Origin of the sequence: Pseudomonas sp. B7 (genome assembly GCF_016735645.1) — a bacterium.
In the GTDB taxonomy this organism is placed as follows: Bacteria; Pseudomonadota; Gammaproteobacteria; order Pseudomonadales; family Pseudomonadaceae; genus Aquipseudomonas; species Aquipseudomonas glycinae.
In genome coordinates this window covers 964,699-1,005,535 of record NZ_JAERRE010000001.1, presented here as the reverse complement: position 1 = coordinate 1,005,535, position 40,837 = coordinate 964,699, and the positions used below count along the sequence as shown (strand labels likewise).

Below are 40,837 nucleotides of genomic sequence, written 5' to 3'. Positions count from 1 at the left end.
ACCCGAATTTCTTGACGACCATAGAGCGTTGGAACCACCTGATCCCATCCCGAACTCAGAAGTGAAACGATGCATCGCCGATGGTAGTGTGGGGTTTCCCCATGTGAGAGTAGGTCATCGTCAAGATCAAATTCCGAAACCCCAATTGCGAAAGCAGTTGGGGTTTTGTTTTGCCCGCAGGAAAGTTTTTGCTCGCGTCAGCGAACAAATTTGCACAGTTATTTTCGAATCAGAACACTAGAATAGATCCCAACTTTTTCGGAGCCAGAGCCCTTATGTCAGATTCGGTTGACGCCCCAGGGCTGTCAGATTTACCGCTGGATGACTTGGTGGCCTGTCATGAGTGCGATCTGCTGATGCGCAAGCCCAAGCTTGCTCACGGCGAAAAAGCCCTCTGCCCACGCTGCGGTTACGAACTCTACGCTCATCGTCATAACGTGGTGCAGCGCAGTCTTGCCCTGGTCATTGCCGCGCTGTTGCTCTACGTACCGGCGAACTTTTTACCCATCATGCAGCTCAATGTTCTCGGGCAATCGTCGCAGGACACGGTCTGGAGCGGTGTGATCGGCCTGTTCAACACCGATATGCGCGGTGTTTCGGTTGTCGTATTCCTTTGCAGCATGGCGATTCCACTGTTGAAACTGTTGTGTCAGTTGATCGTGTTGCTGACGATCCGTTTCAACATCGGACGCAGTTATGGCCTGCTGCTCTACCGCATTTATCACCACCTCAAAGACTGGGGCATGCTCGAGGTCTACCTCATGGGCGTCCTGGTCGCGATCGTCAAACTGGCGGACATGGCGGCTATCACCGTGGGCCTCGGTCTGGCATGTTTCATCGGCTTGTTACTGGTTCAGGTCTGGCTCGAAGTGGTGATGTCACCGCACCAGATCTGGCAGGCGTTATCAGGAGAAGATGCCCATGCGGGCGATTGATGCGGGCATTCTGATCTGTACCGAATGCCACGAACTGAACAGGCAGGATGCAGACAGCGATGTGCAGACCTGCACCCGATGCGGTGCGCTGGTTCACGCCCGGCGGCCCAACAGCCTTGCGCGAACCTGGGCGCTGCTGATCACGGCCGCGATTATCTACATCCCGGCCAACGTACTGCCGATCATGACCGTCAGCTCACTGGGGCAGGGTGATCCGAGCACGATCATGTCCGGCGTCATCCAGCTGGTGCAGCACGGCATGATTCCGATTGCCGCCGTGGTGTTCATCGCCAGCATCCTGGTGCCGACGTTCAAGCTGGTGGGCATCGCGCTGCTGCTGTTTTCCGTGCAGCGCCGCCAGCCCTTGTCCGCCCGTCAGCGGATCTGGATGTACCGCTTCATCGAGTTCATCGGCCGCTGGTCGATGCTCGATATTTTTGTGATCGCCATTCTGGTGGCGGTCGTCAACTTCGGCCGGCTTGCCAGTGTCGAAGCCAATCTTGGCGCCATCGCCTTCGCCAGTGTGGTGATTCTGACGATGCTCGCCGCTGTCACTTTCGATCCCCGACTGATTTGGGATAACACGGAGTCGGACGCCGACCATGACTGATTTGCCTGTAGCGAAAACCCGACCGGCTTCGAACTGGTCTGCCATCTGGGTGCTGCCCCTGATCGCTCTGATTATCGGCGGCTGGCTCGGCTGGCGAGCCTATAACGAAACCGGCATCGAGATTCAGGTGCGGTTTGAAAGCGGTGAAGGCGTTCAGGCCAACAAGACCGAGGTGGTCTACAAAGGCATGCCGGTCGGCAAGGTGAAAGCCCTCAAGCTCGATGATGAAGGCTACTCCAAAGGTGTCATCGCGACCATCGAGATGAACAAGGATGTCGATCAGTACCTGAAGACCAGCACCCGTTTCTGGCTGGTCAAGCCAAGCGTGACCCTGGCCGGGATCACCGGCCTGGAGACCCTGGTATCGGGTAACTACGTCGCCATCAGCCCCGGCGAAGGCGAGCCGACCCGCAAGTTCAAGGCCCTGGCCGAAGAGCCACCGCTATCGGACTCCAAGCCCGGCCTGCACCTGACGATCAAGGCCGATCGCCTCGGTTCGTTGAATCGCGGCAGCCCGGTGTTCTACAAGCAGATCAAAGTGGGTCAGATCAAAAGTTACGTGCTGTCGGAAGACCAGAGCACCGTCGAACTCAAGGTGTTCATCGAACCGACCTACGCCAAACTGGTGCGCAAACACACCCGTTTCTGGAACGCCAGCGGCATCAGCATCGACGCCAATCTGTCCGGGGTGAAAGTGCGCAGCGAATCCCTGGCCAGCATCGTCGCCGGCGGTATTGCCTTTGCTACCCCGGAGAACCGCAAGGACAGCCCGCCTACCGATCCAAGCCTGCCGTTCCGTCTCTACGAAGACTTCGATGCGGCCGCCGCCGGTATCCGTGTAAAGGTCAAACTCAGCGATTTCGAGGGCCTCCAAGCCGGGCGCACTCCAGTGATGTACAAGGGCATTCAGGTCGGTAACCTGAAAGCGCTGAAAATCGATCCTGACCTGTCCAGCGCCACCGCCGAACTGACTCTCGACCCGCTGGCTGAAGACTATCTGGTCACCGGCACGCAATTCTGGGTGGTCAAACCATCGATCTCCCTGGCCGGCATCACCGGTCTGGAAGCGTTGGTAAAAGGTAACTACATCGCCGTACGCCCGGGTGACAAGGGTGGTGCGCCACAGCGTGAATTCGAAGCCCGGCCCAAAGCGCCGCCGCTGGATCTGCGCGCACCCGGCCTGCACCTGGTGTTGTTCACCGATACCCTCGGCTCGATCGATGTCGGCAGCCCGATCCTCTACAAGCAGGTCAAGGTCGGTTCGGTGCAGAGCTATCAGTTCTCCAAGACCCGCAAGCAACTGGTGATCGGCGTCCACATCGAGAAGGAATACGAAAACCTGGTCAACGCCTCGACCCGGTTCTGGAACGTCAGCGGCGTCACGCTGACCGGCGGTTTGACCGGCGGCATTCAGGTCAAGAGTGAATCGTTGCAGACCCTTATGGCCGGCGGCATCGCCTTCGAAACCCCGCAAGCCAAGGCACCGCTGCAAAAACGCATTCCGCGCTTCCGTCTGTTCGCCAGCCATGATGAAGCGAATCAGAAAGGCGCCGTCGTCACCATCAAGGTCGATCGCGCGGACGGACTGCGCAGCGGCACCCCGGTTCGCTTCAAAGGCCTGGACGTTGGCAAGATCGAAAGCGTCGACCTGACCGATGATCTGCAATCGGTGATCCTCACCGCGCGCATCACCGAAGTGCCGGAGAAGATCGCACGGGTCGGCAGCCAGTTCTGGGTGGTCAAACCGGAATTGGGTCTGATCAAGACCTCGAACCTGGAGACCCTGGTCACCGGCCAGTACATCGAAGTGCAACCGGCGGCCAAGAACCTCGGCCCGCAGAAGAACTTCGTGGCCCTGGCCAATCCGCCGGAAGTCACCAAGCAAGAGGCTGGCTTGAGTCTGGTATTGAGCGCTGCCCGTCGCGGTTCGCTGAAGCCGGGTGTGCCGGTCACCTACCGCGAAATCACCGTGGGCAAAGTCACCGGCTACGAACTGGGCCAGACAGCGGATCGCGTACTGGTGCACATCCTGATCGAACCGAAATACGCTCCACTGGTGCGCAGCGGCAGTCGCTTCTGGAACACCAGCGGCGTCGGTTTCGACATCGGCCTGTTCAAAGGCGTAACCGTACGCACGGAGTCGCTTGAAACAGCGATTCAGGGCGGCATCGCTTTTGCCACCCCGGACGGCGAGAAGATGGGCAACCCAGCCCGTGCCGAACAAACCTTCCCGCTGTTCGACAAGTTCGAAGACGAGTGGCTGACCTGGGCACCGAAAATTCCCCTCGGCAAATAATCCAGAGCCCATGAAAAAGGGCCGCGATCCATTGGATCGCGGCCCTTTTTTGTGCCCGTCAGTTACGTATCAAACCGCATCCAGCTCCGGCTCGTCAGCTTCGACGTTGATCGTGGCCTTCACCACATCGTGACGACGGATGTACTTCCAGTCCGCTTCGTCGATGTAGATGCCGGCCGGCCCGCTGCCGCCTTCCAGGTCGATGGCGACACTGGCGCACACCTGCGGCTTCACACTCGCCAGAATCGGCACGAAGCCCAGTTGCAGGCTGGTTTCCAGCAGTGCGGCCTGGTTCTTCTCGTCGATGTCCGCTGCCTCGTCGAGGTAATACGGCAGGCGCACGCGACCGGCCAGATCGCGATCCATCAAGTGCAGCAACAGGTACATGTTGGTCAGCGCCTTGATGGTCATCGTCGTGCCGTTGGACGCCGCGCCGTCGATGTCAGTGTGGATCACCGGCTGGCCGTTGACCTTGGTAATCTCGAACGCCAGTTCGAACAAGTCCTTGAGGCCGAGCTGGTTGTGGTTCGCCGCCACCAGCCGCGCCAGGTATTCCTTGGCCTCTTCGTTCTTGTTGTCCTGTTCCGCACTTTGGCTCAGGTCGAACACCGACAGGGTTTCGCCTTCTTCGTACTGACCGGCGCTGTGGATGATCTGGTCGATGTGTTTGAGCGCTTCCTTGTTCGGCGCAAGGACGATACGGAAGCTCTGCAGGTTGGACACCTGACGCTTGTTGATCTCGCGGTTGAACAGCGCCAGTTGATGCTCGAGGCTGTCGTAGTCGCTGCGGATGTTGCGCAGGGTCCGCGCGATATCGGTCACGGCTGCGCGACGGGCCTTGCCGAGGGTCAGGGCTTCGTCGGTGCGGTGCGCGTAAGCGTTGATCAGCAACGACAGGCGGCGCTCCATATCGTCTTCACTGTCGAACTTGGCCACGCCCTTGAGGCGCACCTGCGCGTACAGCGCCTCGATCTGGCCATCGGCGCGCAGCAGGCCTTGCCAGCTGTCCTGATAGTCGTTGAGCAGCGGCAGCAGGTTGTCCATCGAATCGTCGACCGGATCCATGAACGGCGTACCGAACGGCAGGTCCGCCGGCAGCAACTGACGGCGACGCAGGGCATCGTCGAGGGTGCGTTGCTTGGCTTCCATGTCGGCAATTTGCCGGCCGACCAGTTGCAGCTTGGCCGACAGTTGCTGGACGCGCTCGGTGAACGCATCGCTGGAGCGCTTGAGTTCGTCCTGCGCGGCTTCCATCTGCGCCAGTTGCTCGAGCTTGTCGCCTTCTTCGGCGCTCAGGGTCTGGGTGCGACGGAAGTCTTCCAGCGCCTTCTGCGCATCCAGCACCTGCTGGTACAGCGCTTCGGTCTGGGTCTTGCTCGCGGCGCGGTCGGCGGCCACCGCTTGCTGGGTCTTGAGTTGCTTGAGCTCTTTTTCCAGACGCTCTTTCTGATCGCGCAACGCGGCACGGTCGGCCAGCGCTTGCAGAGCCGGAGGCTCGATGTGCGAGATGTCGATCGACAGGCCCGGCACTTCGAAACGCTCGCCCTTGAAGCCGTCGAGGATCAGCTCCACCGATTTCACCCACTCGCCGTTCTCGTCGAGGGTGATGCCGTGTTCGCCCAGCGGCAGGCTGAACAGCGCGCTGTTGAACAGGCGCATCAGGCGCTCGACGTCCTGTTGCGAGAACTCTTCGCGCAGGCGGGCGTAGCTGTTGTTGTCGGCGTGATCGAGTTGCTGCTTCACCGACTTCAGGCGTTTTTCCAGATCGCGAAGACGTTCTTCGAGATCCTCGGCACTGAATTGACGGGACTGCGCCAGCGCACCGGCCAGTTCGTCGTGAGCGTCCTTGGCCGCCAGCAGTTGCTGCTCCAGCACTTTGACGTCATCGACCAGGGCGAAGCGGTTCTTCAGAACGGACAACTCGCCGAGCCAGCGCTGGATACCGGAGATTTCCCGCTCCAGACGCATGAGTTCCTGGGTGCCACCGCGCTGATCGTTTTGCAGATCGTCCTGCTCGCGACGGTAGTGCTCGGCCTGGATGGTCAGCTCTTCCTTGCGCGCCGTGGCGTAGTCCGACCAGGTGCCGAGCAAAGAGTCGAGCAGTGGCGACAGGCGATGCAGTTTGCCGCGCAGTACATCGCGCTGTTTCACGCCGTTGGCCAAGGCTTCGACCAACGGGCCGGCAGCGACCAGCGAGTTGTAGTCCTGTTCCATGCGCCGCACGTCGCGGAAGGCTTCTTCGCACGCCGCGATGTAATCGACGCTGCCGGAACGCAGGCTGTGTTCGAAGGCATCGAGGAACAGCTGCTTGAGCTTGGCTGCGGTGATTTCGCGCATGTGCAGCAGGTTGATGAACAGCGCACGGAAAGTCTTCAGGCTCTGCTCGCTGGTGGAGCGCAGTGGGATCAAGGTCAGATCCAGCGGGATCGACGTGTGACCGCCAACCAGCAAGCGACGCAGCTCATCCGGCTTGAGTTCGTAGGCTTTCAGGCCTTCTTTCTCAAGGTTGCTGAACAGCTCTTTCTGCCGCAGGCAGGTGTCGTTTTTCTGGTAGTGCGCCAGATCGAGCTTGCCGGCGTAGGCAAAGAACTGGTGACCGAAACCGCCACCCGGGCCGCGACCGACCACGCCGATCACGTGCGGGCCATGAGGCAGGTTCACTTCGACGAGGATGTAGCTGGTGTCGGAGGCAAAGTAGAAACGCCGGGATTGCTCCAGGCTGTACTTGCCGAAGCTCATGTCCGACATGCGCGCCAGGATCGGGAACTGCAAGGCGTTGATCGAGGCGGATTTACCGAGGTTGTTCGCGCCGTAGACCGACAGCGGTTCTTCCAGCGGGAACAGGCCAAGGCTGTAACCGGCGGTGTTCAAAAGGGCAAAGCGGCGGATGCCGTAGCGTTCCTGGCTCATGCGTCGGACTCCTGTTCTTCGGCAATGGCTCGGGCCAGTGCGTCTTCTTCGCTCTCTTCCTCAAATTCGCTGAGATCGAGCGGGTCGTCGGTGGCGAGGAATTTGGCCTCGGCTTCTTCGTCGATCAGCACCGGTGCCGGCAGCGGCAGAACACTGTGCACGCTGGCCGCCAGATCACGGTCCTGCTGGACCGACAGGCAGACGTCGAGGAATCGGTGCATCGGCGGCAGGAAACGGTACACGCCGTTTTCCTCGCTGGCGAAACCGAGCTGGGTCATGCGGCGCATGATTTTTTCTTCGAGTTCTTCGACGGTCTGCACTTCGGCCTGGATGAACAGGTCGCGGTACTTTTCCAGCAGCGACGGCAGTTCTTCACGGCCGAGGCTGCCGCCGTCGAGCACGGCGATCGGGTCGCGGCCCTGATCGGCCAGATGCTCGACCAGGATGAAAGTGAACAGCGCCAGGCGCTGAGCGGTCTTGTTCACCGCCGCTGCGGCCATGTCCGGCACGAAGTAGTAGAAACCACGGGTGTCGCAGACCAGTTCGAAGCCCAGCGCCTTGAACAGCGTGCGGTACTGGTCCTGGAAGTTCGACAGTTGCGCGTACAGCTCCGGGTCGCGACGGCTGACGTGGTAGCCCTTGAACAGCTCGCGAAAGATCGGCGCCAGCTGAGACAGTTCGGATAGATCAAGATGCATTGGGGATGCTCGCAGAATCCTCGGCGGCGGTATCGCCGGCCGAGAGCAGGGCGAAGGAGCGCAGGCTGACCTGGTGCTCGTGAGTGTGGTATTCGCGGCGTTCCAGACGCTCGCGCTTGAAGCGTTTTTCCCGCGACAGGCGCGAGAACCAGTACAGCAATTCGTCGGTCGCGCCGTCCGGCTCCTGCTCCAGCAGCCAGGTCATCAGGTCCGGCATCGGCAGGGATTCTTCGCAGCGGTCGACCATCTCGCGCACTGTGCGCGGTGCGCGAGGGGCATCGCCGGTCTTCTGCGATTTGTGCGCCTTGGGAAAACGCGCCGGTTTCGGCTCGAACCGGGCCAGGGCATAGACGTAGGCTTCAACCTGACTGGCGCTGCCGAGGAAGGTGCTTTGCGGCCGGGTGAACAGCGGCATCGCGGCTTGCGGCACGGCGTCGATGCCTTTGCGGCGGATCGCGGCCAGCGCCAGTGCGGCACCACGGGTCACGGCGTTGTGCCGGCGGGCTTCTTCACGCAGCGGCAGCAACAGCTCGCGGGCGTGACGCAGGGTCAGCTGGGCACTGGTCTGCATTTCGAGGATGCGCGCGTGGGTGCGCAGCAGCATGTCGTCATCGACCAGATGGCCGAGGCGTTGCTGTTCGCTGAGCATCTTCAGCAGCACGGTTTCGACCTTGCGCACGCCTTGCTCGAAGGCGCCGTCGGCGTTCACCAGATCGATCATCGGCTCGACGTATTCGTCCCAGGTCGCCAGTACTTCGGCGTAACGCTGACGCAGCGGAATCTGCCGGTCGCTGGTCTTGGCCCGTTCGGCCACGGCCACCAGCGCCTGTTCGTCGTTGTCGAGTTTCTTCAGAACGTCGCGCACGCGCATGTCGAGCAGGCGCAGCTGACGCGCCAGATCATTGCCGTCACGGACATCGAACGCGTCCTGGATATAACCGGCCAGACGCTCGAGGTGACGCAGATAGGCTTCGATCTCCAGGCACAGGCCCAGTCGGTGTTCCCTACGCAGGTAGGCGAGGAAGTCGTGGATCTGCGCATTGAGCTCGAAACGGTTCGGGCTTTTCGCCACGGGAACCAGAATGTCGAGACGGATCCACACGTCGAGCAGGCTGGTGATGTCCTGCGGCGTGCTGTCCAGTTGCTGGGCGGCCAGTTGCGTGCGCAGTTCGTTGAGGCTCAGGGTGCCCTGGTCGAAGTGCTCGCACAGTGGCTCCAGAAGTGCCCAGTGTTCAGCGAGGGCGCGCAAGACGCGCTTGGGTTCGATCATCGGAATGGCCGGCTGGTTGGCGATTAAAAGCCGCGATTGTACTGCATCACGAAGGATGCGATTCACTCTCGGGACGGGCTGTCGCTTTTCTTTGCGTCAAGCTATCGGTCAAGACTATCGATCAACAGCGCGCGATCTTGAGCGAAGGGCGGTAGAATCAGCGCACTTCAGTTATCCACAAGTGGCCGACCCTTGCTAATCGAGTCCCGCCGCCGCGCCTATTTGAACGCCATGCAGGTGGTCAACTGGCTGCCGCGCACCGAATTGCCCTTTGCCGCGCCGTCGCGGCCCGAGCTGCTGGACATGCCCGAGCCCGAGATTGCCGCGCCGGTGATCCCGGCCATCCCGGCCGAAGCGCCGGAGCAGCCGGCCACGCGTCCGGTCGAACGGCCGAAAATCGAAGTTCCGCGACCTTCGCTGGCCAGCACCCGCACGGGCGCCAAACCGGTCGAAGAAGTCGACGAAACACCCGTGGTGGCCAAGCCGGCACCGGTGCCGCCACCACGTTTTGCCCTGCAATTGCTGCGCGCCGGCCGTTGCCTGCTGCTGGTGGAGTTACCCACAGGCGAAGCCTTCCAGTCCCGCGATCCTGCCTATCTGTTGCTCAAGGACATGCTGCGCGCCGCCGGTCTGCCGGACGCGCCGCAGATTGTCGGTGAGCCGGTGCGCTGGCCGTGGCTGAACCGCGGCACGATGGATCAGGGCCCTGAAGCGGCCCGGGATTTCGTCCAGGGATTCCTGTCGGTGCAGATGGAGGCGGCGCCGTGCGCCTGCCTGTGGCTGATCGGCCTGCCGGCGGTGCGCTTTGCCGGTGAAGCGGATGCCGAAGCGTTCAACACTGAATTGCAAATCGAGGGTCTTGGCCTGGCGTGGGCCGTGCCGGGGCTGGAATTGTTGATGGATGAGCCACAGCGCAAGGCCGCCGTGTGGCAAGCCATGCGTCGGCTGATGGCGCGCTGGAAAGAATCGAATGAGTGACGCTGTATCGTTTCGCCCGATGACCGAGGCGGATCTGGACGCCGTGCTGAAGATTGAATTCGCCGCGTACAGCCATCCGTGGACCCGCGGGATTTTTCTCGACGGCCTGGGCAAGTACCAGATCTGGCTGATGTTCGAAGGAGAGCAGCAGGTGGGCCACGGGGTGGTGCAGATCATTCTCGATGAGGCGCACCTGCTCAACATCACGGTCAAGCCGGAAAACCAGGGGCGCGGGCTGGGGCTGACCCTGCTCGAATACCTGATGTCCCGCGCCTACGCCGCCGATGCCCGGGAATGCTTTCTGGAAGTGCGCGACAGCAACACCTCGGCCTTTCGCTTGTACGAGCGCTATGGCTTCAACGAGATCGGCCGGCGCCGGGATTACTACCCGGCGGTCGGCGGGCGTGAAGATGCCGTGGTCATGGCCTGCACGCTCGTCGACTGATCGCGGCAGGTGTCCTCAGCGCTTGCGATCCAGCGGATCGCGGCGCGCCAGTTCCGCTTCATCCAGCCCGTTGCCGCCGCCGATGTCGTTGCCGTCGACCACGCTCAAATCCCAATCGGCCTGATTGCCTTCACCGAGTTCCCGAGCATCCCGGGCACCGTCCTCACGGATCAGGGTTTCCGGGCTAAGGTCGTCGTCGGTAGGCTCATGATCGGCGGTCGATGCCCCAGTCAAACCGGCTTCGCGCACGCGCTCGCGTGGCATCAACTGTTCGCGCTCGCGTTCAGGCAGTTCATCGCCGATCTTCGCACTGGGCTCTTCATCGTCGAAATCCAGCTCGTGCACCGACCCCATGCGGTCTTCGTTATCATCGATGGGCTCCGGTTGCACCGCATCGAAGGGACGTCGTGAATCAGTCATGGCAATTCCTCATACTGTGGGCCTTACTGAGGTGGACTCACCGGGCGCGCGAGAATTCAAAGCAAATCACCAGCGATCCGTGCGTGACCCCGACGGGCGGTCGACTGTCATACCAGCGCATCTTTCTTGAGGCCTTACAGCATGCATGACTTACAAGACCTGATTGATAACAACGAGCGTTGGGCTGACGCGATCACCAAGGAAGACCCGGATTTCTTCGCCAAGCTGGCCCGTCAGCAGACGCCTGAATATCTGTGGATCGGCTGCTCCGACGCACGGGTTCCGGCCAATGAAATCGTCGGCATGCTGCCGGGCGATCTGTTCGTTCACCGCAACGTCGCCAACGTGGTGCTGCACACCGACCTCAACTGCCTGTCGGTGATCCAGTACGCAGTGGACGTGCTCAAGGTCAAACATATCCTGGTGACCGGACACTACGGCTGCGGCGGTGTGCGGGCGTCGATGCAGGATCGTCAGTTCGGCCTGATCGATGGCTGGCTGCGTTCGATCCGTGACCTGTACTACGAGAAACGCGAAGAACTGGCCAGGCTGCCGACCGAAGAAGAACAGGTCGATCGTCTGTGCGAGCTCAACGTGATTCAGCAAGTGGCCAACGTCGCCCACACCAGCATCATCCAGAACGCCTGGCATCGCGGGCAGAGCCTGTCGATCCACGGTTGCATCTACGGCATCAAGGATGGTCGCTGGAAGAGCCTGAACACCACGATCAGCGGTTTCGAGCAATTACCGCCGCAGTACCGCTTGCGTCCGGTCGGCGCGCCTTGACCGGTCGTTCAGCGTAAACCTTGTCGCCGCCAGCTGAGCAAATAGCGCTGGCCTTCAAGATTGGGTGATTCGTCGTAACCGGTGATCCACCCGCGGCAGCGCGAGGACCCGCAACCGCAGGCGAACTGCCGCAGCAGTTTGTCTTCGGTGGCGGTGTAATCAATGGTCAGCCTTTCACCCTCCACAATGTCGCGTAGGGCCCATACCCATAATTCGCTCATGTCGAGAAAGGTGTTCGGGTCGCAACAATGCTCGAACGCGCCGCAAAAGCGCGGATCGTAAAGATGGATGCCGGCCAGCAATTGCCGGGTCTGCCGGCAGCGATAGGGCAGCAACTGGCCTGAAACCCGGCACATTCGGGTGATGCGCATGAATGCCCGGCACGCTATGACAGCGGTGGCCACGCCGTCGGGATCGTGAACAATCTCGAAATCCTGTTTTGACGGAAATCCCAGGCGCACAGGGAGTCCGGCAAAAGGATAAATGCCCTCGGTATCGCGTGCCGCTTTACCCGGTAGTGCGTAAGTGTTCATAACGATCCCTGTTGGATTCGGTGTCGCGACATCCCTCGGCTGACGTCCTGTCAGTCCTGCAACACGATTGATTGGATCCAAGATCCCGTAAATCACACTAGCGGTCTACTGTCAGATCTGACAGGCGAAATAGACGCTTTCCCGAGTCAGCCGAGGCTGACACGGGAGCGTCGCACGTTCGTTCAGAGGTGGGCGGCGGGCGCGGCCATGTCCGGCAATGGACTTTTCAGCTGTTGCAGCTGGGATTTGACCGGTGCGGTCGAACAGGTTTTGTCCGCCTGTGCCACGGTCTCGTTGCGGATCGTGGTGTAGAACAGCTCGCAGGTCTTGGCTTTCTGCGTCACTTGCCAGGTCTGGGTGCAACTGTTGAGCAGTGTCTTCGGATCGGTGCCCGGTTTGCTGCCCATTCCGGCCTGCCAGCAGGCAGCGCTCAAGTCTTGTCCCATCACCTTCAGACCGGCCGCATCGGCCTTGGCCTGGGCATCGTCGCCGGTGTAGTTGCTCGGGTCGGCGGCGTACCAGATGTAGCTCGGGTGGTTGGAACCCAGCACCGGTACGTTCACCCCCGCGCTCGGGCTGATGGTCGCCAGGCCCAGTACATTCACGGTCGCACCGTATTGCTGCTTGATCCAGTTACGCACCGGCGCACCAAAGGCAACCATCGGCAGCACGGTGCCGCTGGCGTTCTGGCTGACCTGCCTGACCATGGTGGTCTGGTAATCCTTGAAGTAGTCGTACACGCCTTCCAGATCCTTGCCGGCGCTGGCGGGCGCGGCGATCGGGGCGATGTCGATGATGGTCTGGTAGGCCGGCGTCTGGTCGGCGGGAATGCCATTGTCGGTTAGCAGCGCGGCCCAGCGGTCGGTAGTGTTCGAGCGCAGGTAATCCTGGGCCTGGGTCAGCGAGTAATCCGGCGGGAAGTGCAGCAGCTCGACACTCTTGCGGTTTTCCAGGGCCATGCCCAGTGGCAGGAACAGATACCAGCTGTACGCCCATTTGCCGTCGGCGTTGAGCTTGCTGGCGCCGGTGTAGGCCAGGTCGCCGGCGTCCAGCAGCGCGGTCAGCGGTTTGTCGTAGCCCTGTGGTACGCCGCTGATTTCGGCATAGAGCTGATCGTTGTCGTTTTTCACCAGCACCTTGGCGTTGGTGTAGCCGTCACGCTGCACGCTCTGGCTCAGGTAATGGGCGACGGTCTGCTCCAGCGTCCAGTTGCGAAAGCAGATCACGCTGCAATTGTTGGGGTAGGCGAAGAGGCGGGTGACGCGTTCGGTGCTGCCCAGTTTCAGGTCGACATCGGCGTGGGCGGCGGCGCTCAACGTGAGCGCCGCGAGGGTGAGGCCTGCGAGTTTCAACATGCTCAGATCCTTTTCAGCGAGGGTAATACCTTGGTGGAAGGGCTATCCGGCCCGCGTCTAGCCTAGCCGGGGAACAGGTGTTTCAGCGAATAACCAAGCTGACTCGCAAGAGTCACCCCGGTCATGAACACCAGAAACAGCAGTTGTAACGGGCTGAAGTGCGCCCAGTGCAGGGCGGTCAGCCAAGGGTGTTTGTCACTGAATTCCGGGTCGAGCGTACCGATGCGCCGCTTGTGCCAAAGCCCGATCACGATGACGCCGATGTAGGTGAAGGCTCCCAGGCCGCCGAGCATGACCGAGAACAGCAGGATCATGACGGCTTGCGGCACGCCATGGCGCAGCACAAGCCAGCGGGTATCAGGGTTCCATCGGCGTGGAATGATCCTTTCGGTCAACCACAGATCCTGAACGATCAAATGGGCGCTGATCAGAAACCAATAACTCAAGCCGATCCGGAAAAACCAGACAGGAACGCAGGCGAAGGCCAGGGGAATGACGATGCTCATGGCTGTGGTTTTATGCTCGGCGGGCAGATAGAACAGCCACAGCGCCAGCGCGATCGCCGCCCATGACTGCATCCAGGTTTCGGCGGCGATGTAGCGCGGCAGAAAGCGTCGCCAGTAGAAGACGTCGGCGTACGGCAGGCGGGCGAGCAGGTCGGGGAAGCGCCACTTGAGGGTTTCCGACAACTGCTGGCAGGCCTGCCAGTCCGCCGGAATGAAGCGGTCGGTCATGTCTTTCTGTTGCCGCGGCTTCATCGGGCTGATCAGCATCCGTGCGGCCAGCGCATCGGGCGACCCGTTGCGCTGATCTTCGGCCCGGGCGCACAGATTGTCGTAGAGGCTTTCCTGATTGCAGCGCTCGATCATCTCCTGCCAGAGCCAGTCCGGTTGCGGATGGATGCCCTTGGTGTCGTCCCAACCAAACAATTGGGAGACGCGGTCGAACAGCGGCACGCTCCACTCCGTGTCCTGCAGCAGTTGCAGGATGATCTGCTGCCAGTGTTCCCGACGGTCGAACACCTGGAGCCAGGGTTGGGCCGTGTAAGTCTTGAGCAGCGCGAGAAATTCGCGCTCGTTTTGCGATGCGAGCAGCGTTTCCAGCGATTGTCGGTAATCCGCCAGCAACTCGTTGGCGAGAATGATGCGCTGCCGGTCGCCGATGACGATCTCCTGCCATGGGCCCAGCCAACCCAGGTGCTGTACCGCCCAACGGGCAATCGAAAGGCGCAGGGCGGGCTGATCGAAGCACAACGTCAGCAACAGGGTCTGGAACGCTTGCGCACAGTCCTGCTGGCACGCTTGCTCCCAGCGCTGGTCCAGATTGGTGTCCGAGAGGCCGTCCAGCAATTGCGACGCGGCTTCAACGGCCGAGTCGGCGGTCTGCTCCGCGGGCTCCGGGTTCAGGGGTTGTACCCGCAAGGTCTGCGACTCGAGCGGTGCTTCGGGCGCGGCCGGGGCCACCGGTTCGAACAGCGCCGCAGGGTAATCCCGCGCATCGGTCCCGGTCTTCTGCAGTGGCTGGGCCATGGACTGCTCTTGTACCGCCAGCGCGGCGATCCCCGGGGCCAGCATGACGTCGTCGTGCTCTTCGGTCTCTTCGTTTTCAAGGCGCCACTGGGCAATCGACAGTGCGCGTTCATAAGCCTCGCGCAGGCGCTGGAAGCCTGCGGCATCTTCATCGGGCCGAAAGACTTTCAGCAGACGCGCATAGCTGCGCTTGATATCACGCAGCCCGGCGTCTTCGGGCAGTTGCAGGACGGACCAGCATTCCATGTCGTGCTTCCTTACTGCCAGGGGCTGCGGTCGAGGGCGCTCAATTGCTTGCTCAGTTCGGTACGGGTTTCACGGATCTGCCGCTCGTCCTGGGAGTCCAGCGCCTGCTGGAATTGCTTGGCCCAATAGCCGATCTGATCGCGCAGGTCGCCCAGGCTTTCCTGATACAGACGTTCCAGCCGTGCACTGAGCAGGGTGTTCACTTGCTGCTCGCGCGGATGGATCTTCAGTTGCGCCAGGGCTTGCAGACGCTGCTGGATTTCCTCGGGCGTCAGCACGCCGGGGTTGTTCTCGATGACCAGCGAATGCTGCTGACCGGTCAGAGGAATGCTGACCTGGGCTTCGAGCAGGCCGTTGTTGTCGTAGGTGAAGCGCACATCCAGCTCGACTTCGCCGGCCTTGCGCTTGGGCACCTTGATGTCCAGTTGGCCGAGCGCCACGTTGTCTTTGACCAGACGGCTTTCACCCTGAAAGATTTTCACGACGACCTGTTCCTGATTGTCGTGAAGGGTCTGCACGGTTTTCACCCGGCTGACCGGGACGATGCTGTTGCGCTCGATGATCGGCAGGTAATGACCGCTTTCATACTGGCGACCGACCTGAGTGGAGGTCTCGATCCCCAGGGTGTAGGAGCAGACATCGGTGAGCACCACTTCTTCCAGCGCGGCCGAACGGGCCTTGAGCGCCGCCTGAATCGCCGCGCCCTGAGCGACCACTTGATCCGGATCGAGGCTGATCGACGGGAAGCGGCCGAACAGCCCGGCAGCCAGTTTGCGCACCAGCGGCATGCGGGTCGTGCCGCCGACCAGCAGGATTTCATCGAGGTCGCTGACGCGGATGCGTGCGTCGCGCAGGGCCCGTTCGATCGGCGCGCGCAGGCGTTCGAGCAACGGCATGTACAGCGTCGCCATTTGCGCCTGAGTGATGGTCTGGGTCCATTGCTTTTCGCCGACCTGCAATCTGAATTCGGCGCTGGCGTCCTGGCCCAGTGCGCGGCGTACACGCTCGGCTTCGCGGCGCAGCGGCTGGAGGATGGTCGAGCGCTCGGGGAAATCCGATACGTTGCGATGCTGATCGATAAAGTGCTCGAGCAGCACGTTGTCGAAATCCTCGCCGCCGAGGAAGTTGTCACCGGCGCTGGCGCGCACTTCCATGACGCCTTCGAAGAGTTCGAGAATCGACACGTCGAACGTACCGCCGCCCAGGTCGAACACCAGGAACGAAGTTTCCTTGTCCCGTTGGTGCAGTCCGTAGGCGAGTGCGGCGGCGGTGGGTTCGTTGATCAACTTTTCGACTTTCAGGCCCGCCAGCTCACCGGCGATGCGCGTGGCCTTGCGCTGGGCGTCGCTGAAATACGCCGGAACGCTGATCACGGCTTCCGTGACGGTCTGGCCGTAGGTGCGCTCGACGTCTTCTTTCAGACTCTTGAGTACCAGCGCCGACAGCTCTTCAGGACGGAATTTTTTATCCCCGAGGTAGACCTCCGTCGCACTGCCCATATGACGCTTGAACAGCGACGCGGTCAGACGCGGATGAGTGTGCAGGCGTTCGCGGGCAGCTTGCCCGACCAGAATCCGGCCCTGATCGTCAAGGCCCACCACGCTGGGTGTCAGGAACTGCCCCAGGGCGTTAGGCACCAACTCAGTGGCATCGCCGCGCCATACGGCAACAAGGCTGTTGGTGGTTCCCAGGTCAATCCCGACGATCATTGCAACGAACTCCCTTTGCGCTCTGACAAAAAATGAAACAGATATTGGCGCGCAAGAATATTACCGAGGCAGTGGCGCGGTAAAGAAAGATGATGGCTCTGAGCCATTATTTGCGACAGGCAACTGCAGGAAGGATTGTTCGGGTCGCTTTTTGTCGAAGGGGGCGAAGGGAAAGACAGGGCACCGGAGCCGGCGCCCTGTCGTCATCGTTTAAGGCATGACGGGCGGCAGATACGAAAGTGTCGTACCCAGAGCCCACAGCAGCACCAGCACCAGCGGCGTGTGCACCAGCAATTGCACGAACGAAAAACCGATCAGATCCCGCGCCTTCAGCCCCAGCACGCCCAGCAGCGGCAGCATATAGAACGGGTTGATCAGATTCGGCAGGGCTTCGGCGGCGTTGTAGATCTGCACCGCCCAGCCGAGGTGATAGTTCAGATCGTTGGCCACCTGCATCACGTACGGCGCCTCGATGATCCACTTGCCGCCGCCGGACGGAATGAAGAAACCGAGAATCGCCGAGTACACGCCCATCAGCAGTGCATAGGTGTCGTGGGAGGCAATGCTGACGAAGAACGTCGAGATGTGATGGGCCAGAGTCTGGGCATCGGTACCTTTTACCGTGGTCATCAGCGCGGCAATCGAGCCGTACAGCGGGAACTGGATCAGCACCCCGGTGGTGGTCGGCACGGCGCGCGACACTGCATCGAGGAAGCTGCGCGGGCGCCAGTGCAGCAACGCGCCGAGCATGATGAACAGGAAGTTGTAGGTGTTGAGCCCGGAAATCGCGGTGATCGCAGGTTTGGTCGAAAACTCGTGGAACAGCCATCCGGCCGCCAGCAGCACCAGCAGGATGATCAGCAGCGGGCTGTGTTCCAGCCATTCGCCAGGGCGGGTGCGCGGTTGCAGCGGTGGCAGGTTGAAGGCCGGGTCGATGCCGCAGGCCTTGGCGTCACGCGCCGAGTTCGGGCCGGGCGCGGTGGCGTAGGCGATGATGATCGAAATCACGATCAGCGCCAGCAGCATCACGCCCGACTGCCAGAGGAAAATCGTCTGGGTGAACGGAATCACCCCGGTGATCGACAGGATCGACGGCGGCAGGCTGGCCGGGTTGGCCTGCAACTGCGCGGCGGACGACGACAGTCCCAGTGCCCACACGGCGCCGAGGCCAAGGTAGGCGGCGGCACCGGCGGCGCGATAGTCCATTTTCAGATCGGTGCGGCGGGCGAGGGCGCGAACCAGCAGACCGCCGAACACCAGCGACAGGCCCCAGTTGAGCAAGGACGCGACCATCGAGATCAGCGCGACCCACGCCACGGCAGAGCGACCGTTCTTCGGGATCCGCGCCAGGCGATCGATCAGTTTCACGGCGGGCGGCGAACTGGCCACGACATAACCACCGATCACCACGAACGCCATCTGCATGGTGAACGGGATCAGGCTCCAGAATCCGTCCCCGAACGCCATGGCGGCGTCGGTGGGTTTGGCGCCCATGGCCAGGGTCGCCAGCGCGACGATGATCACCGCCAGTGCGGCGAACACCCAGGAGTCGGGAAACCAGCGTTCGGCGAAACTTGAACAGCGCAAGGCAAAGCGCGCAGAGCGGCTATCTTCGATATCAACGGCCACGGGAGTACCTCGGATTTTTATGTTTATTGTGGTCTTCGGGGCCTGGCCGGCCCGTCTGGACAGCTGCCAACAGTAAATCAACCGGCGGATTTTTGTGACCGTGTTTTGCTGAATCAGACTATGGTCTAACGGGTTGTCCGGCGGCCCGTTTGCGTAGACCATGGGCGCCTTGGTTTTTTGCCTGCCAGAGTTCTTTACCATGACTGCCCATTCCACTGCCCGACCGGCGCCGTTCAGCCGTTCCGACTACAAGACCCTCGGCCTTGCGGCCCTGGGCGGGGCGCTGGAGATCTACGATTTCATCATTTTCGTGTTCTTCGCCCTGACCCTCAGCCAGTTGTTCTTCCCGCCGGAAATGCCCGAGTGGCTGCGCCTGCTGCAAAGCTTCGGGATCTTCGTCACCGGCTATCTGGCGCGCCCGCTGGGCGGGATCCTGATGGCGCATTTCGCCGACCGGTTGGGGCGCAAGAAAGTCTTCAGCCTGAGCATCCTGATGATGGCGCTGCCGTGCCTGCTGATCGGGATCATGCCGACCTACGCGCAGATCGGCTATTTCGCACCATTGTTGTTGTTGGCGTTGCGCATCCTGCAAGGCGCGGCAGTGGGCGGTGAAGTGCCGAGCGCCTGGGTGTTCGTGGCCGAGCACGCGCCGGCCGGGCATCGCGGTTATGCCCTGGGCTTTCTGCAGGCCGGGCTGACCTTCGGTTATCTGATCGGCGCATTGACCGCGACTTTCCTGGCGCAAGTGTTCACCCCGGCCGAAGTGCTCGATTACGCCTGGCGTTATCCGTTCCTGCTCGGTGGGGTGTTCGGTGTGATCGGCGTCTGGTTGCGTCGCTGGTTGAGCGAAACTCCTGTTTTCATGGCCATGGAAGCGCAGCGCGAGGCGCGGGTCGAACTCCCGCTGCGCACCGTGCTGCGCGATCATCGACTGGCCATGTTGCCGGCGATGCTGCTGACCTGCGTACTGACCTCGGCGGTAGTGGTGTTCGTGGTCATTACCCCGACCATGATGCAGAAAACCTTCGGCATGACCGCCGGCCATACTTTTGCGTTGAGCGCGCTGGGCATTGTTTTCCTGAACATCGGCTGCGTGATCGCCGGACGGCTGGTCGATCGCATCGGCGCCTGGCGCACGGTCATGCTCTACAGTCTGTTGCTGCCACTGGGGATCGGCCTGCTTTACACCTGCCTGATCAGCGGCGGGGACTGGATCGGTCTGGCCTACGCCATCGCCGGGCTGTGCTGTGGCGTGGTCGGTGCGGTGCCGTCAGTGATGGTCAGCCTGTTCCCGGCGCGGATCCGCGTTTCCGGGATCTCCTTCACCTACAACATTGCCTACGCCGCCTGGGCCAGTGTCACGCCGTTGCTGCTGATCGGTCTGATGCCATGGAGCCCGTGGATCTGCGTGATGTTCTGCGCGGTGATGGGCGCGGTGGGCGTCGTCAGTGCAGCGTATTTCGGCTCGCGGATGCCGCGCGCGGAGCCGTGTCCGGTGGCCGGCACCGCCTGAGTTGTCGAGGCTTAACTATTTTTGTAGGACAAGCCTCGCGCGCTCTTCAGAAAAGATTTCCAAGGCCGATGGCTAGGCTGCATACCCGCTATCCATCCAGTCCATCGGTGCTTTCCCATGTTCAACAAACGCCTGAAGCAAGAGCTGGCGGCTCTTCGTGAAGAACTCTCCAGCCTTCTGCAAGTGAAGGAGAGCCTGGAAAGCGAGATGCTGGTGCTCACCCTTGAGCCCGACGGACGGATTCAGTCGGTCAACCAGAACTTCCTCAGCGAAATGCTCTACAAGAGCCACGACCTGATTGGCCGCGCCATCGAAGACATCGTGCCGGCCCATGTGAAATCCGACGAATTTCATCACCGCTTCAAGGCCGCTCTGACCCGTGGCGAGCATTTTGCCGGCGCCGTTCGCCTTTCCCGCGGCAATGGCGAAGAGGCGTGGCTGCGTTCGATCGTGCAGCCGATTCGCTCGTCGGATGGCCGGATCAAGCACTTCTCGATTTTCTCCAGCGACCTGACCCGCACCATCGAGGCCTCGCGCGAACACGAAAACCTGATCGGCGCACTGGTGCGTTCGACCGCCGTGATCGAGTTCGACCTCAGCGGCAACGTACTGAGTGCCAACGACCGGTTCCTGCAGGGCATGGGTTACAGCCTGGCGCAGATCAAGGGCAAACATCACCGCCAGTTCTGCGAGCCGGAGGAGTACAACAGCGCCGAGTACCAGAACTTCTGGCGTCGCCTGAATAACGGCGAATTCGTTGCCGGCCGTTTTAAGCGAGTCGATAGCCATGGTCGGACGGTCTGGCTGGAGGCGTCCTACAACCCGGTGCTCGACGCCAACGAAAAGCTCTACAAAGTGGTGAAGTTCGCCACGGTGATCACCGATCAGGTCAATCAAGAGCAGGCCGTCGCCGATGCCGCCAATATCGCCTACAGCACGTCCCTGCAAACCGACAGCACCGCCCAGCGTGGCACCCGTGTGGTGACCGAAGCGGTCAATGTGATGCGCGATCTGTCGAAGCACATGCAGACCGCCGGCGAAGGCATCGAGGCGCTGAACGAGCAATCCCAGGTGATCGGCACCATCGTCAAGACCATCAGCGGCATTGCCGAACAGACCAACCTGCTGGCACTTAACGCCGCCATCGAAGCCGCTCGCGCCGGTGAACAGGGGCGCGGGTTTGCGGTGGTGGCCGACGAAGTGCGGCAACTGGCTTCGCGCACCAGCCAGGCGACCGAGGAAATCGTCGGCGTGGTTCGCCAGAACCAGGACATGGCGCGCAACGCCGTGGCCCTGATGACCGACGGCAAGCAACAGGCCGAGCAAGGTCTGGCGCTGGCGGCGGAGGCCGGTACGGTGATCGTCGAGATCCAGGACGGCGCGCAGAAAGTGGTGGATGCAGTCGGCCAGTTCGCCAACCAGCTATCCAACTGATGCCTGCCAGGCGAAGGGATTGCCCACGGCAATCCCTTCGTTGTTTTTATCCCGCTACAATCGGCTCTTTTTCCCGGAGCAGATCCCATGAGCGAGTCCTTCCGTCGCCCGGTTCCCCTGAACAAAGCCTACCGCCTGCTCAATCACGGGCCGACCGTGCTGGTCAGCGCCACCCATGACGGGCAGCGCAACATCATGGCTGCTGCGTGGGCCATGCCGCTGGATTTCGAACCGCCGAAAGTCGCGGTGGTCCTCGACAAATCCACCTGGACCCGGCAACTGCTCGAGGCGTCGGGCACCTTTGTTCTGAACGTTCCTTGCGTGCATCAGGCCGACATTGTGCAGACTGTCGGTTCGACCTCGGGCCTGGAAATCAATCGCGATCAAGGTCAGGACAAGTTCCAGGCGTACGGCTTGCAGAGCTTCGCTGGCGAGCAGGTCGAGGCACCGATGCTGGTCGGTTGCGTGGCCTGGCTCGAATGCCGGTTGCTGCCGGAACCGCGCAATCATGAACAGTACGATCTGTTCCTGGCCGAGGTGATCGCGGCGCAGGCTGATTCGCGGGCGTTCAGCGATGGACGCTGGCATTTTGAAGGGCATGACGGCCTGCGCACGCTGCACCATGTGGCCGGTGGACATTTCCTGACCATTGGCGATCCGGTGGATGGCAAGATGCTCGAGGTTTGAGCGCCGCTGAATGACAAGTCATGGCCGGATGTTGCAATACAAAAAAGGCTTACCTCTCGGTAAGCCTTTTTCAGTTGGCAGCGTTGATTCAATCCCCCAACGCTGCTCCTTCGCGCCGAGGATCTGCCCCACCTGACAGCGTTGCCTTCCCCGCAGCATCCTTGACCCGCACGATGGCCTGGGTGCCGCTGGTCATGTCGATTTCGCTGACGGTGTGGCCCTTGTCCTTGAGTGCCTGGATCAGCGTCGGGCTGAACTGGCCCTGTTCGAGTTCAGTGGGGCCGTTGCGGCTGCCGAAGTTGGGCAGGCTGATGGCGCTTTGCGGGTCGAGGTTCCAGTCGAGCAGGCCGACCGTGGTTTTGGCCACGTACTCGATGATCTGCGAGCCGCCCGGAGAGCCGACGGTGGCGACGAACTCGCCGCTGTTGCGGTCGAAGATCAGGGTCGGCGCCATCGATGAGCGCGGGCGTTTGCCGGGTTCCACGCGGTTGGCGACTTTCTGGCCGTTCTCTTCGGGGAGGAACGAGAAATCGGTCATCTGATTGTTGAGCAAGAAGCCCTGAACCATCAGGTGCGAGCCGAACGCTGCTTCGATGGTGGTCGTCATCGACACGGCGCCACCGAAGTCATCCACGGCAACCACTTGTGAGGTGGAAATGCGCAGTGGCGAGCGATCCGGCGCATAGGCAACCTGTATGCCCGGCGGTGTACCGGGTTTGGCGCTGCCCATGCTGCGTTCGCTGATCAGGCTGGCGCGACTGGCCAGGTAACCCGGATCGACCAAGCCTTTGACCGGTACCGGCACGAAGTCGGTATCGGCTACGTATTGCGCGCGGTCGGCGTAGGCCAGACGCTCGGCTTCGGCGATCAGGTGCACGGCTTGCGGTGCAGGTTCGATGCCGGCGGGCTTATTGGTCTTCACAGGCTTGAGCGGCGTCAGGGCCTGACGCGGATCGCGGGTTTCCAGCGCCTGCAAGGTGCCGAGAATCTGCGCCACCGCAATCCCGCCCGATGAGGGTGGCGGCATTCCGCACACCTGCCAGCGCTTGTAGTCGGTGCACAGGGGCGCGCGTTCCTTGGCCTGATAGTGCTGAAGGTCGGTCAGCGACAGGCTGCCGGGGTTGGCGTGGCCCTGAACCTTGTCCACGATCTCTTCGGCGATCGGGCCTTTGTACAGAGTGTCTGCGCCTTCGTTGGCGATGCGCTTGAGCACGGCGGCCAGCGCCGGGTTCTGCAAGCGAGTGCCGACGGCTTTGACGCTGCCGTCGCTGTTCAGAAAGTACTTGGCCATGTCTGGCGAGCGGCGTATCTCCGGATCGGATTCCAGCAGTGAATGCAGGCGCGGAGAGATTGCAAAGCCCTGCTCGGCGAGTTTGATCGCCGGTTCGAACAGCTTGGCCCACGGCAAGCGGCCGTGCTTTTTGTGCGCCAGTTCCAGCGCTCGCATCACGCCCGGCGTGCCGACGGAGCGTCCGCCGATCTGCGCCTGCGGGAACGGCATCGGTTTGCCGTCTGCCTGTAGAAACAGCTTCTCGGTCGCGCCGGCCGGTGCGGTTTCGCGACCGTCGTAGGTGCGCACCTGTTTGCCATCCCACAGCACGATCATCGCGCCACCACCGATCCCCGAGGACTGCGGTTCGACCAGGGTCAACACGGCTTGCATCGCGATGGCGGCATCGATGGCGGAACCACCCTGACGCAACATTTCGCGACCGGCTTCGGCGGCCAGCGGATTGGCTGCGGCGGCCATGTGTTTTTCGGCGTGGCTGGCTTGCAGGCCGGTGCGGTAGCCGGAGGCGGCTTCCGGTGCCACTGGCAGGGTCGAGGAGGGCGGTGCGTTGCAGGCCGTAAGGGCAATGGCGCTGACGATCAGTGTCAGGGCGGGCAGACGAAAGCGGTTCAGGGAAAGGGCTGGAAGCACGCGGGGCTCTCCGTCCGTGGGATAAAAGTCTGACGGACTGTATCGGCCGGCCGCGTACGACGCAAACCGCAGGCATCTTCGTCCTTCATGCCTTGGCGGATTTTCTGTAGGGTCATGGGCAAACGTGAAGCCAGAGCAATCAACAAGAGGCCGCCATGCACAACGAGTTTCCGACCCAGCCCAGCTATCGCGAACAGCGCGAGCGCTTTCTTGCTGCCGCGAAGGTGGCGGGTGCCACGCTCTCTTCGTACGCGCATCCGCTCAATGGGCCGTTTGGCGAGTCTTTGAGTACCGATGTCGCGGTGCTGGGGGATCCAGCGGCCAAACGGCGCCTGGTGGCGCTCAGCGGCACCCACGGTGTTGAAGGTTATTACGGTTCGGAGTGCCAGATCGACTGGCTGAAGCATTTCACGCCGGAGTCGCTGCCGAAGGATGTCGCGGTCGTGATGATCCACTTGATCAACCCGTGGGGCACGGCGTGGCTGCGGCGGGTCAATGAAGACAATATTGACCTCAACCGCAATCACCTGGATTTCAACCGACCGCTTCCGGACAACCGCGCTTACGCGGCGCTTCATGAAATCTACGCCTGCACCGATTTGAACGGCCCTCAGCGGCAACAGGCTGATGCCTTGCTGGATGCGCAAATTGCCGAGCACGGCTGGCCGGCGGTGATGTCGATTGTCGAGAGCGGTCAGCACAGTCATCCCGACGGATTGTTCTTCGGCGGGCTCGCGCCGAGTTGGTCGAATCGCACGTTGCATTCCATCATCGAGAATCATCTGGCCGGCGCTGAAACCGTGATGTGTTTCGACCTGCACACCGGCGCCGGTGAGTACGGGCATCCGATGCTGCTGACGATTACCCAGGCGCCGTATCCGGCACTGGCCCAAGCGCAATCGATTTACGGCCCGTGGCTTTACACGCTACACACCGGCGCCGAAACCTTGAGTGATACCGGCGTTGCAGCAACCGCCACCGGGTACACCTCGCAGGCACTGCTCAATGCGCTGCCGAATGTGCAGCTGATGCCGTTCGTGATCGAGTGCGGCACTTATCCGGGGCCGGACGTGCATCGTTACCTGCGCGACGATCACTGGCTGCATCTGCATGGCGATCCGCTGGATGCGACGGGGCGGGCGATCAAGTTGAATCTGCTGGAGCAGTTTTATCCGGCGGATCCGGACTGGCGGGCGATTGTCGGTTTGCGGACGCGGCAGATTTGGGCGAAGGGGCTCTTGGCCTTGGGGGAAGAGGTATAAACAAACGGCTTGCCTTTCGGTAAGCCGTTTTAGCTGTTTGGAGTATGGATTCCAGATGTTTACTGCTTGAAACCAGGTAGGCCGTTGGCAGCACGCCACTCTTTCACCGTTTCTGTGATGCCTTCGGCTGTCACTCTTTTGCTCAAATCCTCCGGCCAATAAATCAAGTCAGATCCTGCCGGGTGCTCACTGAGACGTTCAAACTCAAAAAGTAACGGATCAAGTATTTCATCGGGACTTGTATTGGCCGCCAGCACGGATTTCAGAAACTCAATGAACTCAGCTTCTGTGTAGTCAGAAATGGTTTTTTTCATGGCTATCCACTTCGGTGGTTTTCAACGTGATTTTTTGGAGTGTTCACTCGCAAGTTGTCTATGTCGTATACCGCGCCGTTATTGGCAATATGCTCGACGTGATGCAACTCATAAGATGTTCTGTCTCCCGCCCAGTCTTGCCTGCGAGCCTTTGGCGACAAACCATTGCGCATTCGCTCGATGTTCCCCTGTATGAATTGTTCCGCCAGATCAGGATCATTGGCCACTTCCTCCCAAAACGCCTCCCTGAATTTGTCGAAACTTGAAAACTCCCGCCCTCTGAGCCTGTTTGCTATTCGCGTGGGAATCGGCACACCAATCCCCGTTCCTGCTCCCGCCAGCCATATCCCGGAAACATCCTCACCAATCCCCGTCACCGTCCCAGGCGTCAATCTCGCCGGTTTCGAAAACACCACATACAACGACTTCAGCCCGGTCTCTGCCGGAAACACCAGAATACAATCTTCGGCAGTAATGTCTTCGCCGGGCAGGATTTCAATCTGGCTGTCGGTGTTCGCGGCGATCGGGTGGACGAGGATCGTGCTCAGTGGTTCGCCGTGCTCCGGATAAACCAGCGGTGGCATCAATCCCAGCGGCCCGCGTTGCGGCGTCCACAGAATGGTGATGCCGTTGAGTTTGGCCTCCATGGCGCTCTTGTCGCTGTTCCACTCGACTTTTACGGTACGCACCGAGTCATCGCCCGAAGCGCCGGTGTGAATGCCGTAAACCTGCATGACCCCTTCGGCATCACGCCGGAACTGGAAGCGCACGCGAGTGGTGGCGCGGCTCATGCTGCGTAGCTGTTCATCAGTGTGAAGCGTGCCGTCGCCCATTCGGGTCGGGAGCATCCCGAGGATAAACACGCTGGCCGGGCCTCCCGCACCGCGGATTGCCCAATTAAGGCGCTGCTGCAGGATTCCACCACCGGCCATGCGCCCCAACGCCAGATCGGCGCCGATGGCCTTCGCTACGGCGTGACTGGCAGCGGGAATGCGCAGGGCGCCTGCCACCATGACTTTGCCAAAGTGAGAGGCGGGCTCAGGTGTTGTGCCGGCATCCGTTCGACACCAGTTGTCCGGTGTGCAGGACTTGGCAAATACCAGATCGTCGCGGGGCGTCGGGGTGGGCCATTCGTCTGTCCGGATATAAACGGGTTCTGGTGGCGGGGGTGGAATCCATCCGGTCCATGTCGCGTTTTCGCTCGGGCGTTTTCGACGCCACTCATCGTCGAAAAGGAATTTGTTCAGGTCCATGACCACTCCCTGTCTGTCCTGGAATCGAGACAGGGGAGCGTGTCGGTCAATCGGGATGGCGATCAAATCGACTTGCCGGGATGCAGAGGCCTGATCGAACGAATAATCCTCTTCGTACGCCTTTCGCGCTCTGTTCCTACGGAATCATGCCGGCCCACTGAAGTGGGCCACTTTTCTCGAGGCACAAAAAAACGGCCTATCTTTTGGTAAGCCGTTTTTAATACTTAGTGGTGTGAAGTCATTTCAGTGATTGACCATGAATCTTCACTTCTTGAATCCTGGCAGTCCGTTTGCTTCATGCCATGTCGCGATTGTACGGGCTATGCCAGATGACGACGTGTCAGCACCTGGCTCAGGGTAGTAGATAAGATCCATCTTGCTCGGATGCCCAACGATCTTGTTGAAGTGCAACAATAGAATATCTGCACGGTCATCTGTAGGTGCCTTGTCTTCCTTTCTGATCTCGTCAATGAACTCAACGAAGTCTTGTTCGGTGTAATCAGAGAAATTGCTTTTGATGAAGGGGTCGCTCATGCAGTTGCCTCAATCTTGGTGTATTTCGACGTGATTTTTAGGAGTGTGGACCCTCAGGTTGTCAACGTTATAGACCTCGCCGCCTTGAGATATCAGTTCCACATGATGAATTTCGTGAGAGATTCTTTTACCAGCCGCATCAGCTAATCGGGCGCGAGGCGCCTTTCCGTTGCGCATACGCTCCAAGCTATCTTCGCTGAGTTGCCCGGCTAGCCTGGTATCTTTTGATGCTTCGGCCCAGAAGGCGCGCCTGAATGAATCAAAGCTGGAATATTCACGCCCTCTTAGCGAATCGGCAATGCTGGTTGGGATTGGCGCACCAGATCCCCCCCGGGCATGGTCAAGCCATACACCGGAAACATCCTCCCCAACCCCCGTCACCGTCCCCGGCATCAATCTCGCCGGTTTCGAAAACACCACATACAACGACTTCAGCCCGGTCTCCGCCGGGAACACCAGAATACAATCCTCGGCGGTGATGTCTTCGCCGGGCAGGATTTCAATCTGGCTGTCGGTGTTCGCGGCGATCGGGTGGACGAGGATCGTACTCAGTGCTTCGCCGTGCTCCGGATGAACCAGCGGCGGCATCGATCCCAGCGGCCCGCGTTGCGGCGTCCACAAAATCGTGATGTCGTTGAGCTTCGCCTCCATGGCGCTCTTGTCGTTGTTCCACTCGACTTTTACGGTACGCACCGAGTCGTCGCCCGAGGCTCCGGTGTGGATGCCGTAAACCTGCATGACGCCTTCGGCATCGCGTCGGAACTGGAACCGCACGCGAGTGGTGGCGCGGCTCATGCTGCGTAGCTGTTCATCAGTGTGAAGCGTGCCGTCGCCCATTCGGGTCGGGAGCATCCCGAGGATAAACACGCTGGCCGGGCCTCCCGCACCGCGGATTGCCCAATTAAGGCGCTGCTGCAGGATTCCACCACCGGCCATGCGCCCCAACGCCAGATCGGCGCCGATGGCCTTCGCTACGGCGTGACTGGCAGCGGGAATGCGCAGGGCGCCTGCCACCATGACTTTGCCAAAGTGAGAGGCGGGCTCAGGTGTTGTGCCGGCATCCGTTCGACACCAGTTGTCCGGTGTGCAGGACTTGGCAAATACCAGATCGTCGCGGGGCGTCGGGGTGGGCCATTCGTCTGTCCGGATATAAACGGGTTCTGGTGGCGGGGGTGGAATCCATCCGGTCCATGTCGCGTTTTCGCTCGGGCGTTTTCGACGCCACTCATCGTCGAAAAGGAATTTGTTCAGGTTCATGACCACTCCCTGTCTGTCCTGGAATCGAGACAGGGGAGCGTGTCGGTCAATCGGGATGGCGATCAAATCGACTGGCGCAGATGCAGGTGCCTGGACGAACGAAAAATCCTCTTCGTACGCCTTTCGCACCGGGTTCCTACAGAATCAGACCGATCCAGCGGGGAGGGCACTTTTCTCGAGGCATAAAAAAACGGCCTACCTTTCGGTAAGCCGTTTTTAGTACTTGGTGGCTACACAGGGACTTGAACCCCGGACCCCAGCATTATGAATGCTATGCTCTAACCAACTGAGCTATGTAGCCAAGTGGCGCGCATTATTCCCCTGAAATGGAAAAGCGTCAAGCGTAAATTCAAAATATTTCTTCTTATTTTCAACCGCTTATCCTCCCGCGCCGAAAAAAGGCGCGGGAAGGGCTTTCAACGCAGCTGAAATCTTCCGGTGTTGGCACTCAAGGCATGGCTGCCCTGGCTCAAGGTGTCCGCCGCAAGGTTCACCGCCCGCGCGCCTTCGAGCAGGCGAACTGCCGCCTGATCCACCTGCTGGATATTGCCGCTGACCTCATCGGCGGTGCTCGCCTGTTCTTCGACTGCCGTGGCGATCTGGGCGAGGGTGTCAGTGACGCTCTGCACGGCGCTGGCGATTTCCCCCAGGCGTTCGCCAAGTCCCGTGACGGCTTCCGCGTCCGATTGCGCCTGGCCGCACGCAGCCTCCATCAGGCTCACGGCTTCATTGACCGTATTGCGCAGGCTGTCGACCGTTCCGGCAATCTGCGCCGTGGACGACTGCGTACGTTGCGACAGGCTGCGCACCTCATCCGCCACCACGGCAAAACCACGACCTTGTTCACCCGCGCGAGCGGCCTCGATAGCGGCGTTGAGTGCGAGCAAGTTGGTCTGCTCGGCGACGCCACGGATGGTGTCGACCACCAATTGAATCTGCTGCCCTTGCTCGCTGACCCGGCCGAGCGCTGCGGCAGTTTCGTTCAGGCGCTGATTGAGCTGTTGAATGCTCGCCGTGGTGCGCTGACTGTCACGGCTGCTGTCGGCAGCGATGCGCCGGGTGTGCTGGGCGCTGCCGGAAGCCTGTTCGCAACTCTGCGCCACGCCCTGGGAGGTCGCCGCCAATTGCGTGGCTGCGGCGGCGATCTGGCTGATCTGCAATTGCTGCGCTTCGACTTCGCTGAGAGCTCCGCTGGAGTGATCATTAAGGCTGCGCACGGCGTTGCTCAGTTGCGAAGTCTCGTGATCGACACCCAGCAGGCTGGTGCGCAACTGCACCACGGCCACGTTGAGTGCAGTGCTGATCGACGCCAGTTCATCACGGCCCACGACCGGCACTTGCAGGCTCAGATTGCCGTCACGCAGGGCCTCGGCCAGCAGCGTGATGCCACTGGCGCTGCGGCGGATCGAGGCTTGCAGGCAGACGAACAGGTACAGCGCCGCCAGCAACAGAAAACCGAAGACCGCCGCGACAACGATGAACTGACGAATCGCCGATCCATGGTAGTCATCCAGCCGCTGATCCAGCGACACCAGCGATTGCTGGCGCAACGTGGCAAGGTTGCCGAGCAGGGCGTCAAGGCTGCGTTCGAACTCTTCCGGCTTGAGATTGATGCTGCCGCCGAACACGCCGTCATCCAGCACTTTCAACCCGGCATCCAGCTGTTTGAGGCTGTCGTGATACTGCCCGGCCCAGCCTTGCAGGGCTGGCGGCAGACGCGCTTCGAGCAGGCTCGCGGTTTTCACCAACTGCTCGCGGGCGTCGCCGATACGGCTGCGCAGGTCACGCAGTTGCAGACGGCTTTGCAGGGTGAACTGGCCGGAAACTACAGAAGCCTGGCCGACGGCTGCCAGTCGGCCGACCCGCTCGATCAGGTCCGGTGCGTGCTGGGTGGAAATCTGTGTCAGCAGATACGTTTCCAGCCACGGCGCGAGGATCAGCCGATTGTCCATCGCGATTTGTTCGCGCAACGCTTGCAGGGCGCTGAGCGCATTGGTGAAGCGGTCGTAACCGTCCGGCCACCAGCCGACACCGGAAAGGCTTTTCGAGTCCAGACCATTGAGCGCGGCTTGCAGAGCCTGATAGCGGGTCAGGGTTTCGCTTTCCGCGCCTTCGGCTTGCAAGGCATTGCCCAGCTCCAGCGTGGCCTGGGCCACGGCAGGTTGCACGCCATCGAATGCGGCCACGGCGGCCAGGGTGGCGGGCGTCGGCTGGCGGTTGGTTTCCGTGGCGCGCCAGCGGGCGGCGCGGTCACGTTGAGCGGCGAGCAGGTTGTCGAGTGCATCGAGGGCAAGCAACTGCCGCACACCGGCACGTTCGCCGGCGATCAGGTTGAGTTTGTCGCGATAGTCCTGGCCGATCATTAACAGGCTGCCGGCCAATGGCAGGATAAACAGCAGAAACAACAACTGGAATTTACGCGCGAAGCCAAACCGCCCCAGCAACCTGATCCCCGGTGATAAAAAAGCCTGCATGCCCCATGACTCCTCTGGACACCACGCACCATCGGCGTGCATCCCGGTCGCTGCGACCGGGATTGGTGCCCTGCTAAAAGGCCTCGAAAGTTCACCCTTGCCCGCTCTGTAGGCCGGCTCTGTAGCGAAACTTCCCATTCTCGATGCCCTTTGTAAGGGCGCCGCGTTCAAGCCGATAAGCAAGGCAAGATTCAGACCATGGCGTTGCGCTATCACTTGCGGCGCGACGACTGAATAGTTCGTTAGCTGGCTAAGAGGATGGCGCTGACGCACCGAAAAATGGCACATTGACGCACCTGCCCGCGTGCACCCATCTGCAGTCCGGAAATTCCCATGGCTATCAGCAATGTTCAGACCGCCGCTGCCTCGGCGTCCGCTCCTCCCCAGAGCAGCCCTTTGGTGATGCGCATCATTGGCGCGGTGGCGCTGGCGCATTTGATCAATGACCTGATCCAGTCAGTGTTGCCGTCGATCTATCCGATGCTCAAGGCCAACTATGGTTTGAGTTTTACCCAGGTCGGCCTGATTACCCTGACCTTCCAATTGACCGCTTCGCTGCTGCAGCCGTGGGTCGGTTATCACACCGATCGCCATCCGAAACCGTGGCTGTTGCCGGCAGGTTCTGTGTGCACCCTGATTGGCATCGTGATGATGTCGATGGTTGGCAGTTTTCCGTTGATTCTGCTGGCGGCGGCGCTGATCGGCATTGGTTCATCAACCTTTCACCCCGAGGCTTCTCGTATCGCCCGCCTGGCTTCTGGTGGGCGTTTCGGTCTGGCGCAGTCGACGTTCCAGGTCGGTGGTAATGCCGGTTCGGCCTTCGGCCCGTTACTCGCGGCGGCGATCATCATTCCTTTCGGGCAGGGCAACGTGGCCTGGTTCGGCTTGTTCGCGGTGTTTGCGCTGTTCGTGCTCTATCGCATCAGCCGCTGGTACGCCCATCACCTGAACCTGTTCAAGCTCAAGGCCGGCCAGGCCGCCACTCACGGACTGTCGAAGGGCAGGGTGATCAGCGCTCTGGTGGTGCTCGGTCTGCTGGTGTTCTCCAAGTACTTCTACATGGCCAGCCTGACCAGCTACTTCACCTTCTACCTGATCGAGAAGTTCGACCTGTCGGTTGCCAGTTCCCAATTGCACCTGTTCCTGTTCCTCGGCGCAGTGGCGGCGGGCACGTTCTTTGGCGGACCTATCGGCGACAAGATCGGGCGCAAGGCGGTGATCTGGTTCTCGATCCTTGGCGTGGCACCGTTCACGCTGCTGATGCCGCATGTCGACCTGTTCTGGACCAGCGTTCTGAGCGTGGTGATCGGTTTCATCCTCGCTTCAGCGTTCTCGGCGATCGTGGTGTACGCGCAGGAGCTGGTGCCGGGCAACGTCGGAATGATTGCCGGGGTGTTCTTCGGTCTGATGTTCGGCTTTGGCGGGATTGGCGCGGCGTTGCTCGGGCATCTGGCGGACATCCACGGCATCGAATACGTGTACTTCCTGTGCTCGTTCCTGCCGCTGTTCGGGGTGCTGACGATCTTCCTGCCGAGAACCAAAAAAGCCTGACAGGCTGAATTTCGGGCAAAAAAAAGCCGCGTATCAACGCGGCTTTTTCTTGGGTGCAGCTTTTACACGTTGAAGCGGAAGTGCATCACGTCGCCGTCCTTGACGATGTAATCCTTGCCTTCCAGGCGCCATTTGCCGGCTTCCTTGGTGCCTGCTTCACCCTTGTACTGGATGAAGTCGTTGTAGGCGATCACTTCGGCGCGGATGAAGCCTTTCTCGAAGTCGGTGTGGATCACGCCGGCTGCTTGCGGTGCGGTGGCACCGACGCGGACGGTCCAGGCGCGGACTTCTTCGACACCGGCAGTGAAGTAGGTCTGCAGGTGCAGCATTTCGTAGCCGGCGCGGATCACGCGGTTCAGGCCAGGCTCTTCCAGGCCCAGGGCCTCGAGGAACATGTCTTTCTCTTCGCCGTCGTCCAGCTCGGCGATTTCCGCTTCGATCTTGTTGCAGACCGGGACAACCATCGCGCCTTCTTCTTCGGCGATGGCCTTGACCACGTCCAGGTGCGGGTTGTTCTCGAAACCGTCTTCAGCGACGTTGGCGATGTACATGACCGGTTTGGTGGTCAGCAGGTGGAAGCCCTTGATGATGGCCTTTTCGTCGGCGCTCATGTTCTTCATCAGGCTGCGCGCAGGCTTGCCTTCGCTGAAGTGCGGGATCAACTGCTCAAGCAGGGCCTTCTGGGCCACCGCGTCCTTGTCACCGCCCTTGGCGTTGCGCGCGACTTTCTGCAGTTGCTTCTCGCAGCTGTCGAGGTCGGCGAAGATCAGTTCCAGGTCGATGATTTCGATGTCGCGTTTCGGGTCGACGCTGTTGGAGACGTGGATCACGTTCTCGTCTTCGAAGCAGCGCACGACGTGAGCGATCGCGTCGGTTTCGCGGATGTTGGCCAGGAACTTGTTGCCCAGGCCTTCACCTTTCGACGCGCCGGCAACCAGGCCCGCGATGTCGACGAATTCCATGGTGGTCGGCAGGATGCGCTTCGGATTGACGATGGCCGCCAGAGCGTCGAGACGCGGATCCGGCATCGGCACGATGCCGCTGTTCGGCTCGATGGTGCAGAAGGGGAAGTTCTCGGCCGCGATCCCGGACTTGGTCAGGGCGTTGAACAGGGTGGACTTGCCGACGTTAGGCAGGCCGACGATGCCGCAATTGAATCCCATGGTGTTTCCCCTCGGATTAGAGTCAGGCCTTCTGGCTGTGCAGGTTTTTCATCGCGCGGTTCCATTCACCGGCGAGGATATCCGGCAGCACGCCGAGGGCAAAGTCGATGCTGGCATCGAGTTTTTCCTGTTCGGCGCGTGGCGCACGACCCAGGACGAAATTTGAAACCATACTGGCGACGCCCGGGTGGCCGATGCCAAGCCGCAGGCGGTGGAACGTATTCTGATTGCCCAATTGCGCAATGATGTCGCGCAACCCGTTGTGACCGCCATGGCCGCCGCCGACTTTGAGTTTGGCGACGCCCGGAGGCAGATCGAGTTCGTCGTGTGCCACCAGGATCTCTTCAGGCTTGATGCGGAAGAAACCGGCGAGTGCCGCCACGGCCTGGCCGCTGCGGTTCATGTAGGTGGTGGGAATCAGCAGACGAACATCCTGACCCTGATGCGAAAAACGCCCGGTCAGGCCGAAATACTTGCGATCGGCCACGAGATTCACATTCTGTGCGTGGGCGATGCGCTCAACAAAAAGGGCCCCTGCGTTATGCCGGGTCTGCTCGTATTCAGCGCCTGGATTTCCCAGGCCAACGATCAGTTTGATGGCAGTCACGATAGGGGCCCTTCCTTTGAGTGGTGGATAACATCGCCGCGATCAGGGAAGGCGGCGAAAGTGGACGAAAAATGCTCATTTACCATGGATGTAAACTCCGCGTTCCCGCCCGCTTTCTCGCTACGTTCCAGTCCGCGATGTTACCTGCTCACTCAGGCATGACAGAGTGATTTACTCTGCTGCGCCTTCTTCGGTAGCTTCTGGAGCAACACGTGGAGCGTGGACGTTGGCAACAGCCTTGTCATCGCCGTGTGCCAGAGCAACGAACTCAACGCCTTTAGGAGCCTTGATGTCCGACAGGTGAACGATGGTGCCGATTTCAGCGTTAGCCAGGTCGACTTCGATGAACTCAGGCAGGTCTTTTGGCAGGCAGGAAACTTCGATCTCGGCAACAACGTGCGAGATTTCGCCGCCTTTCTTCACTGGAGCAGCTTCGTTGATGAAGTGCACAGGAACGATAGCGGTCAGTTTCTGGCCAGCTACAACGCGTACGAAGTCAGCGTGCATCACGTGGCCTTTGGCCGGGTGACGTTGCAGAGCCTTGATGATCACGTTCTGCTTGGTGCCACCAACGTTCAGTTCGATAACGTGGCTGTAGGCCGCTTCGTTTTCGAGCAGTTTGGCAACTTCTTTGGCCAGCATGCTGATGGATTCAGGGGCTTTGTCGCCACCGTAAACAACAGCTGGAACCAGGGCAGCGAGACGACGCAGGCGGCGGCTCGCACCTTTCCCCAGGTCGGAACGCAGTTCAGCATTCAAAGTAAAATCGTTCATTTTGTATCTCCAAAATAGCCATGACCGAGTGGCGTTTGCGACCAGCGCCGAACACGGTATGGGCAAAAAAGCCCCGCCCCGGCAGGAATGCCGGGGCGGGGCGCTTTTCGTCAACGAGACATTTCGAGAAGGGCAGGGCCCTTAACGGAACATCGCGCTGATCGATTCTTCATTGCTGATGCGGCGAACCGCTTCGGCAACAACCGGTGCGATATCCAGTTGACGGATACGTGCACAGGCTTGTGCTGCAGCGGACAGCGGGATGGTGTTAGTGACCACCAGCTCGTCCAGCACGGAATTTTCGATATTCTCGATGGCCCGACCCGACAGCACAGGGTGTGTGCAGTAGGCAAAGACCTTGGCTGCGCCATGCTCTTTCAGGGCCTTGGCCGCGTGGCACAGAGTGCCGGCGGTATCGACCATGTCATCGACCAGAATGCAGGTACGCCCTTCGACATCGCCGATGATATGCATCACTTCAGAGTGATTGGCTTTCTCACGGCGTTTGTCGATGATCCCGAGATCCACACCCAGGGATTTGGCAACGGCACGTGCACGCACGACGCCACCAATGTCCGGGGACACGATCATCAGGTTCTCGAAGCGCTGATCTTCAATGTCATCCACCAGAACCGGGGAGCCGTAGATGTTATCTACCGGAATATCGAAGAAACCCTGAATCTGGTCAGCATGCAGATCCACCGTGAGAACACGGTCGATGCCGACTACGGTGAGCATGTCAGCAACGACTTTCGCGCTGATAGCCACACGTGCGGAACGCGGACGGCGATCCTGACGGGCATAACCAAAATAAGGAATAACAGCAGTGATACGAGTAGCCGAGGAGCGGCGGAAGGCATCAGCCATCACTACCAGTTCCATCAGGTTATCGTTGGTCGGAGCGCAAGTCGGCTGAATAATGAAGACGTCTTTACCACGAACGTTTTCATTGATCTCGGCTGTAATTTCGCCGTCGGAAAATTTACCGACAGAGATGTCACCGAGAGGGATATGCAGCTGACGTACGACACGCCGAGCCAGATCGGGGTTAGCGTTCCCCGTAAAGACCATCATCTTGGACACGCGCAGTACCTGAAGGCTGAGGGTATACCTGGATGAGTATAGGAAAATGGCAGGGGCGGCTGGATTCGAACCAACGCATGGCAGGATCAAAACCTGCTGCCTTACCGCTTGGCGACGCCCCTGTATCTGTTGCTTGCAAGTGCCGGGCACTTGGTTCCTTTAGAGCAGACTTTGCAGCTTGCGATGCAACATCGAAACGTTGCTTCCTTTCGCTACAAACCCTGTAAGGGTCTCTGTCAGAAGGGCCGAGACTTTATCAGCTTCAGCTTTGCTTGGGAAGCCCCCAAACACACAACTTCCAGTTCCGGTAAGTTTTGCTTCGGTAAAATTACCTAACAAATTCAATGCGTTACGTACTTCTGGATAACGCCTCGAGACCACCGGCAAGCAGTCATTTCGACTGTTTCCCTCGGGAACGGGGCGCACTTTAATGGGCGGCGTGTTACGTGTCAACAAAGGATCTGAAAAAATTTCTGCCGTACTAACAGAGACTTGCGGAACGAGCACGACGTACCACGGTTCGGCGGGCTCGACCGGGGTCAGTTTCTCACCGACACCTTCGGCAAAAGCCGCATGACCACGCACGAACACCGGCACGTCGGCGCCCAGCGTCAGGCCCAGTGCAGCCAGGCGATCTTCATCCCAACCCAGTCGCCACAAATGATTGAGGCCAAGCAGGGTGGTGGCCGCATTCGAGCTGCCGCCCCCGATGCCGCCGCCCATCGGCAGGATCTTGTCGATCCAGATGTCGATGCCGAGCGAGCAGGCGGATTGTTCCTGCAGTTTTTTCGCCGCGCGCACGATCAGGTTGCTGTCGTGGGGCACTCCGTCGAATTCGGTGTGCAGGCGAATCACGCCGTCGTCACGGACGGCGAAGGTGATTTCGTCGCCGTAGTCGAGGAACTGAAAAAGCGTCTGCAATTCGTGATAACCGTCTTCACGGCGACCGAGAATGTGCAACATCAGGTTGAGTTTGGCCGGTGAAGGCAAAGTGAGGCGTGGAGCGGTCATGCGTTATTGCCCCAGTTTGCGCGGTTGCCAGGTCTTGATCACCAGCGTCACGTCCAGATCGCTGCCGTGCAGCTTGATCCGCTCGGGCAGCCAGTAACCGTTCTGTTCGGCATAGCTGAGGTATTCAACCTGCCAGCCATCCTGATCCAGATTGGCCAGGCGGCTGTTGCCGTCCAGGGTCAGACGGCTTTTGCTGTCCGGTGCCGGGAGGCCGCGAACCCACCACGCCAGATGCGAGACCGGCAGTTTCCAGCCCAGTTGCTCTTCGACCAGTGCTTCCGGAGTCGGCGCTTCATAACGGCCCTGATTCGCCACTTCCAGCGACACCGCGCCCGGACGGCCGGTCAGTCGCGCCGCGCCACGACCCAGCGGGCCGGACAGGCGGATGTCGTAGTAATCCTGACGTTGCAGCCAGAACAGCGTGCCGCTGCCCGAATCTTTCGGGGCGCGGATGCCGATCTTGCCGTCGATCTGCCAGCCGTCGAGGCCGGTCAGGTGTTGTTTGTTCGCGGCCCACTGTGCCGGATTGCCGTGGCCTTCGACCGATTCACGGGCGCCGAAGCCCGCGCAACCGGCGAGCAGGGCGATGAAGCTGAAAACGATGACGTGGCGCAAAAACATGAGTTAAAGAGTCTCGGATCCGGTCAGGCGCTTGATGGTGCTGCGCAGGATGGTGCTGTCAGGCTGGTCCTTGAGGAACTTGCCCCAGATTTGTTTCGCTTCGCGCTGTTTGCCCTTGGCCCACAGCACTTCGCCCAGATGCGCGGCGACTTCGTGATCGGGGAAGCGCTCGAGGGCCTGACGCAGGTATTTCTCGGCGTCTTCCAGATTGCCCATGCGGAAGTTCACCCAGCCGAGGCTGTCGAGAACCGCCGGGTCTTCCGGGTTGATCTGGTGCGCCTGCTCGATCAGCGCCTTGGCTTCAGCGTAGCGGGTGGTGCGGTCGGACAGGGTGTAGCCGAGGGCATTGAGGGCCATGGCGTTATCCGGATCGCGCTTGATGATCAGGCGCAGGTCTTTTTCCATTTGCGCCAGGTCATTGCGTTTTTCCGCCTGCATCGCACGGGTATAAAGCAGATTCAGATCGTCCGGGTATTGCTGCAGCGCTTGTTGCAGGACTTTCCAGGCCTTGTCGCCCTGATTGTTGGCGGACAGGGTTTCGGCTTCGATCAGGTACAGCTGGATCGCGTAATCCGGCTGCTCGTCACGCTCGGCGGCGAGTTTGCTCTGGGCTTCGGCGGTCTTGCCGTTGTTCATCAGAATATCGGCCTGACGCAGTTGCGCCGGCAGATAGTCGTTGCCGGGGCCGACCTGGGCGTATTCGATAAGCGCGCCTTGTGGGTCGTTGCGTTCTTCGGCGATGCGGCCCAGGTTCAGGTGCGCCGAATCGACATGGCTTTCCCGGGCGATCAGGTCTTCCAGATAACCCTTGGCCTCGTCCCAGGCCTTGGCTTCCAGGCAGACCAGTGCCAGCGAGTAACGCAGTTCGTCGTCTTCCGGGTATTGCTGAACCAGGGTGGAGAACTCGACCTTGGCATCGTCCATCCGGTCCTGTTCCACCAGCATCCGCGCGTAAGTCAGGCGCAAGCGCTTGTCGTCCGGGTATTTCTTGATGCTTTTCTGTAACAGCGGCAAGGCTTCGTCGCCACGGTTCAGCCCTTGCAGCAGGCGTGCACGCAGCAGAATCGGGGCGATCTCACCATCTTCCGGCGGATTGTCTTCAAGCAGGGTCAGCGCACCTTGGGTGTCGCCGTCCTGCTGCATCAGCAGGGCCTTGCCGAAAATCAGCTGATTGTTGTTCGGGTGACGCTGCAACAGGCGGTCGAAGCTTTTCATCAGGCCGTTGCGGGTTTCCTGATCGGTGTCGGCGGCCGATAGCGCGAGGAAGTCGAAATGGGTGTCGCCCTTGCCCTGCAGGACTTTCTCCATATAGACCATCGAGTCGTCATAACGCCCTGCACGAGCCAGTTGCACGGCGGCGGCGCGTTGCGCTTCGAGGTCGTCAGGGGCGTTTTTCGCCCAGATCAGTGCGGTATCGAGGGCCGGCTGGTCGGCGCCCAGGTACTCGGCGATGCGGAAGGCACGCTCGGAAACGCCCGGATCCTGGGTGTTGATGGCCTGGGTCACGTAGTTGTCCAGGGCAATGTCGAAACGATTGCGCTGGCCGGCGAGTTCGGCGCTCAGCAGGCTGAACACCGTTTCCTGGCTGAACGAGCTGTAAACCTTGGGCTTTTCAGGAGCCGGCGTGGTGTCTTCGACCGGTGAGGCACCGTCCTGCGAAACGGGGGCCAAGGCCTGGCAGCCGCTGAGGAAGACAAAAGCGAGGAGCAACGCGGAAGATCTATTCATATAGGAAGAGGACGACTAACCTGCGGTCGGATCATCATGACACAAGCCTTCGGCCAAACATAACCGAGACTCGATTGTGGCCATTATAGGGGCCGGCAATTGGGACAATAGTCAGCGGTAGTTGTTCTGAATCTGACGAAGTAGGACAATTGCCGGCTTCACGTCACCATCAGCGACCTTGAATGGCCTTCCTTGCACTCGGTATCAACCACAAGACTGCTTCAGTAGACGTCCGCGAGCGCGTGGCCTTTACCCCTGAGCAGCTGGTGGAGGCCTTGCAGCAGCTCTGCCGACTCACCGACAGCCGCGAAGCTGCGATCCTCTCCACCTGCAATCGCAGTGAGCTGTATATAGAACAGGATCAGCTTTCGGCCGATATCGTGCTGCGCTGGCTGGCCGACTATCACCATTTAAGCCTCGATGAGCTGCGCGCGAGTGCTTATGTGCATGAAGATGATGCGGCAGTTCGTCACATGATGCGTGTCGCCTCCGGGCTCGACTCGCTGGTGCTGGGCGAACCGCAGATTCTCGGCCAGATGAAATCGGCCTACGCCGTGGCCCGCGAGGCCGGCACCATCGGGCCGCTGCTGGGGCGACTGTTCCAGGCGACCTTCAACGCCGCCAAGCAAGTACGTACCGACACCGCCATCGGCGAAAACCCGGTGTCCGTGGCGTTTGCCGCCGTCAGTCTGGCCAAACAGATTTTCAGCGACCTGCAACGCAGCCAGGCCCTGCTGATCGGCGCCGGCGAGACCATCACCCTGGTCGCCCGCCACCTGCATGAACTGGGGGTCAAGCGCATCGTGGTCGCCAACCGGACGCTGGAGCGCGCCAGCCTGCTGGCCGAGCAGTTCGGTGCCCACGCAGTGTTGCTCTCGGACATCCCGGCCGAACTGGTGCGCAGCGACATCGTCATCAGTTCTACCGCCAGTCAGTTGCCGATTCTCGGTAAAGGCGCGGTGGAAAGCGCGCTGAAGCTGCGCAAGCACAAGCCGATCTTCATGGTCGACATCGCCGTTCCCCGTGACATCGAGCCAGAAGTCGGCGAACTCGACGACGTTTACCTCTATAGCGTCGACGATCTGCACGAAGTGGTCGCTGAAAACCTCAAGAGCCGTCAGGGCGCAGCGCAGGCGGCCGAAGAGATGGTTTCGGTCGGCGCCGACGATTTCATGGTGCGCCTGCGCGAGCTGGCGGCAGTCGATGTGCTCAAGGCCTATCGTCAACAGAGCGAACGCCTGCGCGACGAAGAACTGCAAAAGGCCCTGCGCCTGCTGGCCAATGGCGGCAACGCCGAAGAC

The 40,837-nt window shown here is 60.6% G+C and carries 34 protein-coding genes, 2 tRNA genes, 1 rRNA gene and 1 pseudogene (1 of these 38 cut by a window edge); 14 read left to right on the top strand and 24 right to left on the bottom strand.

What is annotated here, in order from left to right; translation table 11 throughout:
• Positions 1-10 precede the first annotated feature (10 nt).
• The 4 genes from rrf (at position 11) to JKA62_RS04725 (ending at position 3,841) form a co-directional block, all read left to right on the top strand.
• Positions 11-126: ribosomal RNA gene (gene rrf, locus JKA62_RS04740) — 5S ribosomal RNA — on the top strand.
• Between the two features lie 149 nt (positions 127-275).
• On the top strand, positions 276-935 hold the full coding sequence (locus JKA62_RS04735; protein WP_007951772.1) for a paraquat-inducible protein A: 660 nt from the start codon (positions 276-278) through the stop codon (positions 933-935).
• On the top strand, positions 922-1,545 hold the full coding sequence (locus JKA62_RS04730; protein ID WP_011335949.1) for a paraquat-inducible protein A: 624 nt from the start codon (positions 922-924) through the stop codon (positions 1,543-1,545). Before JKA62_RS04735 ends, JKA62_RS04730 begins: the two co-directional genes overlap by 14 nt.
• On the top strand, positions 1,538-3,841 hold the full coding sequence (locus tag JKA62_RS04725) for a PqiB family protein (protein ID WP_201816505.1): 2,304 nt from the start codon (positions 1,538-1,540) through the stop codon (positions 3,839-3,841). The genes JKA62_RS04730 and JKA62_RS04725 overlap by 8 nt, the downstream gene beginning before the upstream one ends.
• Before the next feature lie 69 nt (positions 3,842-3,910).
• On the opposite strand, the gene mksF is transcribed toward JKA62_RS04725, so the two are convergent.
• Genes mksF through mksB form a run of 3 tightly spaced genes read right to left on the bottom strand, consistent with a single transcriptional unit; the run spans position 3,911 to position 8,719 of the window.
• Positions 3,911-6,751, bottom strand: coding sequence for an Mks condensin complex protein MksF (gene mksF, locus JKA62_RS04720; RefSeq protein ID WP_115079213.1), 2,841 nt, complete (start codon positions 6,749-6,751; stop codon positions 3,911-3,913).
• On the bottom strand, positions 6,748-7,449 hold the full coding sequence (mksE, locus tag JKA62_RS04715; protein ID WP_011335946.1) for an Mks condensin complex protein MksE: 702 nt from the start codon (positions 7,447-7,449) through the stop codon (positions 6,748-6,750). The genes mksF and mksE overlap by 4 nt, the downstream gene beginning before the upstream one ends.
• A complete protein-coding gene (mksB, locus tag JKA62_RS04710) occupies positions 7,439-8,719 on the bottom strand; it encodes an Mks condensin complex protein MksB (RefSeq protein WP_162803847.1) in 1,281 nt (426 codons plus the stop codon). Before mksB ends, mksE begins: the two co-directional genes overlap by 11 nt.
• 231 nt (positions 8,720-8,950) lie before the next feature.
• Here mksB and JKA62_RS04705 point away from each other — a divergent pair, with 231 nt between their 5' ends.
• Both JKA62_RS04705 and rimI read left to right on the top strand, forming a co-directional pair.
• On the top strand, positions 8,951-9,697 hold the full coding sequence (locus JKA62_RS04705) for an energy transducer TonB (protein ID WP_201816546.1): 747 nt from the start codon (positions 8,951-8,953) through the stop codon (positions 9,695-9,697).
• Positions 9,690-10,142 (top strand): ribosomal protein S18-alanine N-acetyltransferase, encoded by a 453-nt coding sequence (rimI, locus tag JKA62_RS04700; RefSeq protein ID WP_007951758.1) that lies wholly within the window; start codon positions 9,690-9,692, stop codon positions 10,140-10,142. Before JKA62_RS04705 ends, rimI begins: the two co-directional genes overlap by 8 nt.
• Before the next feature lie 15 nt (positions 10,143-10,157).
• Here rimI and JKA62_RS04695 read toward each other — a convergent pair whose 3' ends face one another.
• Entirely contained in the window at positions 10,158-10,562 is a 405-nt protein-coding gene (locus tag JKA62_RS04695; protein ID WP_011335943.1) for a hypothetical protein, read from the bottom strand.
• Between the two features lie 141 nt (positions 10,563-10,703).
• On the opposite strand from JKA62_RS04695, the gene can reads away from it, so the two are divergent.
• Entirely contained in the window at positions 10,704-11,348 is a 645-nt protein-coding gene (gene can / locus JKA62_RS04690) for a carbonate dehydratase (protein ID WP_011335942.1), read from the top strand.
• 8 nt (positions 11,349-11,356) lie between these two features.
• On the opposite strand, the gene JKA62_RS04685 is transcribed toward can, so the two are convergent.
• The 5 genes from JKA62_RS04685 to JKA62_RS04665 all read right to left on the bottom strand — a co-directional run bounded on the left by JKA62_RS04685 (position 11,357) and on the right by JKA62_RS04665 (position 18,349).
• Complete coding sequence (locus tag JKA62_RS04685) at positions 11,357-11,881, bottom strand: lysine methyltransferase (protein ID WP_041475429.1); 525 nt, start codon at positions 11,879-11,881, stop codon at positions 11,357-11,359.
• A 182-nt stretch (positions 11,882-12,063) separates the two neighbouring features.
• On the bottom strand, positions 12,064-13,236 hold the full coding sequence (locus JKA62_RS04680; RefSeq protein WP_011335940.1) for a hypothetical protein: 1,173 nt from the start codon (positions 13,234-13,236) through the stop codon (positions 12,064-12,066).
• A gap of 62 nt (positions 13,237-13,298) precedes the next feature.
• Positions 13,299-15,011, bottom strand: coding sequence for a J domain-containing protein (locus tag JKA62_RS04675; protein WP_011335939.1), 1,713 nt, complete (start codon positions 15,009-15,011; stop codon positions 13,299-13,301).
• Between the two features lie 11 nt (positions 15,012-15,022).
• Positions 15,023-16,720 (bottom strand): molecular chaperone HscC, encoded by a 1,698-nt coding sequence (locus JKA62_RS04670; RefSeq protein WP_011335938.1) that lies wholly within the window; start codon positions 16,718-16,720, stop codon positions 15,023-15,025.
• A 210-nt stretch (positions 16,721-16,930) separates the two neighbouring features.
• Positions 16,931-18,349 (bottom strand): short-chain fatty acid transporter, encoded by a 1,419-nt coding sequence (locus JKA62_RS04665; RefSeq protein ID WP_007951749.1) that lies wholly within the window; start codon positions 18,347-18,349, stop codon positions 16,931-16,933.
• 199 nt (positions 18,350-18,548) lie between these two features.
• On the opposite strand from JKA62_RS04665, the gene JKA62_RS04660 reads away from it, so the two are divergent.
• From JKA62_RS04660 to JKA62_RS04650, 4 genes and pseudogenes are all read left to right on the top strand, one after another.
• A complete protein-coding gene (locus JKA62_RS04660) occupies positions 18,549-19,862 on the top strand; it encodes an MFS transporter (protein ID WP_041475428.1) in 1,314 nt (437 codons plus the stop codon).
• A gap of 117 nt (positions 19,863-19,979) precedes the next feature.
• Positions 19,980-20,708: pseudogene (locus JKA62_RS29185) on the top strand (PAS domain-containing protein); the annotation flags it as partial.
• 156 nt (positions 20,709-20,864) lie between these two features.
• Positions 20,865-21,296: a methyl-accepting chemotaxis protein gene (locus JKA62_RS29180; protein ID WP_236676451.1), complete on the top strand. Its 432-nt coding sequence runs from the start codon at positions 20,865-20,867 to the stop codon at positions 21,294-21,296.
• A gap of 87 nt (positions 21,297-21,383) precedes the next feature.
• Positions 21,384-21,983 (top strand): flavin reductase family protein, encoded by a 600-nt coding sequence (locus JKA62_RS04650; RefSeq protein ID WP_011335935.1) that lies wholly within the window; start codon positions 21,384-21,386, stop codon positions 21,981-21,983.
• Positions 21,984-22,071: 88 nt separating this feature from the next.
• Here the strand turns inward: JKA62_RS04650 and ggt are convergent, their stop codons facing one another.
• Positions 22,072-23,904: a gamma-glutamyltransferase gene (gene ggt, locus JKA62_RS04645; RefSeq protein ID WP_011335934.1), complete on the bottom strand. Its 1,833-nt coding sequence runs from the start codon at positions 23,902-23,904 to the stop codon at positions 22,072-22,074.
• Positions 23,905-24,059: 155 nt separating this feature from the next.
• Between ggt and JKA62_RS04640 the strand changes: the two genes are divergently transcribed.
• Complete coding sequence (locus tag JKA62_RS04640; RefSeq protein ID WP_011335933.1) at positions 24,060-25,166, top strand: DUF2817 domain-containing protein; 1,107 nt, start codon at positions 24,060-24,062, stop codon at positions 25,164-25,166.
• 59 nt (positions 25,167-25,225) lie between these two features.
• On the opposite strand, the gene JKA62_RS04635 is transcribed toward JKA62_RS04640, so the two are convergent.
• The 6 genes from JKA62_RS04635 to JKA62_RS04610 form a co-directional block, all read right to left on the bottom strand.
• A complete protein-coding gene (locus JKA62_RS04635; RefSeq protein WP_011335932.1) occupies positions 25,226-25,480 on the bottom strand; it encodes a bacteriocin immunity protein in 255 nt (84 codons plus the stop codon).
• Positions 25,481-25,482: 2 nt separating this feature from the next.
• Entirely contained in the window at positions 25,483-26,733 is a 1,251-nt protein-coding gene (locus JKA62_RS04630) for an S-type pyocin domain-containing protein (RefSeq protein WP_011335931.1), read from the bottom strand.
• Between the two features lie 264 nt (positions 26,734-26,997).
• A complete protein-coding gene (locus JKA62_RS04625) occupies positions 26,998-27,267 on the bottom strand; it encodes a bacteriocin immunity protein (protein WP_011335930.1) in 270 nt (89 codons plus the stop codon).
• Positions 27,268-27,276: 9 nt separating this feature from the next.
• The gene (locus tag JKA62_RS04620; RefSeq protein WP_011335929.1) at positions 27,277-28,524 is read right to left on the bottom strand and encodes an S-type pyocin domain-containing protein; all 1,248 of its coding nucleotides are present in this window, start codon (positions 28,522-28,524) and stop codon (positions 27,277-27,279) included.
• 224 nt (positions 28,525-28,748) lie between these two features.
• Positions 28,749-28,825 (bottom strand) — tRNA-Met (locus tag JKA62_RS04615).
• A gap of 115 nt (positions 28,826-28,940) precedes the next feature.
• Positions 28,941-30,998: a methyl-accepting chemotaxis protein gene (locus JKA62_RS04610; RefSeq protein ID WP_011335928.1), complete on the bottom strand. Its 2,058-nt coding sequence runs from the start codon at positions 30,996-30,998 to the stop codon at positions 28,941-28,943.
• A gap of 333 nt (positions 30,999-31,331) precedes the next feature.
• Between JKA62_RS04610 and JKA62_RS04605 the strand changes: the two genes are divergently transcribed.
• Positions 31,332-32,549, top strand: a complete 1,218-nt coding sequence (locus JKA62_RS04605; protein ID WP_011335927.1) for an MFS transporter — start codon at positions 31,332-31,334, stop codon at positions 32,547-32,549.
• A 62-nt stretch (positions 32,550-32,611) separates the two neighbouring features.
• Here JKA62_RS04605 and ychF read toward each other — a convergent pair whose 3' ends face one another.
• The 8 genes from ychF to JKA62_RS04565 all read right to left on the bottom strand — a co-directional run bounded on the left by ychF (position 32,612) and on the right by JKA62_RS04565 (position 39,536).
• Complete coding sequence (ychF, locus tag JKA62_RS04600) at positions 32,612-33,712, bottom strand: redox-regulated ATPase YchF (protein ID WP_007951727.1); 1,101 nt, start codon at positions 33,710-33,712, stop codon at positions 32,612-32,614.
• 22 nt (positions 33,713-33,734) lie between these two features.
• Positions 33,735-34,319, bottom strand: a complete 585-nt coding sequence (gene pth / locus JKA62_RS04595; protein WP_007951726.1) for an aminoacyl-tRNA hydrolase — start codon at positions 34,317-34,319, stop codon at positions 33,735-33,737.
• 171 nt (positions 34,320-34,490) lie between these two features.
• Entirely contained in the window at positions 34,491-35,093 is a 603-nt protein-coding gene (locus tag JKA62_RS04590) for a 50S ribosomal protein L25/general stress protein Ctc (protein ID WP_011335926.1), read from the bottom strand.
• A gap of 141 nt (positions 35,094-35,234) precedes the next feature.
• Positions 35,235-36,176 (bottom strand): ribose-phosphate pyrophosphokinase, encoded by a 942-nt coding sequence (locus JKA62_RS04585; RefSeq protein ID WP_003171603.1) that lies wholly within the window; start codon positions 36,174-36,176, stop codon positions 35,235-35,237.
• A 47-nt stretch (positions 36,177-36,223) separates the two neighbouring features.
• Positions 36,224-36,298, bottom strand: a tRNA-Gln gene (locus JKA62_RS04580).
• A gap of 37 nt (positions 36,299-36,335) precedes the next feature.
• Positions 36,336-37,187, bottom strand: coding sequence for a 4-(cytidine 5'-diphospho)-2-C-methyl-D-erythritol kinase (gene ispE / locus JKA62_RS04575; protein WP_011335925.1), 852 nt, complete (start codon positions 37,185-37,187; stop codon positions 36,336-36,338).
• Between the two features lie 3 nt (positions 37,188-37,190).
• Complete coding sequence (gene lolB, locus JKA62_RS04570) at positions 37,191-37,808, bottom strand: lipoprotein insertase outer membrane protein LolB (RefSeq protein ID WP_011335924.1); 618 nt, start codon at positions 37,806-37,808, stop codon at positions 37,191-37,193.
• Positions 37,809-37,811: 3 nt separating this feature from the next.
• Positions 37,812-39,536 carry a tetratricopeptide repeat protein gene (locus JKA62_RS04565; protein WP_007951720.1) on the bottom strand — a complete coding sequence of 575 codons (1,725 nt, stop codon included), beginning with the start codon at positions 39,534-39,536 and terminating at the stop codon, positions 37,812-37,814.
• Between the two features lie 182 nt (positions 39,537-39,718).
• Here JKA62_RS04565 and hemA point away from each other — a divergent pair, with 182 nt between their 5' ends.
• Positions 39,719-40,837: the 5' portion of a glutamyl-tRNA reductase gene (gene hemA, locus JKA62_RS04560; protein ID WP_007951716.1), read on the top strand. The gene runs 168 nt beyond the window's last position; the window shows 1,119 of its 1,287 coding nt (coding positions 1-1,119); its start codon is at positions 39,719-39,721; its stop codon lies off the right edge, out of view.

Bases quoted from the DNA above. Each gene is read 5' to 3' on its own strand.
- JKA62_RS04735 (WP_007951772.1), top strand. From the start codon at position 276: ATGTCAGATTCGGTTGACGCCCCAGGGCTGTCAGATTTACCGCTGGAT.
- JKA62_RS04620 (WP_011335929.1), bottom strand. From the start codon at position 28,524: ATGAACCTGAACAAATTCCTTTTCGACGATGAGTGGCGTCGAAAACGC.
- JKA62_RS04705 (WP_201816546.1), top strand. From the start codon at position 8,951: ATGCAGGTGGTCAACTGGCTGCCGCGCACCGAATTGCCCTTTGCCGCG.
- ispE (WP_011335925.1), bottom strand. From the start codon at position 37,187: ATGACCGCTCCACGCCTCACTTTGCCTTCACCGGCCAAACTCAACCTG.
- ychF (WP_007951727.1), bottom strand. From the start codon at position 33,712: ATGGGATTCAATTGCGGCATCGTCGGCCTGCCTAACGTCGGCAAGTCC.
- JKA62_RS04670 (WP_011335938.1), bottom strand. From the start codon at position 16,720: ATGATCGTCGGGATTGACCTGGGAACCACCAACAGCCTTGTTGCCGTA.
- JKA62_RS04640 (WP_011335933.1), top strand. From the start codon at position 24,060: ATGCACAACGAGTTTCCGACCCAGCCCAGCTATCGCGAACAGCGCGAG.
- JKA62_RS04675 (WP_011335939.1), bottom strand. From the start codon at position 15,011: ATGGAATGCTGGTCCGTCCTGCAACTGCCCGAAGACGCCGGGCTGCGT.
- mksB (WP_162803847.1), bottom strand. From the start codon at position 8,719: ATGATCGAACCCAAGCGCGTCTTGCGCGCCCTCGCTGAACACTGGGCA.
- JKA62_RS04605 (WP_011335927.1), top strand. From the start codon at position 31,332: ATGGCTATCAGCAATGTTCAGACCGCCGCTGCCTCGGCGTCCGCTCCT.
- JKA62_RS04610 (WP_011335928.1), bottom strand. From the start codon at position 30,998: ATGCAGGCTTTTTTATCACCGGGGATCAGGTTGCTGGGGCGGTTTGGC.
- JKA62_RS04630 (WP_011335931.1), bottom strand. From the start codon at position 26,733: ATGGACCTGAACAAATTCCTTTTCGACGATGAGTGGCGTCGAAAACGC.
- JKA62_RS04590 (WP_011335926.1), bottom strand. From the start codon at position 35,093: ATGAACGATTTTACTTTGAATGCTGAACTGCGTTCCGACCTGGGGAAA.
- JKA62_RS04680 (WP_011335940.1), bottom strand. From the start codon at position 13,236: ATGTTGAAACTCGCAGGCCTCACCCTCGCGGCGCTCACGTTGAGCGCC.
- JKA62_RS04625 (WP_011335930.1), bottom strand. From the start codon at position 27,267: ATGAGCGACCCCTTCATCAAAAGCAATTTCTCTGATTACACCGAACAA.
- JKA62_RS04730 (WP_011335949.1), top strand. From the start codon at position 922: ATGCGGGCGATTGATGCGGGCATTCTGATCTGTACCGAATGCCACGAA.
- can (WP_011335942.1), top strand. From the start codon at position 10,704: ATGCATGACTTACAAGACCTGATTGATAACAACGAGCGTTGGGCTGAC.
- JKA62_RS04650 (WP_011335935.1), top strand. From the start codon at position 21,384: ATGAGCGAGTCCTTCCGTCGCCCGGTTCCCCTGAACAAAGCCTACCGC.
- JKA62_RS29180 (WP_236676451.1), top strand. From the start codon at position 20,865: ATGCGCGATCTGTCGAAGCACATGCAGACCGCCGGCGAAGGCATCGAG.
- JKA62_RS04695 (WP_011335943.1), bottom strand. From the start codon at position 10,562: ATGACTGATTCACGACGTCCCTTCGATGCGGTGCAACCGGAGCCCATC.
- JKA62_RS04725 (WP_201816505.1), top strand. From the start codon at position 1,538: ATGACTGATTTGCCTGTAGCGAAAACCCGACCGGCTTCGAACTGGTCT.
- mksF (WP_115079213.1), bottom strand. From the start codon at position 6,751: ATGAGCCAGGAACGCTACGGCATCCGCCGCTTTGCCCTTTTGAACACC.
- lolB (WP_011335924.1), bottom strand. From the start codon at position 37,808: ATGTTTTTGCGCCACGTCATCGTTTTCAGCTTCATCGCCCTGCTCGCC.
- JKA62_RS04565 (WP_007951720.1), bottom strand. From the start codon at position 39,536: ATGAATAGATCTTCCGCGTTGCTCCTCGCTTTTGTCTTCCTCAGCGGC.
- rimI (WP_007951758.1), top strand. From the start codon at position 9,690: ATGAGTGACGCTGTATCGTTTCGCCCGATGACCGAGGCGGATCTGGAC.
- JKA62_RS04660 (WP_041475428.1), top strand. From the start codon at position 18,549: ATGACTGCCCATTCCACTGCCCGACCGGCGCCGTTCAGCCGTTCCGAC.
- JKA62_RS04635 (WP_011335932.1), bottom strand. From the start codon at position 25,480: ATGAAAAAAACCATTTCTGACTACACAGAAGCTGAGTTCATTGAGTTT.
- JKA62_RS04685 (WP_041475429.1), bottom strand. From the start codon at position 11,881: ATGAACACTTACGCACTACCGGGTAAAGCGGCACGCGATACCGAGGGC.
- mksE (WP_011335946.1), bottom strand. From the start codon at position 7,449: ATGCATCTTGATCTATCCGAACTGTCTCAGCTGGCGCCGATCTTTCGC.